Genomic DNA, 57,671 nt, shown 5'->3' with positions numbered 1-57,671 from the left:
TATATGAATCTAATTGCTATGATTTTTGAAATAGAAGTACTACTTAATGATTTTAAGAAAACTAAAATAAAAGATGAAGTGCCGGCAGATATCAACCTGCTATTCATTGAAGAGCCTGAAGCTCATACGCACCCACAAATGCAATATGTCTTCATAAAGAATATAAAATCAATTTTGTCGGATGCGAGTTATGGCTTGGATGATGGTATTAGGTTTAATCTCCAAACAATTATTACTACGCATTCGTCTTGTATAACTACTGAGTGTGATTTTGATGATATAAAATATTTCTATCGGAAAAACATCAATTCCGTTATTGCAAAAAACCTGAAAAATTTGCAAGAGGAATACACGGCTGAAGACCCGAAGGATTATCAGTTTTTAAAGCAATATTTAACGCTTAACAGAACTGAGTTATTCTTTGCAGATAAGGCGATATTTATCGAAGGTGATACTGAGCGAATACTAGTGCCTGCAATTATGAAAAAGCTGGATATTGAGTGTTCCGATATGACACAAATACCATTACTTTCTCAAAATATTTCTATTGTTGAAGTAGGAGCATATTCTCATGTTTTCGAAAAATTCATTGATTTCTTAGGTATAAAAACATTAATAATTACAGACTTAGACTCTTGCAAAAAAGTAACGGCAACCGAAAAGGATGGAACTGTAAAAACAACAAAAGACGGAAAGGAAAAGGAATTGATAGAAAAGTGCAGGGTTGTAGAAGGTAGTCTAACAACAAATTCGGCGCTTAATTTCTTTTACGCATTAAAGGTCTTTAATGATTATTCAAGGCTTACAATAAAAACCTTAAAAAAGAAAGGCGGGAAATGGGCTAAAGATGCTAGTGGACAACTTTTCATCGCCTACCAGATGCCGGAATTAGAATATAATGCTCGTAGTTTTGAAGACTCGTTTATTCATTTGAACAGGGAATTTATAAATAAGCACAAGGACAATTTTATAAGTTTAAAAAATAGAAAGTACTTTGATGACGCAACAATTGATGCCTATAGTTTAGCTGATGAATGCATTGATAAAAAGACCGTTTTTGCTCTGGACACTCTGTTCCATAGTGATGAAAAGTTCAAAAACTGGCAAATTCCTGGATACATAAAAGACGGATTGCTATGGCTGAAAAATTAGGAGTAATTGAAGAAATCTTCTACCATGTTTCCAAAGGAGAAAACTTCTTGCTGAGCGGTGGTGCAGGAAGCGGCAAGACATATTCTTTAGTTCAGGTACTAAAGCGAATATTTGAGTTAAATCCAAAAGCAAACGTAGCGTGTATTACATATACGAACGTTGCTGTTAAAGAAATTAATTCACGAGTCCGTTTTGAGAATTTAAGAGTATCAACAATTCATGATTTTCTTTGGGATAATATCAAAACATTTCAAAAAAACTTAAAGGAGTCGCTTGTCGAACTGATTAGTTCAGAAAAAATTGTAGACTCAAGCGGTGAAGATATTAACTTAAATTACTTGAAAAATAAGGCGGTTGAGTATAAAGAATGGCGAAAAGTAAAAGATGGAATAATTTCCCACGATGAAGTAATTGCGCTGTCTGAATATATGTTTGCAACCTATCCACTATTGTCGGACATCTTAAAAGACAAGTACCAATATATTCTTATTGATGAATACCAAGATACGGCAGCGGAGGTCATAAGGATATTGCTAGATTATCTACAAAAGTCCAAGAAAAAAAATATCATCGGTTTTTTTGGTGACTCTATGCAATCTATCTATGACGGCACAGTAGGAAACATCGTAAGTTATGTCAATTCTGGAGTAGTAAAAGAAGTATTAAAAGAAGATAATAGACGCAACCCTAAAGTTGTTATCGATTTAGCAAATAAACTAAGGATTGATAAGATAAGGCAAAAACCTGCTGACGATGAAAATGCAATGAATTATAATAAGAATGGTTCGATCAAATTTTTGTATTCAGATAATGCTGATTTTACAGCAATTAAGGAAACGGAATATTTTAATGGTTGGAATTTTAAGGATTCTAAGGAAACAAAAGAACTATATCTAACTCATAATCTTATTGCACCCAAAGCGGGTTTCCTTGAGTTAATGGCTATTTACGATAGAGACCCTATCTTAGGCCTAAAGAGCGAAATCATCGCCCGTATCAAAAGAGATAATCTAGCGATAGATGAAACTCAGTCTTTTGATGCTATAGTTGATTTAGTTCCACTCAGAAACAGGCAGCGAGAACTTAAAAAAGACGTTATTCTTAGAAACTATCCTGATTTATATAATGAGTTGAAAGATTTACCTTTTGAAAAGGTAAGGCGGCTTTATCTGGACAAAGACCAACTTATTGGAAATAAAAAAGGTACAGAAGAAGAAGAGAGAAAGAAAGGCTCTAAGAGAGACGGTCTGATAAAACATCTCTTTCATATCCAAGAATGTATTTTTTTATATGAGCAGAGCAAGTACAACGAATTCATAAGAGCTAATGGCTATAAGGTAACATCAATACAAGATAAAATTGATTTAAGGGAAGCAATTAACGTCCTTAAAGGCATGAAAGACCGTTCCATTGAAGACGTTATTGATTTTGCCGACAGTTCCAAAATATGGCCTAAAAGCGATTCTTTATTTGAGTTCCTTGAAGAGAAGGAATATGTATTCAATCGGGTAAAGAAGGTCAAATATCAAGAGTTCTGCAATCTACATGACTACGTAGAAGGCTACACTCCTTTTTCAACACAACACAATATTAAAGGTTCAGAATTTGACAATGTATTTGTAGTTTTAGATAATGGTAGATGGAACGATTATAATTTTGAATACCTATTTTTAGACCAAGGCACACAAAGCGTTTTAGAACGAACTCAAAAAATATTTTATGTTTGCTGCACAAGGGCAAAAGAAAAACTAATAGTATTTTATCATGATCCTAAATCTGAAGTGATTCAAAAAGCGAAAGATTTGTTCGGTCATGGTAATGTATTTAAAATATGAATCGCTTTCATCATATAGAATTGGATGATAATTACAAGTACCGTAAATAATCTCATCAGCTGAAATCTAGTATTTATAAGAATAGCAATCCCTTATCATGGTAGATGAAAAGTGCCAAATCAATGTGCATTAGACATCTACTGATAGATAACCTTCGACGAGGTATGAATATATAGTGAAAGGATCGTTCCCTCCTAAAGCTCGATAGCTTTATCTGGCCTAAAGGTTCTATGTTCACCGTATTTGACGTAACCTAGTTGATTAGTCAACATGAGTGTATTGCCTATTTTATAGTCGGGAATATTGGAATGATGATGGCCATATATCCAACAAGAAACTCTTGACTGAGCAATATAATCGTGAAGTTCCACAGCGAAAGCTTCATTTAAAACATCACCTTTGAATTGCTCAGGATAGTTTTTAAAAGTAGGTATGTGGTGTGTAGTTACAACTGTTTTGCCCTTGAAATCACTCTCGATCTCCGCTTTTATGAATACCAAACAATCTTCGTGTAGTTTATTATACACTTCAGTAGAAAGCTTGGATCCTTTGTATTTTATTATACGAAAATCGTTCATACTGCTCTCAATATACCGTGCATTTGACAAACTAATTTTTGTCCACATCGTAGAAAAGATCAATTTTACGTCATCATGAAAACGCGTAACATTATTGACGAGGTGAACATTGCTCCGTATACTCTCATCTATTGTTCCAACCCGTTCATGAGCTATGATAATATTCATGGTTGCCCGGTATCCAGTAAGTAGTTTCGAAATTATCACTGACATAGTTGAAGAAGTCCTGATTTCTGTGCATTTCAGAAAACAGCATAATATCACCGCCGAGTATTAGTACTTGACCCATAGGAGGTATTAGATTCCTTTTAAGAATTGCATTGTTTTCTCGGAATTCGAGATGGAGATCGGAGCAGTACTGTATTTTGAGTGCCATTTGATAAATCTAAAAGAATAATTACTTCTTTGGAACAAATAGCGGATTTGAAACTTTGTAGCAAAAATGACCACCATTTATTAGTGGTTTAGCGAACGCATCTGGTAAATAATTAAATATGCCGTATTCTTTTAAACGTTCAAGACCCTCATCATCGATGTGTTCGTACCACATAGCATAAGTGAAATATTGTTCTCCTTTTCTATCCATAGGAACTATTTTACCACTCACCAGTTCTTTAGGTGGCAGAGCACTTTTATTGTCTTCGAGGAGGAAGAGGCGTAAATGCACTTTCTTTTTGGTTGATGTAATATTCCTTTCTTTTAGAAAGCTACTTTTCACATGGCGATTTAATTCTGACCTACTGATATTGAAAAAGTTTTCTAACTCATTTGTGCTATACCAACTATCCCTACTATTCGCAATTTCAGCAGGTACTACATTGTTATTAATTGCATTCTGGCAAACTGCGCATTTGAGACCATATTGGTCATACCAAGAGTTTTCTCCGAATGCATCTTCTTCGCATATCTGGCATTTGCCGTTTTTACCATCAAAATGGAAGCCATCAGGGTTTGCTTTCAACAAATTTTCTAACCGCAATTCTTTCTCTGCAAAACTGTAAAGAATACGTGCGTATACTTTGAGGTCATCTAATGCCTTTTCCACCTCTTCATCTGTGAACTCTCGGTTGTGTTCACTTTCAAGAGATTCTTTTAGTCTTTTAAAATCATCCTCTGTTTTCATTGTGCCTGTAATTGGCGCAATGTTATAAATGTCATTTAACCAGAATGTTTCTGGTTTATTACTTGTCTGTTATCTTGGCGTGTCAATTCGTTGTTATTTTCACCTATTGGTCAATATACCTTTTGTCTCATTTTCTGCAACAACTCACCATCTTCATCCATCCATTCCGGCAGGCAATAGAAGTTGCCACGGACACCTTTCAATTTATAAGGAATTAGCCGACCGTGTTTCATAGCTGTATTCAGGAAAGCGGAGATATACTTTTCCAAACTATCCTGCTTCTTGATTATTTCCGGCTGCCGATCTGTAAGAAGCGGTATTATTTCTGCTGAGCGCAAAGGTTTACCTGCTTTGGCGACCAGGAAAACGAGTTTGGTAACCATTGTCCAGCGTTTGTTGTACCCATCGCCCGGATTTTCGTAATTGTGAAGGCCTTCTTTTAGTTTTTGTATCTCCAAATACGCTTCCCGAAGTAATTCCTTGAGAGAATTGACATCTTTTTGCAGTTGTTCTCGTGATTTTTGAGCGTTTTCGCTGGTGTTTTCTTGTGTTTTAGCCATGAGAGTAACTGTTATTGACACGCCAGCAAATTGTTTCCAATATACCACCATGTCAAATCTATGAGAAATCTATGAAGTAGCCATATCGTAGCCGATATATTCTAATAGAAGTTTGATATGGAGGCAATGTATCGCCGAACGGGTTGCTGCAAATTTTGATTATCAGTCATAACCTTTTGACCGACGATATCCTCAAAATCGAACTATATCTTCGGTCAAAAGGTTATGAAGCAATGAAGCCAAACTCTCATTGTACGCTCCAAGTAACACTTATTAATCTGTCTGCAACCCGCTTCAAAGTATTGACTAAATCTCCTTCAGGTGGTAAAACGCCCACCACCAAATCTTTGAATGTTGTATTGTACGCCGTTTTTATCTTTTCCCATGTTTCGGCAGGGTGGCGGAATATGATGGCTTCCTTCGGGTGGTTTTTTAACCACACATTATTGTTTTTGAAGCTAATGACATCGTCATTGCCTACAACTGATAGCAACCTATTGAATTCTGCACTATCAAAGAATTTTGCTACACCCTCATCTTTCAGCATCATGTGGATGTCATAAATATGCCGGATCTTATTCGACAGATCAGTGTAAGGATTTTCGGTTTGGGAGAAACGTACCAGGCTCATTATCTTTTCGCAGAGTGTCCTTTCCTTGCTTAAAACCTTAACTGTAAATGGCTGTAAATTGTATTGTTCAATCATTGCAGCCTGCCCGGCAGCCGACATCATATCAACAACGTAGCAGGTTACATTTGCCATTGTGTGCGGTTCAGAGCTGCCAAGCCAACTTGCTTCCAAAATAATATGCTCCCTTACTTGTCCAAACGTCCCTTTTAAGTTTTCCCGGCTATACTGGTGGGCTGTTTTGCGGATTTGTCCCATTTTGTTTGTGATACCAGGGATTTCGATCTCAGGCATTTCACCATTTACAACATCGGTTATCGCCTTCAATTTTGCTTTCAACTTATTTGCTGATTCACCTTCATTATGAAGCACCACTATATCTACGTCTTCAGAAAAACGCTCGACTAATTTGTAACATTTAGATAATGCCGTACCGCCTTTAAACACAGCCTGTTCTGCAATTTTCGAATGAAAAATTGCATATAAGGCCACGGTTACCCAATAATCCTTTTCAATGTATATTTCCGGGATATTATACCGTTGAGATGTAGCGATAATTGCATCCAGAAAAAGTTCTTTGTTTTTATGCAGGTTCATAACTATTGAATATTCCAGTTTTCAATTGTAGGCAATTGTTGTGAAGTAATTTTGTACTTATAAATCGTCAAAGGGTTGATACTTTTTTTTAATTCTTGCAAAAGGTCGGTAGGGTTTAGCTCACTAAGCAAAGCACCTGTCAAAGCTCTTACTCTTGGTGGATATTTGAGTGCTATCCAAATTAATTTTTCTTTTTCTTTCACAGTAAGCTCGCCAAGTTTATTCAATAGGAAACGAATCGTTTGAGTTTTATCTGCATCTGGGATAGTCTTAAAGTCTTTAATAACATCTAATAATTCCAATAAGTAGTAATTTTCATTAGTAACCTCCACATAGCTTTTCACCGACTTTACTTCAACGCTACCAATTTTTGTAACGATGCGTTTATCCCTACTTGCTAATCTTATGTTTTTAGGTACTTGTGTAGTTATACCCATCCTATTATACAGGGTAATGCCAGTGATATATGCAGTTCTTTGACCACCATTAAAAAGGTATGGCTTTAATAGTTCTTCCTCCCTAGGCATAATATTGCCAAACGCAGTTTGTTTCGGTATATAAAACAATCCTGTAGATGCCCGTTTAATGACTTCCCTTTTTATCAGGCGTTCAATTGCTTTGGTTGCAGCGCTGTACTCATCCTTGGCAATACCTAATTCTTGATATTTGAAAGTATTGCCCGGAATCATTTTGAGTATCATTTTTTCTATTTTTTCTGCCACTCTCATAATTACAAAGATAGGCAATTATATCAAATGTCAAGTATTTTGCGCAGTTTACTTGACATATTAGATAGCAAGTACTATCTGATTTGGTTATGTTTTGCCCATCCTATCGGCGAATACCTGCCAATATTTCATGACAATCAAGAAATCTGATAAAGACTATTTGACAAGCTAAAAATAGATATACATCTCTCCATTTGAACACCATTTGACCGGGATTTGCGAGGATTTAGATGAGAATTAGAATTCATTTAAACCGGAAAATTTGTCAAAAACACACTGTTTTATGGTGTGCTAATTGTAGTACTATTCTTAAATACTTTGGCATGAATATATCTCTACATTTTGCACCATCATCACATTGGAAGAACTACCTATCGTTTCTTAATTCTGGTTGAACTTCCGTAGGTAATCCGCACATAACAACACTTTTCGACATAACTCAGCAATGGTCAACACAGCTCATCACATCTCGGCATAACCTGGTAAAAGTGGCTGTCTGAGTAACCACATTTTTGTATTGAAAACAACAAAGCAGCTTTATGAATAGTAAGATAGGAAACGTAAATTCGTACAACAGAACACATGACATCACCCCGGAAGAAGTAAGGAAATTTGAGAAATTTAAAAACTACACGGATGAGCAGGTGAATGAACTGATAGACACAATAAAGAAATACACTCGGTTTATTTATAGTGTGGTTTCTAAAAGGAAAAAATCTGGCAGGAAAATTGCACTACACATTGATAATCAACAAACTAAAGCAGCATGAGCGACATTACACTATTCAAAACCTTTGCTAAAGGCTCAAATAAGGCAAAAACTAAAGGAAGTAACTGCGTTATCTATACTCGTGTTTCAACCAAGGAGCAGGCCGACAACAATTTAAGCCTCGATACACAGAGGAAAGCTTGTGAAATGTTTGCTAAAAAGGGGAACCTTCAAATTATGGGCAGCTTCGGCGGTACGTTTGAGAGTGCAAAGACCGATGAAAGAAAGCAGTTCAACAACATGCTATCTTTTCTTAAGAAGAGCAGGGAGAAAATATCGCACATCATAGTTTATAGCGTTGATCGGTTCAGCCGTTCCGGTGCTAATGCTATCTACATAGCTGAGCAACTGAAGAAGCAGGGTATAGTGGTTTGTTCCGTAACACAACCTACAGATGCATCAACGGCAAGCGGAAGTCTGCAACAAAATATACAGTTCATATTTAGCGAGTACGAGAACCAACAGCGCAGGGAGAAATGTATGGCCGGTGTAAAGGAAATGCTGCTGCGTGGTGAATGGCCTACTGCTCCGCCTATTGGTTATGACATTCTCAAATCCAATGGCAAGCGGTCTATTGTGCTCAATAAGGATGGTAGGCTGCTCAAAAAGGCCTTCCACTGGAAAGTCAAGGAAAAGGTATCCAGCGAGGAGATTATCAGGAGGCTTGCTGCACAAGGGCTGAAAATAACTAATCAGAGAATTTCAGCCTTTTTCCGCAATCCTTTTTATTGCGGTCTTATGGTTCATACCGCACTGGAAGGACAGGTAATAGAGGGTAATCATGAGAAGATGATCTCTAAAGAGCTGTTCCTCGAAGCGAATGACGTTCTATCTGAAAATAAGCAGGGTTATCGCACTAATCCTGAGAATGACGAAATACCGCTTAAACGGTTTTATAAATGCGATGAGTGTGGGCAGTTTCTCAGAGCATACAAGGCTTACAAGAATCAGAAGTATTATTACAAATGCAACACAAAGGGATGCAACTGCAATATGAGGGCAGATACCCTTCACGAACGTTTTGCTCTAACGTTGTCAGAGTATTGCCTTGAATTTGACGAGGCGATGCAGTACCTGATAAAAGAGCAGATGATTGTGGAATACAATAAGTCGAATGAGCAGAAAGAAGAGAACATTCATAATATCGAAAAGCAATTAGCGGAGGTAGATAAGAAGTTGGAACGCCTTGAAGAACGATTTGTATTGGAGGAAATAACCAGGGATATGTTCGATAAATTCAAGGCGAAATTCACTGACGAAAAGAAGGATATTGAAAAGGAACGGGCGAAATTTGGGAATAGGGTGTCGAACCTTGATTTATACATAGACACAGCCTTTAGAACAACCTCGAAACTCGCTCCAGAATGGGCTTCCGCTGATTACAATGACAGACAAGAACTTCAGTATATGGTCTTTCCTGAAGGAATATACTACAATCGAAAAAAAGACGAGTGTCGAACCCCAAAAGTAAATGTGGCATTCCGTTACTTTGCAAGACTGGCAAGGCTTTCAGGGGAAAAAGAAAAGAGGGAACTGCAATTTGAATTGCATGTTCCCTCTTTGGTAGCGAGAACAGGGATCGAACCTGTGACCTTCGGGTTATGAGCCCGACGAGCTACCGCTGCTCTATCTCGCGATGTGGGTGCAAAAGTACGGAGTTTATTCCATCACACCAAACTAAATTATTTTATTGCTAAATTTATTTATCTGCAATGTCACTTGCCATGTCTCGTTCTAATGTGCCGATGTTGTGTCTTCTCACCAACAGCTATCCTGCCGGTTCTCTTTGAGTAACTTAGACTGGCCCTCATTCTCAAATCACCCTTACCAACATGTGTATAACAAATACACCATAATACAAGTACCCCTCATTTCTCCCTCAAATACACGTCATACTGTATATTTATAAATATAAATTAGTTGGTATTTGTGTGGATTTCTTTTCCGTTCGGGGTCATATGGTTCAACTATATTTGCACACTGACTTATGAAAACTTTCTCGTCCATACAACAGCTATTGGCTACCCTTAGCAGGGAACAAAAGTTGCTTAGTGAATTGTTCGAAAAGAGGAAGATCCTCTCTTTTAACTATGACTATGCGCTGGAGTTGGTAGACTTTGATGCAGATAAGATAACTGCCCTGGTGGACTATGCAGTGGTGCGGCAGAATGGCAATAACCTGGAGCTGGATGATGTGTTCCTGCAGTTTTTTGAGCAGGTGATGGAGGTAAATGAGGAGATCAATGCCTCTTACATCAATGAACACATACAGAACATAAAGCAGAACATTATTTACTATCTGCAGGAAAATAATGAAGGCCGTAAGTATAGTTACCTGCGCCAGGTAAAACAGGCATTGAGGAAGATAGGTGTCATTGCCCTGCGTAATGTGGTAGATCTGAACAGGAACATTGATAACACCTTTAAGAACGAGCCTAACTACAAGATAAAGCAAACCAAGTTGGAGCACCTGGATGATAAAAGGGCGACCGTTTATAAGCTGATCAACGAAACAGACGCATTGGTATCTGGTGAGGATGAAGTTACTTTCTTTAGAGTGGCTGCCGATGAAGAGCTCAACAGGCTGATCGTTGTACTCAAGCTGCAACTGAATGAATGCAGGCACAACCTCATAGACATTCAGCGGCAGATCATAGAGTATCTGAACAGGATAAAACATCATAGCGGGGTAATAGAGAAGCTACGGCAGATAAAGTACCTGAAAGACCAATTCGAGCTGCGGAGCAAGACAGACATAAAGGCGATACTTGCCGAGAATACAGCTGTTGTGTTTGAGCCTAATCCTACTTATCCGCTCAATATTCCGTTAGACCAGTTGCAGACAGATAGTGATGCACTGAACATTATAAGGAAGGTGGCCAAAGGCAAGCACAGCAATGTGAAGACCAACCAGCCAATGGCCGAGGGCATTTCTGACGAGTACCTGGAAACACAGGTGCAGGAGGAGATACAGATCAACCTGGATGAGGTGAAGAATGGCTTCCTGGCTAGTGGTAATAACCTCTTCGACTTTATAGTTAACTACGACTATGGCCGCGAAGTGACCTTTGATGAGTGTATTACCATCTACTGCCAGATGGTATCGCAGTACGACACACTATTTAAAATAACCGACGCATACAACAACAGGCAGGATGTAGAGTTTGCAATGATATACCCGAAGTAAATGTGTAATAGGGTCTATCAAAGAATAGAACACTAAAGAGACAGGGCGACTACTGCACACTTTTTGGTTTTAACTTTTGACTTTTAACTTAAAAAAAATGCCGGTACCTAAACAAACTTCCGACATATTTGAGATACTCAGTAAGGGACAGTTCATCTGCTCCAACAGTACCAAGGATAGCACAAGGAAACTATATAATATAATTGACGAGAATTTTGAAGACCTGTATGACTATTTTAAGGCCATTAACCTGAGCCTTGAAAAAGGTGACGAGTATTATATGTTTACCAGGCTGGAGAACAAGACCGACCTGGAGCGTAAAATACTGGCTGCCTACAAATGGATAGATATGCTGGATTTCTTTAAAACCTTCGACCATTCATTTGGGCCGGGTTACAGGTTCACACCGTCCGACATACTTATACGCTTGTCGGTAGATGTGGACATGAAGAACAAACTGGAGGGCCTGAAAAAATATGCCGGTGGTAAGGAAAAACACGCTGAAATTTTAGAAAAAGTGCTGGAGCAGCTGGGGCGCGATTATTTCATAGAGTTGGAAAATGAAATATCGAACAGCTACAAAGTACTATCATCGTTTCAGTATATGGAGCGCCTGGTATTATCAATTAACATTCCCGATTCAGCACAGAAATGAGATATTTAAACAGGATTATTTTTATTAACAGTGCCAATGTGAAGTATGCCGAGGTGGCTATTGATGGCAATGTACACTTTATAGGTACGCAGGGTGTGGGTAAGAGCACAAGCCTGAGGGCCATACTTTTCTTTTACAATGCTGATAAATTAAAGCTGGGTATAGAGAAGGGTAAAAAGACATTTGACGAGTACTATTTCCCTTTTGGCAATTCTTATGTGATATATGAGGTGGTGCGCGAAACCGGCACGTATTGCATTATGGCGTTCAAGTCGCAGGGTAGGGCGTGCTTCCGTTTTATTAACAGTGAGTACCAGCAGGAACATTATATTGACAGTGACGGCAAAGCCATGGCGTGGGACGGCATAAGAGAAGTGCTGGGCAAGAAGGTGGGCTACACCCGCAAGATAGACAGGTATGAAGAGTACCGCGATATATTGTATGGCAACAACCTGGGGTTGGATAAGGAATTCAGGAAATATGCTATCATAGAAAGTCGCCAGTACCAGAACCTGCCGCGTACCATACAGAATGTATTCCTGAACAGTAAGCTGGATGCGGAATTCATTAAGCAGACCATCATCATGTCTTTGAATGAAGAAGATGTGAAGATAGACCTGGATAAGTATGCACTGCACCTGAAGGATTTCGATACTCAGCTGGCGGACATCAACAAGTGGACTGAAGCTAACAAGAGTGGCGAAATACCTGTGCGCAAAATGGCTGAGACCATTGCCCGCGGACATGCCGCCATCATATCACTCAACAAAGAGAAGAAAGAAACTGCGGTACAGCTGTTTCACGCTCGTGGTATAGCTGTAGACGAGCAACCAAAAATAGAAAAGAAACGCGACCAGCAGGATAAGCAGCGCCAGACACTGCAACAGAAGGCTGATGAACTGAAGGATAAGTTCAAGGCCAAGCGCGAGGATATACAAAAGCAGATCAATATCCTGGATAATGACCTGAAGAAGATAAAAGTTAGGGCTGAGTATTATGAAAGCATAGACATTGCCTCTATTATACAGCGCGTAGACAAGAAAGACAGGGTGGAAGAAGAGCGCGACAGGCTGAGGACTGAGCGCGAGCTGCTGAACACAAGATTTACGGAGATCAACGGCCGTTACAAGGCATTGATACAGCAGCAACAAAATGAACTGGCCCGTTTTGAAAGCACCAACCTTGTGCGCAAGAACAAATTGCGCGAAGAGTTTTTGCAGTTCAAAGATGACACCACCGAAGAGTATAAACTGGCATTTGCTGAAATTCGCACACAGCACCAGGAAGCGCTGGAGGTGGCCCGCAATACCATTACTCAAAAGAAAGACAACATACACGATCTGAAGCTGAAGAAGCAGAAGATACAATTGCAACGCTATTTTGAGCAGGAGATAGAACTGGTAAAGGGCGAAATAGCCACCCTGCAGCAGAAGCTGAAGAACGGTGAAATTGAAATAGCTGATTCAAAGAAGCAGTCGGAAACCATGCAAAAGCAATGGGAACTGGATGCGGAAAAGAGTACAGGTATATTCGATCGGAAAATAGAAAAGCTGCATGATGACAGTAAGCAGTTTACTGCTGCCATAGAGTCTATTGCCGCCAAGCTAGAGAAGAACAAAGATTCTCTTTATGGCTGGCTAAGTACCAATGTGCAAGGCTGGGAAAACAACATAGGTAAGATCATAGATGAAGAAACGGTCTTATTTCAGCCCGACCTGTCACCATCGTATACCGAAGGCGCCAATGACAGCGTTTACGGACTGAAGATAAACCTGGAAGACATAGGTAAGAAAGTAAAGACCGTTGCTGACTATGAGTTGGAGCGTGGCGAGTGGCTGCAAAAGGCCGAAGCCAACAGGGCCAATATTGCCAAACTGATAGAAGAGCGCGATGATGAAAGCAACAAACTAAGATCGCGCTACCAGGGGAAAATAAAGGAGCTGAACAACAGCCGCAGACAGATGGAGTATGAGTTGCAGCGCCACAAGGGGCAGTTGCAGACCAACGAAGTAAAGTATGCTGACCTGGTGCGGAAAGCCGGTGAAGAAAAGGAACAATTATTGGCGCAGGTTGCTGAAGAGATGATCACCGCTGCTGATGAACTGGCCAGGGAAGAAAAGGAACTGGAACAGGTGAGGAGCAGCATGGAGAAGCAGCTGGAGAACAAAGAGCGCGAGCAGAACCGTAAGATACGCGCTGAAGATACCCGCATAAAAGAACTGGTAACCGAAGCGACAGAAGAACTAAAGACCCGGAAGCAGGAAACTGCCGACAGGATAGCCGATATAAAGCAACAACAGACGCAGAACCTTGAAAAAGAAGGCGCTGATGTGGTGCGCATGGCAGATATAGACAGGGAGCTGGGCAGTTTGCAAAGGGAGCTGGACTATATCAATGCGAACAGAGATAGGGTTGCCGAGTACAATAAAGATAAACGCGAGTTATTAGATAATGTCGATTCTTTCAAAACTGACAAGCGATTGAAAGAAACGCAGCTGGAGAATGAGCAGGAAAAATATAACCTGCAAAAACAAAAGTTGCAGCGCGAGATAGACTTACTGGCTACCGAAATTAACGAACTTACCGGCCGCCTGAATATTATGACCGACGGTCTGGCTACTTTCGACAGTTTCAAGCAGACAGATCATTACAAGCAGATCGCAGAGTTTGAAGGACTGTTGCCGGATAGGGTGGAGAACAACGCCGGCCTGAAATCACTGATAGAAGCGCTGAACGGGAAGATCTATACGATCATAGAGCGTTACAACGACCTCTACTCGGCCATCAGGAAATTCAATGGTAATTTCTCCGAGCAGAATGTATTCCACTTTAAGACCAACTTGCAAGAGCCGAAAGACTTTATTGAGTTTGCCGAAATGCTGAGTGAGTTTTTGGAAGAGAATAAAATAGTACAGTACGAAAAGCGGGTCAATGAACGCTTTGCTACCCTAATACGCCAGATAGGGAAGGAGACCAATGAGCTTACCTCTAAAGGCGGTGAGATACAAAAAGTGATCACACACATCAACCGCGACTTTGAAGAGCGCAATTTTGCAGGTGTTATCAAGAGCATAAAGTTGCAGCTGTCTGAAAGCAAAAACAACGTTGTTGCATTGCTGCAGGCCATACGCCAGTTCAACGACGGCAGCGGGCTTAGCCTTGGTGTGGTAGATCTCTTCTCGTCTGGAGACAACGAAGCGCAGAACAAGAAAGCGATCACCCTGCTTAAAGACTTCGCGAAGGAGATAGGCTCAAGAAAAGAGAAAGAGATAGGCCTTGCCGATTCTTTCGAGTTGCAGTTCAGGATAGTGGAGAATGACAACGACAGCGGATGGGTAGAAAAACTGGCCAACGTAGGCTCTGAAGGTACGGACATACTGGTGAAAGCAATGGTCAACATCATGCTGCTCAATGTATTCAAAGACAGTGCATCCAAGCGCTTTAAAGACTTCCGTATGCATTGTATGATGGATGAAATTGGTAAGCTTCACCCTAACAATGTAAAGGGTATCCTTAAGTTTGCCAACGACAGAAATATCCTGCTTATCAATAGTTCACCAACATCGTTCAACGCTACAGACTACAGGTATACCTACCTGCTGAGCAAGGACAGTAAGCACGTGACGACCATTAAGAAGTTGATCAAAAAAGGAAGTGAAGCATTGGCAACAGCATGATAACGCTTAGTATAGCTGAAAAACTACTCCAACTGATTGACGGGGAACAACTCCCCGCCAGTCAGGCAAGACATACCCTCATTGATGAGCTCATCAATGAGGGTATTGTTTTGGTGCGTATTACAGGCCGCACAAAAAGCCTGTTATACATTGTTGATAAAACAGCCATAGCCAATTGGTTGTTTAACCGTTTTCAGATCAATGACGTTTCAGCCTATATTAATACCCTAAAGAATGATCAGGCTACACGCACCGACCTTGTGCTTGCCGGTAACGATTCCAAGTTACAGTCCAAACGCACTTTTAAGGGCTTCCTCGTTAACAGTTACCTGCCGATAGATGCCTCACTCAACAGTAAGGCAATTACTATTAACCCCGAGCCAGGCACCTTTCAATTCATCTATGATTTTGAAAAGTTAATACCTGCGGCGGATGTGGTTATAGTAGGCATTGAGAATGCAGAGAACTTCAGGTGGATAGAAAAGCAGCAACACCTTTTCAAGGGTATAAAGCCATTATTCATTTCCCGCTACCCGCAGGAGCAGAGTAGGGATGTAATTAAATGGCTGCTAACTATACCTAACAACTACCTGCACTTTGGCGATCTTGACTTTGCAGGTATCAATATTTACATGCAGGAGTACAAGAAGCACCTGGGCATCCGGGCATCGTTCTATGTTCCTGATAATATTGAAGCATTACTGGAAAAATATGGGAATAAAGGTCTGTACGACCGCCAAAAGCTCAATGACATCAGTACAGTAGAACAAGGTATCCTTGATCTCATAGTCCTACTGCATAAATACAAGAAATGGCTGGAGCAGGAGCTTCTTATAGGAATCGTGTTATAAGAGCGATGCGTCGGCGGAATAAGCGAGCGGTGCAAAGGGAAGATTGTAAATCGTCGTTGCCTTGATCTGGTGAGTTAGTTGTTATTTGAAGTCTATCCCAATTCCGTTAACGAACTCCCCCGGTCGGTCCTGCTGACGGGGCAGGACCGACCAGTCTCAGCTATGCTCATTCAGTAGCCGGGATTCATGGTAAGGAGGAGCTTTGGGATATATTTGTAGGTGGTCAATAGCAAAGTAGTTATGTGTATGTTTTTGAGGTATTGACAATAGTATGTCTGCTATATAAACCGTATTCATTGATCATTGATAGCGGAAGGTAGCATTATGGTTATCGCAGTGCCTTTGTTCAGTTCGCTGGTTATGGTTATGGTTCCATTGTTAATATCGAGGTATTCTTTACATAGCAGCAACCCCAGCCCAAAACCTTTTTCGCCTGAAGTGCCATAGTTACTGAAATGAGTGCTGGAAAATAGGGTACCCAGCTGTTGCGGACTCATACCCACGCCTGTATCGGTTATAGTGATCTCTGTGTTGTTATTATTGACCTGACTGCTTATAGTAATTGTTCCGCCAGAGCCTGTGAATTTTACGGCATTGAGCAGCAGGTTTCGGAGTATAATATCTACCTGGTCCTGATTGACAAATAATTCAATTGGCCCTGTGGTAGTGTTGATCAGCTGTATGTTTTTTTCTTTGGCTACAAAATCCAGTAATTCCATGTTAAGCCGCAGTATAGATGCCGCGTCTATATTAGTGGCATGACTGGAATAGGCATCTTCAAAAGAGTGAGATGCCCACCTCAGCAGGTTGTTCATTAACTCGTTTACCGAAATGAGCTGTGTTTTTAGTTCCGAAACATGCAATTCCAGTTCCCGTTGCGCATCTTTACCTTCAAATACAGATATAAGTCCTGATATAGAAGATAACGGACTTCTCAGATCATGCGCTAATACCGCAAGAATCTTATCTTTATGGCTGCATTTTTGTTCAAGTAAAGCAATTCTAGCTTCAGCGTTATCTAATTTTTGTTGAATGGGATCAGATTTTTTAAAATTAGCTATTAATGAGTTTTTATCCCCTTTCGGTTTGTGTAATGAATTGTTAGTCATGGCGTTAGAAAAAGAAGTAGAAGATGTTGTAAACTACACTGCAATCTTACACACTTAGTTGGCTCTTATGTGTAGAAAAATTTCGACTTGGCATTATTTTAAAAATAGCACCTTTGTAGCAGGAAAATGAAGTATGGATTTAATAATAAATACTTTATGAATATAAAATTTTCTATATAAATATCTATGCAGCCCGATATCATAATTGCAGACGATCATAGTATGATAAGGAAGGGGATGAAGCTTTTATTAAGATCTCAGCTGCATTGTAAAAATGTAACGGAGGTTAATAGTTGCAATGGTCTGATGATTGAATTGAAGAACGGGCCATGTTCTCACCTGATACTGGATATGATATTTTCTGATGGCACAGCATTAGAGATAGTGCCTACAATAAGGAAGCTGTACCCCGATCTGAAGATCATGATCTTTTCTATGCAACTCAGTGAGGTATATGCCGATGCCTTTAAACAGTACAATATTCACTATTATCTCAATAAATCGCAAGAGGAAGATAAGTCATTGCAATACATACAAAGGTTTCTTAACGATGAACCTGCACCCGCGGGAGACGTTGATGAACTGGTTCAAAAGAATCCATTTACAATTTTGGCTCCCAGAGAGTTAGAGATATTACATTACCTGCTCAACGGGCATCATACCAACGATATAGCTAATACACTGAATCTTAGTACCAGTACTATATCTACAGTGAAGAAGCGAATATTTGATAAAACTGAAACAGAATCTATTACACAATTGCTGGAACTGGCTTTATTATATAACATCAGTTTTTAGTACACACCGTAACTTTACACACTAATCCGATCCTATAAAATGTTTTTTGCAGCAGAAGGAGATACAACATTAAATTGGGTGATAATAGGCGTGCTGTCTGTTGCAGTTATTGTTGCCGGCTATTTTATTGTTCGGTTTGTAGTGAAGCAGGTAGTAGTAAAGCAAAAGATCTTCAGGCTGCTACTTGAGCGTAAAGCCCGGGAGATACACTTAAAGAATGAGGCGCTGGAGAAAAGCAATATGATACAGACGCGCCTTATTTCTATCATCAGTCATGATATCATCAGTCCCCTGCGCTTTATCCATATCAGCAGTAAAAACCTGATAGATGGTAAGAATGAAGATTCCAGAGAGATGCAGGAAGAAATGCTGGCAGAGATATCGCACACATCTAAAGAACTGGAGCTGCTCTCTACCAATATCATGAACTGGATCAAATACCAGAATGAGAACCGGAGGATGATCAAAGAGCAGTTTGACCTGCACCAGATGGCCAATCAGATATTCGGCATCTTTCAAGGTCTGGCCAGGCAGAAGAATATCACCTTTAAAAACGAAGTTAACACAGGCTCTATTCTCTATCAGTACATGGAGCCCGTAAAAATCGTGCTGTATAATCTTATACTTAATGCATTGAATTTTACTGAGCAAGGCTGTATTACTATAAGTGGAGGTGAAAGCAAGAAGGGGATTCTGATAAAGGTGAAAGATGAGGGCAAGGGTATGACAAAGGATCAGATAGACAATGTAATGTCAGAACATTTTATAGTTTCATCGGCCAATGTAGACAAGCGCAAAGGCCACGGGCTGGGCTATCTCATCATTAAGGATATGCTGAAGTTTGTAGATGCCAAATTTGTCATCAAGAGCAAGCCTGGGCAGGGTACAAGTGTAACTATTTTCCTGCCGTCTTAGCGTTACTTTAATTTTATCCCATTCCTGCAGTTGATGTAAGTAGTATCGGTGGCCATTTCGGCTGTATGTGCCAGGGCATCGTTAATATCCGGGTATTTCTTTTCCATTTTATCCAGTATACAATCGCAGTAGGTTTTTGCACCTTCAGGCGTTGCCGTCCAATGTTCGGCATTTTCATTGCAGGCTTGTTTCCAGGCGTCTTTATCTTCTTCGCTCCATTTATTGCATGAGCAGAGGGACAATAGAATTAGTATTGGGAGTTTACGCATTTGTATTCTGTGTTTGTCTGAACAATATGTAAGATAATGATCTTTGCGGTAAGACCATTGTGAGATGAAGGTGGTTGCCCTAGAAAGTATACACGTACTGAACTGTTACCAACCGCGGCGCTTCTATTTTTAATGGACGCAGGAAATAGGCAACATTAAAGATATTGTTGGCAATGAGCGATAGTTTGTGATGGGCGGTAAGCTTGCAGCCAATTCGTGCGTCGAAGATGTGATAGCCATTGTGCGTTTTCCAGTAGTCGACAATGATAATTGGTGCCAGGTTGGGGATGGTCTTGGTATCGTCTTCAATATCTTTAAATGCTTTGTCAATATTCTCCATCTTGCTGTAGTACCGGTAGCTAAGTCCTACGGAGTATCTATCCAGTTTTACCTCTACATCAGCTTTCAGCATGTGCCTGAAACGGTATTTCAATACGTTGCCATCGGGGTTGAGGCTGCTGTTTCGGAATGTTGCTGAGTCCTGTCCACCTTGTAATTTCTTAGGATAAGCATATACTTTATCAGGGGAAAGGGAAACGGGGTCTACATAGGTATAACCTGCCAACACTGCCAGTCCGAATTTCTTTTCTTCGGGTGTGGTGCAAGCCAGTGATATGTCTACACCGTTCACACGTGAATCACCGGTATTCACAAATTTAAAACCTACTATAGATACTTTAGGATTCCATACGCCAAACAGATACTCGATAGTATTATGGTAGTTCTGCTGGAAACCTGCAAGGTCCAGGTAGCCCATACAGTTACCAATTTTAAAGCCTTGCTTTACACCCAGCTCAAAGTTTCTACTGGTTTCGGGCAGCAGGCCCGGATTAGGAAATACGCCAAACAAACCTACCTTGGTAGAGATGTAGCGCTCTGCAATAGTAGGGTAGCGGTATCCATCTCCTATTGATGTTCGTATCCACGTGCCCTGCAATACCTTGAGGCTGGCGCCGGCTCGGAAAATGGGTTGCGCGGCACTAGGCAGCGTATTGGTCTGGAAATACTCATAGCGCACTCCACCCGAAATGTTTAGCACATCCCATATCTTCTTGTCCATTTGTATATAGCCCGCTATATTGGTAATGGTATTATTGGGTTTACCGCTTGAATCATAGAGTTGTGCGCGGGTGTTGGCAATTGTAGTTACAACGCCCCCGGTAAATGTCAGGTCAAGCGGTTTATATCTACGTTGTAGCTGATATTCGCCATAATATAGTGTCCCCTTTGTACTTTGGTTGTTGGTGATCTGGTCGTCGGTATGGAATACCCTGGTGGTAAGACTATGGCTCACACCATTGCCTTTATCATACTTAACAAACGGGTCTATGTTAAAGAACGTCTGTTGCTCCAGGAATACAGCACCGGGATAACCTCGATAGATACCTGCGGAATCATCGAGCCAAGCCAGTACCATATTGGTTTTGTTGATCATCGCATTGGCATTAACACCATAACTAAGGCCAGTATACTTTTTCGAGCGATAACGAAGGCCCACATTTACGCGGCCGCGTATCTTAAGCATGTCTTTATTGGTATAGGTATAGATTGAGTCGGTAAGCAGTAAAGCCTTTTTAAAGTCCGGAGCGAGGTCGCCAAAAGATGGCGCTGGGCCCATATATCCCTGGTCAATATTGAAATTGGCACCTATCACCACATCCAGATTTTTCTTGACAATGCGGGAGTGCAGGAAGTTAAGATTTGTAAATCCGGGTACAGAACCGTTGTACCAGTTCATAGCGGGTGAGGGCGGAACACTGTACGCCCCGGCCGAATAACTGATGATAGTCTTAGGCTTCAGGCGGGGGTACGCGGAACGAATGCTGATGACGCCATTGATTGCTGAAGAGCCATAAAGAACTGACGATGAGCCTTTTATGACTTCTATTTGTTCTATATTTTCAACTGGTAAATAGCTCCATTCCGGTCTGCCGGCGTCGCCACTGAGCAGGGGTATACCATCTACCACAATGGCTACACGGCTTCCTACGCCAAAGGTAAATCCACTACCACCTCTTATCTGCGGGTCATTGTCAATAATTGTGAGCCCCGGCACTTGCTCCAGTGCCGTTTCTATACTTGTGGTGTTTTTGTTATTGATCAGAGACGGTTTAAGCACCTCCATAGAAACCGTCAACTCTTCCAGTTTCTGGCTGAATTTGCCTGAAGACACCACCACCGTTTTTAATTCTTCTGCGGTTGTAGAGAGTTTAATGTTCCTTTCCGTGATAATATCTTGTTTTATGTAAACATTGAATGTGTCGGTGATCGAACCGACATATTCGCAGAATAGTACATGATGTCCCGTGTCAAGTACCAGGGAATAAATACCATCAATATCTGATACGGTACCTTTAGAAAGGTTACCAACCACCCTTATCGTGGCATTGCTCAGCGGTTCTTTGTTGATTGCAGAGGATACTTTTCCTTTTACAACACCGGTAGGCTGCGCAAATGCCGCACAACAGAATAAGGACAGTGCCGTAAAAACGACAACTGTCCTTATCAGAAAGTTATGTATGCGGGGAAATGTCAATTTATTGTATAGCTACCTTGTCTGTTTTAGAGAAAGATGTGCTGTTTACTTTGTAAACATAAACGCCTGTAGTAAGAGCGGAAAGATCATAGTTGCTGAATTTTTCAGTCAATGAATGAGTGAAAACAGTTCTGCCGGCCATGTCATAGATAGTTATAGTCGCTTCGCCGTTTATTTCCTTCGCAGCATTTACAAACAGTGTTTTGTATGCGCTGTAGATATTGATATCATCAGCCTGCATGTTAACATTGCTAACGCCAACCGGATTGTAAACAGCGGTAAGATCATCGATCCACAACTTGCTGCCCGTTACTGATGTATTCTGATCTGCTGATGAAGTAATATTGACCATAATGTATGCTGGCGATGACGCACTTACGTAAGTAACCGGAACGCTGAAGCGTGTCCATGTAGTTGCATTGGAAAGCGGCGTTACAAAAGTAGCACCACCTATTTTATTTGCAGTAGGGTCGGGGTGATTGGTTGTTGGCGTTTCAGGATCGAAGTAGTCGCCGGTGTGTAATATTACTTTTACACGGCCTTGCTCAGTTGCCGCACCTTGCGTGTATTGGTACCAACCAGTTACACTGTCCGGGCGGCCGGTAAATGCCATGCGGCGGACATCGCTCGAATTAGAAAAGTTTACCGTACCAATATAGCCATCTGTCTTTATAAAAGACGGTGCACTCACAACGCCTGTTGTTACGTTTCCGTTTATAGCAGTAGACAATGGACCTGATATTGTTTCGACACGAACACATGATGTGCCTGAATGAACAATAGATGTTTCCTGGAAGCAAGTCTGGCCACCTGCCTGCGCAATAGTGGAACCTGATTTATTAGAGAACCAATTGGTAGGTTCCGCAGCTACACCCGGGCTGGCATTGCCGCCCCAGTTCTCAAAACCTCCATTGGTAATGGCAGTCTGCGCCATAGCAGATGATGTGATGGCAGAACAAATAAGTAGAGTAGAAAGTATCTTCATGTATTGTGGTTTTTATGATTAAATACGGCGGTAAAAGTACAGGTAATATTGTTGAGAAAGTGCGTAAAAAAGCAGTTGGTGCAAAAGGTGTGGGTAAATATTTGAACAACTAAATGATTGAGGATTTAATGGTAAAATCATATGGATGTTACTTTGTTATATGCGTTGTTAATTAACGGTATTTTTGTAGGTTTGTATAGTTTAACAATTATTTTTTAACAATAAGCGGGAAACGGTAACTGTGCGGGTGATAGCAACGATAGTTGGTGGCAGGATATATAAGTAGGTTAGTTACCGGTTTGATACGCTCTATATAAATTATTCAAGAATGGGATGTAGTAGTTGCGGCACTGCGCCCGGTGGTAAACCCTCCGGATGCAAAAGTAATGGTGGTTGCAGTACAGGTGGGTGTAACAGACTTAATGTACATAACTGGCTCAATGCCTTGCCTCTGCACGATAGTGCAAAGCCTTACCCGATAATAGAAGTATCTTTTAATAAAGGAAGCAGGAAGGAATTCTTCCGTAACAATACCAATAATATACTGGAAAAGAATGACTGGATCACTGTAGAAGGTGTGAGTGGTTATGATGTAGGACAGGTAAGTGTGACGGGTGAATTGGTAAAACTGCAATTGAAGAAATACAGTACTACCGAGAATGGGGTAGTGAAGCGTGTGCTGCATATGGCTACCGAAGAGGAAAGGACCATGTGCCAGACACAGAAAGATAGAGAACCCGAAGTGCTTATCCGCTCTCGCGCCATAGCCAGTTCGCTCAATCTTGCCATGAAATTGTGCGAGGTAGAGATACAGGCAGATGGTAAAAAGGGAACTTTCTTCTATACGGCCGATCAGCGTGTAGACTTCCGCGAATTGATAAAGCTTTATGCTAACGACTTCAAACTAAAGGTGGAAATGCGCCAGATAGGTGCCCGCCAGGAAAGTGGTAAAGTGGGTGGTATTGGCTCATGCGGTCGCGAACTATGCTGCAGCACATGGTTGACCGATTTCAAATCAGTTAATACCACAGCAGCCCGCTATCAGAATCTGTCTATCAATCAGACCAAATTATCAGGTCAGTGCGGCAGGTTGAAGTGCTGTCTGAACTATGAGTTGGATACCTACATGGATGCTTTGTCTGTATTCCCTAATCATGCGGAGTCATTGGACACAGTAAAGGGTGTTGCTCACCTGCAGAAGAGGGATATCTTTAAGAACCTGATGTGGTACAGCTTCTCTGATAACAACAAGCAATATCCGCTCAGCATAGAGCGCGTAAAGGAGATACAGAAAATGAACAAGCTGGGCCAGAAAGCAGATGAACTGCAGCCTGTAGAGCTTGAAGTAAGATCTGAGAAGGGTGTGTTGAAGGCCATAGATATGGGCTTTGTGAATGATGTAGGTCAGATCACGCTCAAAAACCTTGAAAAGAACAGCAAGAAGAAAAAATCTGGTAGCGGTAATAAACCACAGCAGGGCAACAGGCCTGCTAATGCGCCACAGGGTGCCGGTGGTGGACAACAACGTAACCGACCACAGCAGGCCAATGCAGCCCCCAATGCCGACGGTACGCCGGCTACACCACAGCCACAGCAGCCGAGGAACCGCCCTAACCAGGGTGGTAACAGGCCGCCGCAACTCAATGCTGATGGCACGCCGGCAGCACCACAGCAGCAGCGTAACAGGCCCAACCGCCCGCAACAGGTGCAGGGTGGTGATGCTGCGCCTAATGCTGATGGTACACCTGCACCGCAGAAACAACAGAACAGGCCTAATCAGGGGCAGGGTCAGAAGCCACAGGGGCCACGTCCTAACCAGGGACCTAAGCCTCAACAGGGCAGGCCAAATCCTAATGCCGATAACAGCGCACAGGATGGACCAAAGGTGGAGGGAGATGCAAAGCCGCAGGCACCAAGGCCACAGCAGAACAGGAACAAACAGAGACAAGGTCCACCAAGGCAGAATCCGCCTCAGGAACCTCCTGCTCCATCCGTTTAGTGTTTAGTGATATAAGGTTTTAGCAGATCAGTGGTATCACATTGGTATAAATGATAGAGAATTAAGGGGCCGAGCGAAAATGGAATTATACCGTGATAGTTATATTGACGAAGGTTAAACCAACTTCGTTAGGAAAATTTAAAAAAATAATCCCGACCATTGGTCGGGATTATTTTTTGCCACAATATTAAAAAAAATATTTTGCGCAATCAAATGGTTGCTCATATATTTGCAATCGAACGATTGCGCATAAAATATGAGAAGAGATGTATTCCAGGCTATAGCCGATCCCACACGGAGGGCAATATTGAGTTTGCTGGCACTTCACGCTATGACGCCTAATGCCATTGCCGGACATTTTGATTGCAGCAGGCAGGCTATATCTAAACATATACAGATACTAGCTGAGTGTCAGTTGGTGGAACAACGGCAAATGGGTAGGGAGATCAACTATCACTTCAACGCTGAAAAAATGAAAGAAGTAGATATTTGGATGGAGCAATTCCGCAAGCAATGGGAATCGCGATTCGATCAACTCGACGAAATTTTAAAAACTCCTTAAAATAAATAAGATGGCAAAAAATGAAGCAGTCTTTACTAAAGACCTTGAAAACAAGAAACTTACTGTGGTAAGATCATTCGATGCGGCCGTGCAGAAAGTATGGGATGCGTGGACAAAAGCTGAGATACTTGACCTCTGGTGGGCTCCAAGGCCCTATAAGGCAGTTACTAAAACAATGGATTTTAGGCCCGGGGGGATGTGGCTATATGCTATGACTTCTCCTGCCGGAGAAAAGCACTGGTGCCGGGTAGATATTCATACAGTAGCTGCCAACAGCAATTTTACCAGTTCAGCAATGTTTTGTGATGAAGAAGGGAATATCAATGATCAATTCCCGGTAATGCATTGGAATAATACCTTCAATCAGTCAGGCGACCAAACAACGGTGCAGTCTGAAATTTCTTTCAATAAGATCGCAGATATGGAAACGATCATACAGATGGGCTTTGAAGCAGGCTATGCAATGGGTCTTGGTAATCTCGACGAGTACCTGGCGATGTAGTGGGCAATTGGTGAATAATATTTCAAAGGTGTTTAATGTGCAGAAATGTTCGTTAGACACCTTTTTTACGATGAATATATTTTGAGTAATTTAGCGGGAGAATAATAGGTTCTTATACGATATATTCTAAATCATAGAGTAATGACAGTTAAAGAAATAATGGCCGAACTGGAAGCTGCCGGCAGTGAAAGTATCAAAAAGATATTGTTGAAACACGGGGTAAAGGAGCCATTCTTTGGAGTGAAGATAGAGTACATGAAACCTATCCAGAAGAAGATAAAGATGGATTACCAACTGGCAAAAGATCTGTATGCAACCGGTAATGCAGACGCTATGTATCTGGCGGGACTGATTGCTGATGATGCAAAGATGACGAAAGCCGATCTGCAGATGTGGGTAGAGCAAGCACTGTCTAACAATATCTGCGAGTATACTGTGTCGTGGGTTGCCGCAGGTAGTCCGCATGGCTACGAAATAGCAATGCAATGGATAGAAAGTAAGGAGCCTCATATAGCATCAGCAGGCTGGTCCACCCTTAGCAATATACCTGCTATAAAAGTAGATGCTGATCTGGACATAGCTGCTTATAAACCCCTTCTTGATAGAGTGGTGAAGACCATACACAACGCAGATAATAGGGTAAGGCTGAAGATGAACAATTTTGTAATTGCCATTGGTTCTTTCATTGCTCCGCTTACAGATGATGCAATAGCAGCAGCAAAGAAAATTGGTGCAGTGGAAGTAAATATGAACGGCACTGCCTGTAAAGTGCCGGATATTGCTGACTATATTAATAAAGTAAAGGCCAAGGGGGCATTAGGCAAGAAAAAGAAAACAGTTAAATGTTGAGTTTAGAAATGATGAGAAATCATACAAGGAAATATGTTTATTCGGTGGCTGTGGTAGCAGCATTTTCGTTGTTGACAGGATGCGGATTATTGCGAAAGAAGGCGCCGGTAAAAGAGCTGAACGGCATCTGGATACCTGTGCAGCAGGAAATCGGTGGATCTCCTATTCCAGTTGGGTTTATGGAAGGTACGGAATTGACTATAGCAGACAGCAGGTACAAGGTGATAGCAGGTGTTGTAGACAAAGGAGTTATAAGGTACAACGGAGACAAAATGGATATTTACGGCAAAAAAGGACCAAATGCCGGTAAACATTTTATGGCCATATATAAATATGACAACGGTGAGCTGACCATCTGCTACAATTTGAATGGTGACGCATACCCTAAAGCGTTTGACACAAAAAGTAATGCGATGTTTTTACTATCCGTATATAAAAAGAAAGGGAAAGAGTAGTTGGTGTACTTCTAAATACAAAGCCCTGCAAACATAGTATGCAGGGCTTTGTATTTTAAGATTGTCTGTTATTTATAAGCAGTATATAAACTGGTTATACCAAATGTCAGTGGTCGTGCTTTGGCATTCTTATAGCCGCAGCTGGTAAGTATCTTACAAAAATCTGCTCCCTGAGGGAAGGCCATTACCGACTCGGGTAGATAAGTATATGCTCGGCTGTGCTTAGATACAAGCCGACCCATTAGTGGCAGTATGAATTTGAAATAGAAGCCAAATAACTGCTTTATCGGGAAGCCGGTAGGGTGAGAGAATTCCAGTATCACCACTTTACCTCCGGGGCGCAATACACGGCCCATTTCCGTCAATCCTGCTTCCAGGTGCTCGAAGTTACGGGCGCCATAAGCACAGGTAACCACGTCGAAGTGGCCTGTTTCAAACGGCAGCGATTCACTATCGGCAGTTTGTAGGGTTATGATATTAGAAAGATTGACATCCTCTATTTTTTTACGTCCCACTACCAGCATCTGGTCCGCTATATCAATACCGTCTATGTGTTGTGGTTTTAATGATGCAGCGGCAATGGCCAGGTCGGCAGTGCCTGTAGCTACGTCCAGTATACGGGTTGGTTTCAGTTCTCCCGCCTCGGCAATAGCTTTTTTGCGCCATCCTTTGTCTATGCCCATAGACAGGAAATGGTTCAGAAAATCGTAGCGGCCGGCTATATTGTTAAACATTTCGGCTACCTGAGCTTTCTTATTTAAATTTGATGCCGCATCAGGGAGTATCTTTGCTGCGGGATTAGTATCATTGATCGACTGCATTAGTGCAAAAGTACAACCAAACCAGATGGAAATAACAACCGCTAAATACTTAATAAGCAATATAGATGTTAAAGCTTGCCCAAAACCTGACAAGCCTGAATATGCGTTCATTGGAAGATCTAATGTGGGCAAGAGCAGCCTGATAAATATGCTCACCCGTAATGCAAAGCTGGCCAAAACATCGGGCAGCCCGGGAAAGACGCAGCTCATCAATCACTTCCTCATCAATAATGCTTTTTATATAGTCGATCTGCCCGGTTATGGTTTTGCCAAGCGCTCTAAGGTGCAGCGCGAGGAGTGGGAGAAGATGATAGATGCATACCTAAAGGAGCGAACCAACCTTGTCACGGTTTTTGTATTGGTTGATAGCCGCCATTCGCCACAAAACCTGGACCTTGCCTTTTTGCGCAAACTGGGAGAGTGGGGTGTACCGTTCAATATTGCTTTTACCAAGGCCGATAAGATAACCCAGCGTGAGGCTGCGAAGAATAAGAGCCTGTTTGTAAACGCAATGAAAAAGGAATGGGAATATATACCCCGCACATTTATGACCAGTGCTGAAAAGTTTCATGGCCGTAACGACATGCTGGGCTATATAGGCGAACTGAACGAAGAATGGGTAATGCCGGAGCCGGATGCTAAGCCGAATATGGAGATGCCCTTGTAGTAGTTATTTTATTGCGGTTTCCTTGTCGGCACACATCTTTATTAATTTGCGCGCTTTTGTATTGTTAGGGTCCAGCTTCATTGCCTGTTCAGCAGCGTAACGCGTATTTACACAATCATTATTGCTGTAGTAGGCATACCCCATAAAAGTCCATAGCTCCGGGTCTTTGGGCGATGCTTCAATGGCTTTTTTGAATAGCGGGAAAGCACTATTGTAGTCCTTTACCTTACAACGTTCTAAGGCAAGTTTGTAATAGTGATCTGAAATATTGTAAGAGAGGTATTGCAGCCCCGAGTGGTTGGGATAGTGTTCTGCCACGGTCTTGCAGTCTGCCATTGCTGAATCATATTTTCCCTGTGCTATATAACCAACACCGCGGTTCACAATAGCATCAACATATTCGGGATGTATCTGTAGTGCTTTGTTGAGATACCACATTCCTACTTGAAGAACAGATGATTTTTCGCCGGAATTTCGTCTTTCATCATTAATGCCTTCAGCATATTTTATGAAAGCACCACCTGCGTATCGGTTGGCCGACGCACTATTGGGTACTGTCTGCACATCTTTTGTAAACAGTGTGAAGTCAGACGCCCAATCTTTATTTCTATTGATAGTTATATATGCTGATGCGACTATAATTAATAACAGCGATCCCCCTGTCATTGCCTGCACCGCTTTCTGACTTCTCGCAGTGTTCATTAAATAACTAATTAGCCACGCCAACACAATTGCAAATCCCAATGAAGCATGATATGCCAGCCTTTCGCCCATTGGTGCGCCTATGTTAATCAATACATTGCTGACCAACAGCAGAAAGGCCAAGAATAATGCGATGGCAAAGCCAAGAACATGCTGGCGCTTCGAGAATATCCATGCCATAACTATGAGAATACCATATACCACTATCGACGCCCATACCTTCAAAGAGCTGAAATCAGAGTAGGGGATCTGATTGAAAGAGTAGTCGCAGGAGAGCGCATTGGGGACGAACAATAGCTTGATGTAGTCGAGCACGACTGCAATTATAGATGCTGCCTTTTGTGAACCTGTTGCGTACAAGTATGGATTATTGAGAATGTCTGTAGATACTGCCGCGTCTGAATGGCTGGTGGCAATTACCCTGAGGGAGATATAAATACCCAACGGTATAACGTAAGGCAAAGTGGCTATTGCGCTATGTTTTAATGAGCTTTTACCCAGTGTAAAGAATGCTAGTGGCAGTAGTCCAACTAAAGCAATAGCATACTCTTTAGATAGCAGTGCCAGTAAAAAGCAAGAAAGGGCAGAAATGAGGTGTATAATTTTTTTACTTGATGTATACTTAAAAGCCATTAAAAATGTCAGGCAGATGAAGAGCAGGGACATGATCTCATCTCTGCTTTTTACATTGGCTACTACCTCGGTATGTAATGGATGAATAGCGAATAGCAGCGCTGCAAGAAAGGCTGCCAGAGAGTCATTGGGGGAAATCAACTTCCGGAGGAATTGCAGCAGAACGATCACAGACAATATATAAAGTAACACATTGACCATATGCCTTACGTGCATATCACTAAGCAATTTATCATTACTTACTCCGGGGGCATTATTGCCCACTACCTGTTGTTCTATCGCAAAGGTGACAATAGACAATGGCCTATACCTGCCACCCTCCAGGCGGGTATTACTGTTTTGCTGCTTAAAAGAGTTCTCCATGGCATCGCCCATCAGTATGGCAGGTATGCCGCTTATGCCACTTTGTACAGATGGATTATTAATGATAATGGGGTTGTCATCAAGCGCATAGCCATTCTGAAAAGTATTGGCATAAAAGATCAGGCAGATCACTGCCAGTATAAACGCCTGCCAGCGAAAGGAGCTAAGCCACCGCATTATTAGGGTAGTCGTATGAGGTGCTGTTTGTTGCATGGGTGATCAGGGATTAAAAATAGAGGAAATTTGTGAGCTAAGTTGTCTGAATCTGTGTTGATCAGTAAGCTTAAGAATATCCGGCATAACAGACTTATATGTGCTTATGTTGCAGAGAGGCATAATTGCTTCTCCTGATCTGGCCTTTGCAGACGTAACCCATAACATAAACCCATATTTACCCTTTTGTATTTTGGTTTTGAAATTGATATACCTTTACAGCCCGATTAATGGCTGTATTTCACAACATAGACAACCTGCCTTCATTTAACAATGCGGTATTGACCATTGGCACATTCGATGGTGTGCACCAGGGGCATCGTGTTATATTAAAGGAAGTAGTGGTCCATGCGGCCAAAGTAGGCGGCGAAAGTGTGCTCATTACTTTCGATCCGCATCCTCGCAAATTACTGTTCCCCGATCAGCCTCTGGGTATCATTACTCCGCTTGAAGAAAAGGAACGTTTGCTGCATGAGGCGGGTATTGCCCATATTATAGTAGTGCCGTTCACGCAGGAATTTGCTCATTTGTCGGCAAGGGAGTATGTGGAGGAGTTTTTAGTTGGTAAGTTCAAACCCCATAGCATTGTTATTGGTTACGATCATCACTTCGGTCACGACAGGAAGGGAAATATCGATATGCTGAAGGAGTATGCTCCTGTCTACAACTACCAGATGATAGAAATTCCGGCGCAGTTGATAGAAGCAGCGGCTGTAAGTTCTACCCGCATACGTAATGCCATTAAAGAGGGCAGGGTAGAAGATGCAGCCCATATGCTGGCCCGCGATTATTCCCTAAAAGGAACGGTGGTGCATGGCAATAAACTGGGCAGAACAATCGGTTATCCTACAGCCAACCTGCAATTGCTAGACAACGAGCAGATAATGCCGGCAATAGGTGTATACGCCATAAGGGCCCGTTACAAGGGAGTACTTTATGGTGCTATGATGAGCATTGGTTATAACCCCACCGTTACAGATAAGAAGGAAGTGCGCATAGAAGCCAATCTATTCGATTTCGATATGGATATCTATGGAGATGAGCTGGAGATCATTTTCGTAAAGCGCCTGCGCAACGAACAGAAGTTTGATTCTCTTGAAGCCCTGGTAGAGCAGATACACCAGGATAAGCGCGATACACTTGAAGTACTGGGTGCTCAATAAGTGATTTTTTTCAAGTAAATATATGCAGCACTGCTACCGCAACTGGTGATATAATACTCAAGGCAGGGCTACGTTACACACTCTCCTCCTTTTGAAGGAGGAGTACCCTAAGTTTCGGCTTTTTCTGCCGAAACTTAGGGGGAGGTGGTTATCTGCGTTTCATAGGTGCGTTAAAAAGCACAAACATTTATTGCCCTCATACGTCTCTTCATTTGCTATTATCGTTTAACTTTCCATTCCTATTGTAAATAGTTGGTTTTATGATGACTAGTAAGCTGCACCTTATTGATGAGCAGACCTCACCGCTACAGCGCATAATGTGGGTATATAATGCCGATGAACCGCAACGACGTGTGTTTGAAAACAATATTTGTGCCTTTCATATCGGGCACGGATATTTTCTGAGTGTGGCTCATAATCTGCGTATACAGGCCGGTTACTTTAAATCTATAAGCGAAGAGATATATCAGAAGGAGCTGTTGTACAAGCTGGATGGCTCACAGAAATCTTTCTTAGACCAGCATTACTTTACAGACGAGTACAGTCGTAAGATGTATCTGAACAAAGTAGATAACGCGGCACTACAAGGAATCGGTAACATTCTCAAGCAAAAACGCTTCGATACCCGCTGGGTGACGATGGCCGAAAAGACGATATGCCGACCGCACCTTGTGATACAATTCAAAGACAACACCTTTTATAAGGAAGAGGATATTTACCAATATTTCAAGCCCCACCAGGTATTTACAGAAGGCGAAATAAAGAAGAATACTTTCCTCATAGAAGTGGAGCTTGTTGAGGCATTTTACAGTGCAGATATAGCACTATACAAAATCGTAAACACGCCGCAGGAAGTCATAGACCGCATACCGTCGGTAGATGTGAACTGTGATCTTATAGAAGATGATCCGGGTAGTTTGCACTGCCTGCAGAGTGCGCCAAGCAGTAGTGTTGGCCGCATGTTCAATACTGCCAAACTAGAGGGAATGGTAGACCACCTGAATATGATGCCAGATGATTTTGGCGGCAATTATATTCATGAGGGTTACCGCTACCTGGTTAATGGTTACTTCCGCTTCGGTTCATCTGGCGCGCCCTATCTCGTGTATGATCCTATCAGGTGCAAGTATGTGGCCAATGCCATACAGAGCGAAGCATGTGGTATCCAGTTCGACATCAGGCATGAGCGCGAAGGAAACTTTCAGTACGATCATGCCATGGCGTCACCGCTATACCTCATAAAAGATCAGCTAAAGGCGTTGAAGGTCTGTGATATGTCAGGATTTGAAAACGTCTTTTAATATTGCGGCAAGTCTTATCCCGGCTATGGTTATTTCATTTACTATCACTTCTCTGTTTTTGCCGGTGTAGGTTTCATCGATCTTACCATCTTTAAAATCATAAACTGCTTTCAACTGCGAGCGCGGTTGGCTAATCCATTGCTGCACATTGATCACAGATAATTTCTTTATGTCTTTCTCTTTGAGGGAGATCAACAATGCAAGGCAGGTAGCGGTTGTGATGTTTTCTTTTTCTATTATTTCAGAATCCCACAAGCGGTGCAGGTTGGTGCCGTGTCCATTAAATTGTAGCTGAACAGTGTTACCTCCTTTGTCTATACCATACCCTACGTGCAGCGGCTGGTGCAGATCGCCTGTAAGATGGAATATTATGAGCAGGTCCTTTTTTATGTCCTCATTACTCATTTTATCGTGGTGCTCCAGTTCAGCTATAACCCGCGACAGTTGATTAATGATATTCGCATCCTTGGTCTCTTCATAGGTCTTGCCTTCGTCTACGTTCACATAATGCCATGGCTTCATGTAGTCGAGTGTATGGTCACCTTTTATCTCATCCATCCAGTTGGCAGCCTGCTCCAGGCTCATGCCGTCGAGGTATTTATTTACAGTAGCAGTTGTTTTTGGGTCCAGCAGGTTAAATGCCACTTCGGCTACCATGGTATGACCCTTTTTACCCCATGCAAAAACGGCTAATGGTAATGCTATTGTGATTATTATTATGAATAAACTTTTCTTCATGTTGCAAAGTTATATGGGTTGCCTTACATTCGTCTGTTCCTATATTTACTATCTTGTTAATCTTGCTATTGCATGTCGTCAATTGGTCATCAGGCATATATTGGTTAACTTGCGCCAATATGAGAAAAATTATAACCTTAACACTTGTACTGGCAACATTGTTTGCTGTAAGTTGTTCTACTAAGCAGGCAAATCCTATGCAGTATTCTATCAGCAATATTGTTGATGTTACGATCAAGCAATATCAGGATACTACTTTTTACATGGCAACAGGCCTTGAATATTTAGCCGGTCCGCAGGAAACGGCAACAATTTCAATAGGCGATCTTCCTGCCGGATTAACTGTTTCGCCCACATCTATAAGCGGCACACCTTCTTTTGCCAACTTGTTTACATTTCATGCGGCTACATCTGTATCAGGTTCATTCCCGGTTACTGTTTCGGTAACATCCGCGTCTTCAGGCACTCAGAATTTTACGTTTAATGTTATCGTTACACCCGTAAATCCGCTTGTATATAATCTCAATACATTGCCCAACCTTACCATACCCCAATATACCTTTACAATGGTAGATCTGCCTATCAATGCTACCTATGTATCAGGGCATAATGAGGATGTGACCTTTACACCATCTTCTACTTTATCTTCATTTGCGTTTACTCCTTACAGCGTCATCGGTCAGCCACCTTTTTCAACCTTTGTAACTATGAGAGGTGCACCAATGACACCCGGAACATATACAGTATCGCTCAATGGCCACTCTCAGTCATCCGGTGCGCAGCCACATAGTTTTAGCGTTAATGTTACACCAAGCTCCGATTGTGCTCCTGAATTGCGTCCCAAACCAACGACTGATCTGTGGGTTTGCACTACTTCGTGTACATCTTATACAGGGCCCGAGACCACCAATGCTTCGCTTCGGTCTATTACTGTTCTCAGTACAAACAATGTTAAAATGGCTGTGCCATTTATGGATATGAGAGGCGTGCTTAATTGTTCCGCACAAACCCTCTCTATTACCCCATCCACTTACTCCGGACTTTCAGTAAGCGGCGGAACAGGTACATTTTCACCAGACATAGTTGTGATCAATTATACACTTTCAGGCTCCATTAATAGTGGTTGCACTACAACTTTTACCAGGTAAGTATTCGCGGTAAGGCAACAACAAATGCGTATGTAACTAACTCGCATGTACTTTGATGCCGAATGTATGGTTCGTCTGGTTAACCAACAATATAAAATATAATAAGGGCGGTGATTCACAAGAATCACCGCCCTTATTTATTATGAATGAAAGACTAAGCAACCTCAGCTTTCTACTATCTACTATCTACTATCTACTACAGCGCAAAAGCATCATCAACCAGCTGCTGCTGCTCAATAGCATGCTTCTTGGCAAAGCCCGTAGCAGGCGATGCGCTCGCTGGGCGGCTCAGGTACTTGATAGGGAAGTTATCCAGTGTCATGCTCAGGAAAGGCAATGCGCCCATGTTCCTTGGCTCTTCCTGCACCCACATCCATTCTGCTTTTTTATACTTTTCACGCAGTTCGTTCAGCTGTGCCTGTGGTAAAGGATAGATCTGCTCCAGCCTTACAACAGCTACATCTTCGCGCTTGTCGGTGATCTGTTTCTCACTTATATCGAAGTATACCTTACCTGTACACAATACCACTCTCTTCACTTTCTTTACATCAGTAATGTTCGGATCGTCTATCACTTCCTTAAATCCACCCGTGGTGAATTCTGCCATTGGTGAGTAAGCACGTATGTGGCGCAGATTGGCCTTTGGTGCAAAGTTCACCATTGGTTTACGGAAGTTCCACGCCAACTGTCTGCGCAGGCCGTGGAAGAAGTTAGCCGCAGTGGTGATGTTGGTGATGGTCATATTCAGCTCTGCACACATCAGCAAGAAGCGCTCCATACGGGCACTTGAGTGCTCCGGTCCGCCGCCTTCATAACCATGAGGTAATAATAATACCAGGCCATTCATAGCACCCCATTTCTGTTCGCCGCTGGTTAGGTACTGATCTATAATAGTTTGTGCACCGTTAGAGAAGTCGCCATACTGTGCTTCCCATAGCACCAGGTTATTAGGGTTGGCCATGGCATAACCATATTCAAAGCCCATTACCGCAAACTCACTCAGCAGTGAATTGTAGATATACATCTTGCCTTGCTTGTCTGCAAGACGGCTCATTCTGTTGTATGGCTTATTGGTATTTTGGTCGTAGATAACTGCATGGCGGTGGGAGAATGTACCGCGCTTCACATCTTCACCGCTCAGGCGCACTTCCTTACCTTCTGCCAGTAAGCTTGCATAGGCCAGTAGTTCACCGGTTGCCCAGTCTACCTTAGCTTCTGTATCATATAGTTTTATCTTATCGCTCAGCAGCTTTTCTACCTTCTTCAGCGGGCTAAAGCCTTCAGGCCACTGCATCAATGACGCGAATATCTTCTTGAATGTTTCCTCAGTTATTGCAGTATCAGGTGATTTAACGAAGTCATCTGCTTTTGCCTTACGCAGTTCCTTCCACCATAGTTCTGGCTTCTGGTACTTGTATGGCAATGGTTTTTGTTTCGCTTCGTCCAGGCGCTGCTGCAGGTCGTCCCAGAAACGGGTCTCCATGTCTTTCGCCATTGTCTGCGCGTCGGCTTCGCCATGCTGCAAGAGGTACTGCGTGTATACTTCGCGTGGGTTAGCGTGCTTGTCTATTAGCGCATACAACTGTGGCTGCGTGAACTTAGGCTCATCACCTTCGTTATGGCCATGCTTACGGTAGCACACCATGTCAATGAAGATATCCTCATTAAATTTCTGGCGGTAGGCCACTGCAAATGCAGCGCATTTCACTACGGCTTCGGCATCGTCACCATTTACATGCAGTACTGGCGCATGCACCATAGATGCAAGGCTGGTGCAATAGTCAGATGAACGCGCATCATCAAAATCTGTTGTAAAGCCTATCTGGTTATTGATCACATAGTGGATAGTACCACCTGTGCTATAACCTTCCAGCTTAGACATCTGCAACAGTTCATAACCAATACCCTGGCCGGCTACTGCCGCATCGCCATGTATGAGTATAGGCAATACCTTGTCGTATTCGCAATTGTACAGTGTGTCAGCCTTTGCCCTTGCAAAACCTGCTACCACCGGGTTTACGGCTTCGAGGTGAGATGGGTTAGGGGTGAGCTGTACGTTTATATTTTTACCGTTAGGGGTTACAATATCAGACTGGAAGCCAAGGTGATATTTTACGTCGCCACTGCCCATTGTCATGTCTTCGGGCATATTACCTTCAAACTCAGAGAATATCTGTTCGTATGTTTTCTTCAGTGTATTGGCAAGTATGTTCAGTCGGCCACGGTGTGCCATACCTATTACCACTTCCGCTACACCTGCGTCAGCCGCATCATTCAGAATAGTATCAAGTGCTGCAATGGTACTCTCACCACCTTCCAGACCAAATCGCTTTTGGCCTATGAATTTTGTATTGAGGAATTTTTCAAAAATAACCCCTTCATTCAGCTTCTCCAGTATGCGCTTTCTCTGAGTTATTGACAATGGCTTCATCATCATTTCCTCATAGTTGGTCTTTACCCAGTCGCACTTTTCAGTACTGTTTATGTAAGTAAATTCTATACCTATATTGCCGGTGTATAATGTCTGTAATCTTGCAAGGATCTCCTTCAGGGTCGCACCCTTCATGCCCATATAGCTCCCTGCGAAGAAGGAAGTGTTCAGGTCGGCGTCAGACAGGTTGAAGCGGCTTAGCTCCAGCTCTGAATGGCGGTCCTTACGAGAGCGGATAGGATTGGTGGTAGCCGACAGGTGGCCTCTCTTGCGGTAAGAACGGATCAGTTGAAATACACCGAGTTCTTTACTCATCTGGTCTCCGCTGATAGCGTTTTTGCCGGTTTCGGCAGGTGCGCCATTACCAAGCTTATTAGATGCGAAGTCGAAGCCTTCAAAGAATTTTTTCCATTCCGGGTCTACTACTGTGGAGTCTTTTACAAAATCATTGTACAGAGATTCTATGTATTCCGATGTTGGTCCTGTTACGTAAGAGAAGTCCTTCATTGTCAGAGAAAAGTATTTTTATAAGCAAAAGCGAAATTCGTAGCCATTTAGACGAAAACAGCCCATTATTGTCGCAAATTTAGTTTAAAATGGTTAAAAGAATAGCCTAATTACCATGTGTATTGAATATTTGTCCAAATTATCATTTTATTCTTTATCCCGGCTTAAAATCATCGCTAAAATAGTATCTACTGTTTTTATAGGCAGGTCTTTGGATGGGTCTATGTACATCACCTTCATCCTTGCTCTTTTATCTGCTATAAGCAGTGGATGTTCAATAAGTTTGCCATCAACTATGCCCAGGTAGGGTTGGCCGTTTTTTTTATCTGTCCACAGGTAGCATAGGCGTTTCCCATTACATTTGTAAAAGGGCATTCCATATTGCCATACCTCAGTAATGCTATAGTTCTTGTATTGCAACAGGTAGTTCCTCAATGCCAGCAGGCAGCTTTGGGTAGGTTCAGGTTGTCGCAGAAAATATTGGTCAGCTTCCTTTATCATGCGTTATTCACTCTTACCGCAGTTACCATTTTGCATGGTACCTCATCAAAGTCTATCTTATGGGAGAAGATATGCACTTTTATTTGTTCGCCGTCTTTCTTTAAGTGCGTCCAATGGTTGTCGTCATAAAAACCACTTTTGTAGTCGCGGTTTACTGTATTCATTAATGCAGGTACATCACCCTTTGGGCGAATGTCCTTAATGGTCATAGAAAGAAATTCCTGTTCAGAATAACCATAATAAAATATTGCGGCACGATTCACAGCTACAAAAGCCAGGTCGGTCATGTTGTAGACCCACATAGGTAAGGGGTGATCTCTGAAGATGGTCATGTACTCATCTTTAGACCGTTGCAGTTCATTGAGGATCTTTTTTCGTTCGGTTGTATACTGCACGCACTTTTTGAATAGGGGGAGGGTGATCTCGTCTTTTATAAGGTAGTCCTGTGCACCTATAGTATCGCATTGTAGTGTTGCCTGCTCTTCATTATCAGAACACAGCAATATCACCGGGATCTTTGCAAACTGTTTTTTGAACGCCGCGCATTGTTTGGCCGTGCTTGTTTTTTCGAAATTGCTGCTGATGAATATTATAGAAGGGATCTGTTTGCTATTGATTACTGCACTAATGTCTTCCAGCTGAAAGATAATATCGGACGAATAGTTACACGCTACGGCAAACTTCCGCAGGCGCGCATACTCTGCATAATTGCTATTAATTATCCACACTGGTTTATTCATAGTCTTATTCGTGCTCGTCTAAGTTCATCACACAATGATGACCAAATTTACTATTAGCCCTCAATAAAAAGAGTTAAAAGTCAATTGATTACATAAATATTGCAATACGTTGCCTGTTGACAGTAGTTACAAGTCACTTTTTAGCATCTTAATCCTGCCAATTACGTAATAGGCTGCTATCCAACAGATAGAAACGAACATTAATACTTGTGTAGAATATGCGGAGTTTATTACCATAGAACTCATTGGTTCAACTTTAGAAACTGGTAACAAATTGGCACTAGAATCCATTGGGAGATAATAACCCAAAGTCAAATGAAGTTTCACTGAAAGAAACTGATTGAGGAGTAGTTCAACAATATAGGCGTATAATAGGAAAATAATAATTACCATGCCGCTACGTTTCAGAAATAATGATAAAGTAAGTGCTAGGCCAAAATAATTGAGTTCGAGAATAAAAACATAGAGTACATTAATGAAATTGTTGCAGATATCTGCAAATGATGAGCCCCCTGTTAATCCGAAAAATACGCCTTGTAGTAAAGCATAAAGAGTAACAATAAAACTCAATACAATGACAATTCCCCATTTGGCATGAAAGAACTGCTCTCGTTTCCAGCCATCTATGATATTTTGTCGGTGTGTTCTGAATTGAAATTCATTAGTTGTCAGGATAATAATGATCACAGAAAGTAATCCGGAAAAGACCTTTGTAATATAGCTTACTTTGTTCCACACACTTGAAAAAGAATAATCAGCCCCGAGTACACTTACTCCTTTTGCTCCTGCATTCATAATACCTGAAATAATGAAATAGTTGGTCAGAGCAATAAGTATCAGGAATAAGACAGAAATTACCCAGAAGGTGTTGTATTTCTTTACTTTAAGCCATTCTATTTGAAGTAGATTGAACATTTTTTTAGTTGTTAAATGGTTAATTGGGTAAATGATTAATTGGGGATTTTTTTTTGTGGTTCAGATGTATGCGACTAAATAATTAAGCGGTCTATCTACTACTTATTCGTCAGTTCCATAAACTTCGTCTCCAGGCTCTTCTTTCTGAGGCAAAGGTGAGACAGTACAATTCCTTTACTGATGCAGTACTCATTGATCTGCTTCGTCGTTACGTTTTCACTACAGGTTAACTGCAATACCTGGTCTATCTTGTTGATTCTGGTTACGCCGGGCATTGCTTTGAGCGTGGGCTCAAGTGTGTGCAGGTCACCGCCCATTACTTCTATCTGATCTTCACTTATCAATACTTCATTTACCGGCCCGGTCAAAAGCAGGTTGCCGCGTTTCAGTATGGCCACGTGCGTACATACCTTTTCTATTTCGTCCAGCAGGTGGCTGGCTATAATTATGGTTATGCCCTGTTTGCTCAGGTTACGGATCAGTTCTCTTATCTCTGCTATACCATTGGGGTCAAGGCCATTAGTAGGCTCATCCAGCACCAGTACTTTAGGGTTGTCGAGTAGGGCCGCACCAATAGCCAGGCGCTGCTTCATACCCAACGAATAGCTTTGGAATTTACTGTCCTTACGCTCTGTCAGTCCCACTATGCCCAATACTCGTAGCCTGTCGTCAATACCGCGTTGTTTCAACGCGGCAGATACCGCAAGGTTATCATATGCCGACATGTAGTGGTAGAAGTTAGGTGTTTCCAGCAAACAGCCTATCTGCCTGCGGGCTGCATCGGGTGCCATCCCGCCAAACCAGCGGTAGCTGCCACCGTCGGCTTGTAGTACATCCATGATAATGGCCAGTAGGGTGGTCTTGCCGCTGCCGTTAGGGCCAAGTACGCCAAATACACTGCCTTCCGGCACGTCGAACGAAACATTGTTCAGCGCCTTTATAGGCCCGTAAGATTTGGAGATATTCTTTATGGAGATGATTGGTTGCAAGGTGTTCAATAATTTTATCGAAAGTAGGTATTAATTTCTCTAAATTATATATGCATCACCGACTAGTTAGCGGCATTTACCGATAAAAATTAAGGCCCGGCATTATGCCGGGCCTTGTATGTATGGTTTCTTAGATTTTCAATAACACTTCAGCCTAATCGTTAAGCCATTAAGCAATCGAGCCATTCCTACTTCAGTGTCTCATCCAGCCACTTAAAGAATTCACGCTGCCATGCCAATGCATTTTGCGGGTGCAGTACCCAGTGATTTTCATTTGGTAGGTATAACAACTTAGCCTTGATGTTGCGCATTCTTGCTGCCTGGAATGCTTCCAATCCCTGCTCTGTAGGTACACGGAAATCAATTCCTCCCTGCACTATCATTATTGGTGTGTTCCACTTGTCAACAAAATTGCTCGGGTTGAATTTCTCATAGCTTACCGGTGTAGGTTCTTTCCAGTACGAACCGCCAATATCCCAGTTGGCAAACCACAATTCTTCGGTAGTACCATACCAACTCTTCAGGTCAAACAGACCATCATGAGCTATGAATGTCTTGAAACGATTGTTGTGCATGCCTGCCAGCATGTATACACTGTAGCCACCATAGCTGGCACCTACACAGCCCAGGCGGCTCTTATCTACATATGGTTCTTTGCTTATGTCGTCAATAGCAGACAGGTAATCCTGCATCGGCAGGCCGCCCCAGTCTTTGCTTATTTCTTCATTCCACTTTACACCCCAGCCCGGCATACCTCTGCGGTTTGGCGCAACTACTATATAACCCTGAGCTGCCATCAGCTGGAAATTCCAACGGAAGCTGTAGAACTGCGATAGTGCAGATTGCGGTCCGCCCTGGCAATACAAAAGGGTAGGGTACTTCTTTGCCGGATCAAAGTCTGGCGGGTAGATCACCCATACACCCATAGATGCATTGTCGATTGTATTTACCCGGCGCAGTTCTGTCTTGCTCATCAGCAGGTTCTGGTAGATCCTGTCATTCTCATGCGTCAGCTGTATCATGTCGCCATACTGTGGCTTCACTGCAAATATTTCTGTGGCATGGTTCATGTCGCAGCGGGTAACTACTATGTTATTGCCCGACTGGCCTACAATGCCGTTAACATCAAACTTGCCCTTGGTGAGCATGTTCACCGTTGCCTTATCACTTTCACGCTCAGGTACATTCAGTTCAAACAACTGTTCTGTGCCCTCGAACGGTGCATTGAAGTAGATCTTCATGTCGCCGTTTCCCCATATGAAGCCACCTACTGTACCATTCCAGTTTGCGGTCACGTTCTTCTTTTTCTTCTTCTCAACATCCATTATTATGATGTCGTTCTTATCTGCCTCATAGCCGTCGTGTGCCATGCTCAGCCATGCTATACGCTTACCGTCTTTGCTGAATGAAGGCGCCATGTCATAGCCATTCATGCCTGCACTCCAGTTGTCGGTCTTTGTAGTAGCTACATCATAATAGTATAGGTCTGTATTAGTGCTGGTAGCATAGTCTTTACCAAACTTCTTTTTGCTTACATATACAAAACCCTTGCTGTCGGGAGACCATACCAGGTCTTCTGCACCGCCAAATGGCTTCTGCGGACAGTCGAACTGCTGATCTTCCATTATATCGGTTACCTTGCCGGTTTCGATATTGGCTATGAAGATGTGCGAGAACTTACCGTCTTCCCAGGTATCCCAGTGGCGGTTATTGAGGTCGGTATATACCTTGGCAGTTGTGTTAGGTAGGTCGGGGTAAATGTCGGTACCCAACATTGGCTTCATCAGCACATCCTTTGAGAAGGCTACAAACTTACCGTTTGGTGATACCCATACATTTTCAGCATTCTGCAAGCCATTGTAAACTTCGGTCCATGAGTTACCTGCGTCCGTACTCTTATATAATATATTGTCGTAGTAAGAATACCACAGGTCGTCAAAACGTTGTGTTACTGTCTTACCTGCATCAGTGGTCCATTCTTTCTTGCTGCCATCTTCAATAGCTACGCGGTAATGGTGGCTGGTGCTTTTTTCAGTTTTCCAGTCGGTAGAGCGCGAAGAGTAGTAAAGGAACTTACCGTCAGTGCTCACAGCATCGGCCGATACTTTGCGCACGCTCAGTAGCATTTCGGGCGTCATACGCTCTTGTGCAAACGTGGTTGCCCCTATAAACAAGAATAAAGGAAGTAATGTTTTTTTCATATATGCTAATCGAAATTCAGAATAATGTGTGTAGTATATTATATCAAATGTAATAAGGAACGTTGATTAAATAAAGTATGCTAAGTTGGATAGTTGTTTTTCTTTTATGCAAGGTGCAAAATTTGCGAACATTCAGCTATACTTCGAATGGGTGGACAATTAGATCTCCCTCTCCTTTGGAGAGGGTTGGAGTGAGGCTAATGCATATTGCTATCTTTTATTCGGCACCTTGTCAGCAGCTTTTTTAGGCTCCGGCTTAGGTTCAAAATCTATAGTATTTTCCCATCCGGCCTTCAGCATTAATGATCCGCCTGTGTAAGGGATCACGTCTTCCGGCTGCACCTTTCTAAACAAATATCCCGCATCCCATTTCCCATTCCGATTACGGTCTTCTATGATCCTGAAATTGTATTTTGCGGGTCTCAGCCGGGTAAGGTCAATAACGGTATCGGTCACCTGCTTCTGGTAAATAGTGTCATTATCAGCGGTCACCTGTAGCACAAATGTTGCTCCCTTGTATTTGCCCGGTAGTCTGATACTGATCTTTCCGTAATCGTCTTCGTCCTTGGTTCTGAAAATATACTTTGCTGGAGGTGCTTCAGTGCCTGCTGTATCTTTAGCAAACCCCTTGGCTAGTTTCAATGTATATAGCACATTCTCCTTCCAGTTGACCGAAAGCTTCAAATTGTGTGGGTGCGTCGGGTCGGTTGCAAGGCGGTAATTTTCTGTCACGGCCACATCACTGCTGTCGTAGCTAAGCGTGATCTTATCTTTATTGATCACCGCTGTGCGTGAAAAGCTAACTACAATATCATTATTGATATCAAATGATTTCTTGTCTCTCGATGACGTATCGATCGGCAGGGAATAGCTGAAGCCTTCAGTTTTTGCTGTAACAGAGCCCGTTCTGTTATTAACTTTTGTAGTGGTGTCAACTTCTTTGATTGTTGTATCAACTTCTGTAAATAATTTCAGCTTTATGGGTGCACCTGTAGTATCGCCCGGTGTTACTGTCTGGTCCAGGAACGCTATCATTTCAGTTTCACCGTCATACATTCGGTTGTCATTGGCGTCTTTTACTGCATATATCTTAAAGGCCTTTTTAGGCAGTCCCTTAAACATAAAGTTGCCCGACTTGTCTATGTTGGTAATGTACTTCGGCGCATGTCTTACAATGGCACTATCGTTTTCTGAGGCACTATACAACATGATCAGTGTGCCACTAGTATCAGGCATACCAGTCGCAGCATTGATAACAGCCCCACCAAGTTGCAGCGAATCGAAATAAGCGCCCGTGCTGAACACGTAAGTAAATGCAGGGTAGGGGTTATTCTCGTGCAGGTCGCGGATGGCATTATTAAATGATATACGATAGGTCGTATTTTCTTCCAGTAGTGAGTCGGCTATTTTTACAATTACCTTTTTGTTGGTATTAGTGACTACAGGCTGTATCGACAACAGCGGAGATATCTGCACTTCCTTGGCCGCATCGGCAAGGGTTATATACTCGTCGAACGTGAGCTCTATTTTCTTTACACGCGTGTTCCTTAATGAGTCTGCCGGAGATATGGTTAGTCTTTTAGGGGCAGTAACATCCTTTTTCCCACCGGTTGGTGTGGTTATGTTGGCACAGCCCACTGCGGTCAAAACAGAGATACCCAATAAATAATGAAGAAAACGATTGTTCATTTGCGCGCCAAAAATAATGAAAAAACAAGGGCGCAGCCGGCAATTTATTTTAATAGTAACAAGGCTTTGGGATAACAAGTGCTCAATACCACCCGGTTTGTCCGTTAGCCTGCTCTATAAGTTGGTCTATAACATGGCAATTGCTATCCAGTTCCCGACATTTATTGAAATTCGCCAGTGCTTCTTCTGTTTTGCCTGTGTCCATATAATAAATCCCCAGACTTCTATATACATATGGTTCGTTAGGGCTAATTTCCTTTGCCCTGTTTATATCGTCTAGTCCGGCAACAGTATCCGCAAGCTTTATTTTGGCCAGCCCTACATTGGCAAGCGTGTACGCAAGGTGTTCTGGTGCATTCAGGCATTTGTTGTAGTCTGCAATCGCATCCCCGTAATCTCCTCTAGACAGATGGCAGAAAGCCTGGTTAAGAATGGCTGAGACATTTGCCGGATCAATGGAAATGGCTCTGTCAAAGGCTTCGAAAGCTTCTTCTATCCTGTGATGTACAGCAAATAACAACCCCATAGAATTATGTTCCCCACTTGTAAGCTGCGTGTTGGGTACTGCCATTTCATAAAATATCATCATCTTACCATATTCCCCTGCCAGCTGTGCGCTTATAAGCGCCTTCCTGTATATTTCTACATAACTGATCTTTGGCTTAAATACCGGCTCTATCAGTTCAAGTGCTTGCACATACTGCTTATGCTCGTTGAATTGGTTATAAAGGGGAATGATTTTTTGGTATCGCTGCCAGTTAAGTAGTTTTAATATTGTAAAGCCATCATTATATGCAATACTGCCACTATGTAATTTGAAAGCTTTTCTTATTGGTATAAGATTCGCAAACAAGTCCGATATTGCTGATGCCGCTAATGCAATAATGCCTATTCTCAAAATATCCTGGGCTTGGAACAACACTACGCTGCCTAGAACGGCAGTAGCAGTTACGAGGCTGGCTAATGGTCCGCAAGCCAGAAAGATGATCCTATTCCTTGTCGATATATCCTTTGCTGCAGGAATGCAGAGCCCTTGACTAAAAGACAATAAGCTGGGGCAATAGAATACCTCCAGTTTGCCTAGAGGTATTCTGAAACTCTTTTCTTTATTGCCATATGACCCAATAAAAACAGAGACCTTATCTTTTGTTAGAATCCGGGCAGCAACTGCGTGACCAAGCTCATGTAATAGCAAGGTTATCGGCCTTGCCAGAACGAAGAACGAAAAGAATTGCAGCGGATAGGATGTAATATAATAGTACAGAATTGTGGTTTTTGATCCTGTAAATTTACCGAAACAAACACAACATCACCCGCCAACCCTTTACAATTATAAATGTTTGAGTTTTCTTTTTTCTTTTTCTCTTTATACTATACCTTTGCCTCTCTGGCAGGTCTTATACGGTCAGCTCCTACTGAATCCCCCAGGACAGGAATGTAGCAAGGGTAGGTGGTCGTAGCGGCGCGATGTGAGTAATCTGCCAGTTTTTTTATGCCCCTACCTTAAACTTTTTGGTAAATTTTAATCAAAAGTTAATAAACATACTCCCTCATAAGCTTCGATAAACCCAATTGTCGATTTATTGTCGTATAATCTTGTATTTGATACAACATATTCCATTTCCTGTTAACTTCACGGCGCTTAATGTAAAATTATTTAATCAATAACCTAATGTTCAAGAAGTTTTCAATCGTATTGACAGCTATGTTCTGTCTGGCTAAGGCAGGAATAGCACAGGAAATGAAGCCGTGCATGACGGATGAAATGTATTGGGAGACTGTAAAGAAGTATCCGCAGATACTGGAGTACGAAAAGCAATTTGAAGAACAGATGACAGCGGTTTATGCCAACGGACTGCCGGGTGTTGGTGCAAAGACCACATTAAGCCCGTTCGATACTACTATGTTCGACGTGCCATTGGTAGTACATATTGTTCACGACTACGGTGCAGAGTATTTGCCCGATAATGATGTCTACGAAGCAGTTAAGTACTGGGCTGTAGTGTTCCTGGCGCAGAATGCCGATACTGCTAATGTTATTGATCCATTCAAAAAATACGTGGGTAATCCGCGCATCAGGTTGCACCTGGCTACTATCGATCCTAACGGTAATCCTACCAAGGGTGTGGTGCATGAGCACTCTTACCTTACCGGTAATGCCAATGATCAGGCTAAGTACAATCCATGGCCTAATAATAAGTATATCAACCTATGGTTCATCAATACATTTGGTGCTGCCTCTACAGGCGCCGCGGCTTATGCCTACTATCCTGCTTCTGCCGCCGGTATGCCTTATTACGATGGTGTGATCGGCCTGTACACTTACATTAATTATGCCAAAGCTATTCCCCATGAGTTGGGTCACGTATTGAACCTGCAGCACGTATGGGGCAATACCAATGCACCTGACGTGGCTTGCGGAGATGACCAGGTTTGGGATACCCCTCCTACAAAAGGCCATAATCCAGTAGGTTGCACTGCCGCTGCATTGTATGACGTTACCTGCGCTACCGGTTACACACATGCCTATACTTCTATTTCCGGTCTGCCCGATTCAGTAGTTAACTTCCCCGATACTACCAATGCGCAGAACATAATGGACTACACTTATTGCCAGGATATGTTTACCAAGGGCCAGTGCGATCGTATGCGCAATGCCCTTACCTCCGGTACTGCCGGCAGAAACAACCTTATAACAGCCGCTAACCTGGCTGCAACCGGTGCGCTTGCACCTATGCCTGATCTGCCTCCTGTAGCCGATTTCTCTGTTGAAAGAGCAACGGGATCAGGTATCATCACTGATGCCCGTACTGTTTTTCTTACGCCTGCCAGTGGAGCTAACTTCAATTTCAAAAACAGGAGCTGGAATGATACTATCTCAGCTGTCAACTGGACATTCTCTAATGGTGCTACCACGCCTACATCTACTTCTACAACTTCTGTATTGAACAGGTTCACTACTACCGGTTGGGTTACAGTTACTTTGGCTGCTACGTCTAATGCTGGTACTACAACTCTGGTAAACGATCATGCTGTTTATGTTGCAGATACTACTCCCGTTGGTGGTTTCGGCTACAACCAGTCTTTCAGTAACTCCGCCGATGTAGCCAACTGGCCTGCATTCAACTACTTCGAAAATCAGTATAAGTGGGGTCAATTTACAGGTGCAAGTAACGACGGCGACAATGGCTGTATGCGCTTCAGATCTTATGACACCACACAGAAGAGGTCAGCAACACCATTGGGTGATCATGATGACTTGTGCACGCCTGCATTTAACCTTGCCGGCATGACAGGCCCGGTTTATCTTAATTTCAATTCTGCTGCTGCCGCTGCTAATTCCGGAAGCATTTCTGGTCCGGTGGGCGATTCTCTGGAGATCCATGTAACAATTAATGGCGGACAGAGATGGAATAAAATAATTGGCTACAAACGGGGTACTTTGGTAAACAATGGTACAAAATCATCTGAATTTGTACCGGGTGGTACCGCCACATGGACTGCGCGCGGCGTGGCCATTCCTGCTGCTTACCTTAATGCTAATACATATTTCAGGTTCAGGTACTGGCCCGGAAATGTTGGTAACAACTTCTACATGGATGGTTTCAAAATTTCAGGTTTCCCTGCAGATGTAGCGGAGATCGCTAATTCTGGCATGCCTTTGACTATCTTCCCCAATCCTACCAACAATGGCTGCAATCTTGTATTCAAAACAGGTAACGAAAATGCAGTGCATATCTCTATCAAGGATATCACAGGTAGGGTAGTATATCAGTCAACCGAATTATATGCGCCTAACTCTGCTGTTCAGCAGCCAATCGGCCGCGATCTTACTCCTACAGCAGGTATCTATTTCGTATCTGTGGTAATTGATGGTAACGTAACTACTCAGAAATTGGTAGTTTATTAATATAATATCAGATTGTATATTTCTGGCGGCAAAAGGACATTTCCTTTTGCCGCTTTTTAATTCAGCTCATTTAATTGTAATATTTGGCTTTTTCTGTAGATAATTCGGGTAATATTTATAATTATAACACAGGAATTTCATTAACTTTACGCCGCCTGTTAGGATAATTGATGAAAATTTCTCCTTTTGTTACGTAAAATTTAACACCGGACGTTTTTTTTAGAAAATTATTTTTGATAAAGCCCAAGATTTCAGGTAAATATTTCGTCTTATTTGTGTGAGCTGTTATTTTCAACAGCCTACTTATTATTTGAAGTGTTGCTGAATTATTGGATCAACGATTTATTAACCTCTGAATTTTATAATTTTTGACAATGAAAAAAACTACTTCTCTTCTATTGCTGTCAGCGTCGCTTCTATCAGGCACTGCTTTTGCACAGCAAAAGTGTGCTACAGATGAGTTGCACAAGCAATATATTAAAGAAACCCCTGCGCTGGCAGACCGTGAAAGAGAATTTAATGAGCAGATCAGCCGCACATTAAGTCATCTCGATGTACGTGCGCTTCACCGCACTACTACCGTAGACGATACCATTATCGACATTCCGGTGGCAGTACACATTCAGCACAGTTATATTACTTCAGACTTCATAACTGATGACGCGGTATACAACCTTATCAAAAGAATGAATAATACTTATTCATTGAACTATGATACTTCTTCTGTTATCAAGCCATTTAAGAAATTTGTAGGTAAGGCAAATATTCGCTTTCATCTGGCTACAAAAGACCCATTGGGTCAGGCCACAACTGGTATCACCCGCAGGTTTAGCTACCTTACAATGGGTGGTGACAACCAGGTTAAGATGGATCAGTGGTCTCCTTTGAACTATTACAATATCTGGTTCGAGAATACAATTGGTATGGCAATAGCCGGTGGTACCGTATTGGCTTACGCTCAGTTCCCTACCGACTTCGATGCCCGTTCTTTTTATGATGGTGTAATATGTGCCGCTCCTTTTATTGGTGATGGTACTACTATGGAGCATGAAACAGGTCACTACTTTAGCCTTTACCACCCGTGGAATAGCAGCGGTGCAGCATGCGGCACCCCGGGTGCATGTGGCGATGATGAGGTTGATGATACCCCGCCAACGATCGGTCACCCAAGTGGCTGTGCATTGTATGATACAGCTTGCGCGTTCAATTATTTTAAGATCTATCTTGACTCTGTGGGTACGCCTACACTTGTTAACTATCCTGATACTACAAATACGCAGAACCTTATGGACTATGCTGACTGTGAGTTGATGTTTACAAAGGGGCAGGTTGATCGTATGCGTGCATGTCTGAAAACCGATATTCACCGCCATAATCTGTATGATACTTTCAATCTGAGGATCACAGGTGCTATGGATGCAAGACCTGATCTGACTCCAATACCTGAGTTCTTCCCTACAAACCCTTCTGCTGCAGGTAAGTTCCAGTATTTCACTTGCCCTGGTACGCCGCTTAAGTTTTCTAACAGAACATGGCGCGATACGGTTACTAACCTTACCATGACTTTCAGCAACGGTGCATCTACACCTACTTATACAGTTGCTAATCCAAATTATAATTCTTCAGTAACCAATTCATTTACCGATCAGGGTTGGGTAAATATCTCTATGGCTGCCACCGGTAACCATTCTGGTACCAACACAGTCGCGTTTACCAACTCTATTTATGTTGCTGACGCAAACGCTTTCCAGCCGGAGAATGTTGTAGCAGAATTCAATCCGGCTGAAGATCTGGCTAAATGGCCTACTTTCAATTATTATAACAACGAATTCAAATGGCAGCATGCAGGTGTTGGTTTCTACGACAACCACTCTATGATGTATGCAGGTTTCGATTCTCGTGTTAATCCAACTCTTGGCGTTTATCCGGTTACTGGAACACCAAAAGGTGACTTCGATGATTTCTTCAGTGTTCCGGTTGACCTTTCAGGTATGGCTACAGGTCCTTGCAACATGAACTTCTTTACATCAGGTGCTTCACGTTCTAGCAATTCATTTGACATTACTGATACAATGATCATCTATTATTCTACTGATCATGCTAAGACTTGGGTTCCTTTAACAACATTGGCTAAGGGCGACCTGCTTAACAAGGGCGCAACGTACCTGCCTTACGTTCCTACCTCTAATGCTGACTGGGTTGCTAAAACAATCAACATCCCTACAGCTGCACGTGGTTCTTATGTAGTTTTCCGTTTCCGTTACCAGCCGGGTGTTGACCACAATGGCTACCTGGTGAGTACTGGTAATAACTTCTACATGGACAGGTTGAGCTTCGGCAAATACCCGGCTGGTGTTAATGACGTATCTATGGGTAACGTAGATGTAGCTATCGTTCCTAACCCTACCAACAGCAATGCTTTTGTAGTAGTTAAGGATGCAAACAATAATACAGCACACGTTATCGTATCAGACATCGCTGGTAAGGTTATCTACACTGTCGATCAGCAGATCGTTGGTAACGAAGCACGCATAGAGATCCCACAAACTGCATTGCAGGCAAAGGGAATCTACATGGTACAGACTACCACTGGCATCCAAACCAAGACTCAGAAGTTGGTGGTGTATTGATAGTGATATTAATAGTGCATTAAAATATAATATAATAAGGGCGGGTCGCATTTGCGGCTCGCCCTTATTATATCGACCATCAATCCCTGCACTGGTCGAAGCATCCACTACCCCCCCCCCCCCCACATCTGCCGCTGTTGTATCTCCCGACCAACAGCCATCGGGATGTATTCGTTTTGTACGTACCAACAACCCCCACATCTGCCGCTTTAGCGTCTTCCGACCAACAGCTAGGCTTAAAGTGCCCCCACGTCCTTATAATTCGTAATTTCATACAAGCGTAAAGTCTATACAATGATGAGACCAGTAGATGAATTTGGCAAACTGCTTATGGAACATGTGCGTGATGATGCGATCCACGAGATGGACAATCAACTTTTGTTGAGAGGGAAAAATTCTTGGGCGGAACGCATGAAAGCGGCACGTGATACAGACCCCGAATTTTTTTTGAAGATGGTGGTTATGGATACTGTGGACGAGACCATTTTTAGATTGTTGTTAGCTATTGGCAACGAACATATAAAATTGTCTTTTGAAACGGAAAATGGCACAGTGCATAAACTTACAGGAGACGGCGAACTACATGGCTGGCCAATGGGGAAGGAGGGATGGATTGCCGAATTTTCTAAAGAAAGATTCATCGATGACTTTGCAGATTAATGTTAATGTAAGGTGATGTCTCGATTGCTCAAAAAAAAGCCGGAAAGCTGTTCCCAACTTTCCGGCTTTAAAATATTAATTAAGCAGAACTATCTACTATGTACTAACGACTATCTACTACAGCCCCCTCTTCACATTCGCAATATCCTGCAACCTCTTCTCAGCCATCTTCATAGCTGCCAGCTGATTGTGGATATTTTCTGTTTCAGCCATTTTAAAGTTCTCCAGCGTACGATCGTAGATCTTAGATACAATAGCAATTGCACGATCACGGTTGTAACCTTCCAGTTCTACGCTTATGTTGATGATACCACCCGCATTGATCAGGAAGTCAGGAACATAAGTGATACCCTTAGCTACCAGCATCGGACCGTGTACATTCTCGTCAGCCAACTGGTTGTTGGCTGCACCTGCTATTATAGCACACTTCATTTTGTTGATGCTGTCGGTATTTACGCTTGCACCCAATGCGCATGGAGCATAAATGTCAAACTCAGTATCAAATATCTTATCGTTGCTCAATACCTCTACACCACTGTGCTTATCCGTTACCTTCTTTATGTTGCTTTCGTTAATATCGCTCAGGTATACCTTGCCACCTTCTTCTATGATATGGTCTATCAAAGTACGGCCTACATTGCCCGCACCCTGCACCAATACTTTCTTACCAGCCAGGCTATCACTGCCGTATACTTTCTTACAAGCAGCCTTCATACCTACATACACACCATACGCAGTAATAGGAGAAGGATCGCCGCTGCCACCCAGGTATTCAGGAACACCGGTAACATGTTTTGTTTCCATGCTGATGTATTCCATATCCTTTGAAGAAGTATTTACATCTTCAGCAGTTATATACTTACCGCCCAGGTTGTTCACAAAGCGGCCGTAACGACGCCAGTAAGCTTCGTTCTTCAACTTCGATGCATCACCGATCAATACAGCTTTACCACCACCCAGGTTCAGTCCGCTGATGGCAGACTTGTAGGTCATACCACGACTCAGGCGAAGCGCATCTATAACCGCTTCTTCATGACTGTTATAATTCCACAGGCGCGTACCACCCAACGATGGGCCCAGTGTAGTATTATGTATAGCTATTATAGCATTAAGGCCGGTATTAGGGTCTGTGCAGAACATTACCTGTTCGTGACCCATGGCATTCATTGTGTCTATTACTGATTGCTGCATATTGTTCTTTTAGCGACCGCAAACCTAATTAAATTTGTTTGGATAGTAAATTCCCGATTGTTGTTTTATTGGGTAAATGTTTATAATCAGTTGACCCGATAAGTTTTAACTATTCATATTTGTGCTATGAATGTTGTTTTTAAAATTATTCCCTATCTTTATTCCATAAAATTCAAACAAAATGAAAAAAATCACATTATTAGTTGTTGCTGCTACTATGCTTGCCGGTTCTGCTATGGCTCAGGAAAAAGCTTGTTGCAAGAAGAAAGGCGAAAAATGCGCTAAGGAATCAGCTGCATGCTGCAAGAAAGGTGGCGAAAAGAAAGCTGAAACTAAGAAAGAAGACAAACCAGCTAAGTAATTCTTACTTAAACATTTTTGAAAAGACCGGCACCTCAAATGCCGGTCTTTTTTTATACGTATTCGCTGCTATTTCATGCTTCATTTATCGGCCATTAGATTTGACAACTTTCTAAAAAGTTGTCAAATCTGTTAGAGCGAATTTAAATAGCTAATGTCACAAGCCCTGAAAGTGCGCAATAAATAGCGATGGGCTTCAATTGAGCCATTCAGCCATTAAGTTATTGAGCCATCAGAAAATGCCATTCCCCCAAACGGGTGATTTCTTTTTCCCTTTTTGAATAAACCTTCAGAAGGGTTAATTTCACACACTCGATGAAATTACCCATACATATGATCAGGATGAGCTACATTATTGCATTGATATGCGGTATGTGTGCTACTACATTATCATATGCCCAGCGCTACTCCTTTCACAATCTCAATGTAGACGAAGGGCTGGTGCAATCTCAGGCCTTATGCCTTACGCAAGACAGAACCGGTAATCTCTGGATAGGTACAATGGGAGGATTATCCCGCTACGATGGCAAGACCTTCACCAACTACAACATGCATAATGGCCTGCTTAGTAGCACGGTCAACGCTTTAGCTACTGACAAGACGGGCAACATATGGATAGGCACACAGAAAGGGCTGTCTAAATTCAATGGCAGAACGTTCGAGCATTTCTCCATCCCTAAGCAAACGGAGCATACGTTTACTGCGCCGGTAAGCAACAGCCAGCAGATAAACGTAATCAATGATACCGTGTGGTGGCGGGCCGCTGGCGATGTCTATTATATCAATGCCGGTAAGATCAAATATTTCAACACGCCCGGTGGCGATAAGCAAATCACTTCAATGCTGGCAGAGTCGGGTAGCTTGTGGGTAGCCAAGAGCGATACGCTATATCATTTCTCCAATAATAAATGGGAAACTTATACCTTCCTGTTGCCTCCCGATCAGAAGTCGCCGTCCATCAACCGTATTTATAAAGACCGCAATGATGCTATCTGGCTGGGTACCGGTATGGGGTTGTATTCAGTTGCGGAAAAGCATATCACTCCTTACATGCTCAACGGACAACCGTTTAATTATGTGTCGGTAAAGGCCATTACACAGGATAAGTCAGGCGCCTTATGGTTGGGCACCGGTGTTGGGGTTATGAAGCTATCGGGCAATATGCTGCAGGTATACAATAAGAAAAACGGGCTCAGCGATAACGGGTTCTTTGATGTACTTACAGATGCTGAAGGCAATATCTGGATGGCTTCCGACGGGCAGGGTGTTTTCCGTTTCTCGGGTACTTTATTTACCTCGCTCGATGAGACCATGGGCCTGCCTAGCGCGCAAATCATGGCCATTGCCACCAACAAACGCGACTCTCTGTTTTTAGGCACTTACGAGGCCGGACTATTCATTTTTAATGGCGGTAAAGTAAGCCCGCGTTCCTTGCCGGGCGAGGGTATTACTGCTATCACCTCCCTCTGCTATGCTCACGATCAGAAGTTGTGGATAGGTACCCGCGACAGAGGCCTGTTTGAATATGATCACGAAACCTTCCGGCAGTATAGTGCACCACAGCACCACTTCCCTTCTTCAACAGTTTCCAGAGTATATGAAGATGCAGAGAACAGGTTATGGATCGGCTTCGGTAATGGTATGCTTATTTATGAGCATGACAGTTTCAGAACGGTGAACGTAAAAAATAATTTGCACGTCGTTTCCTTTCTGTCCATTGGTGCCGATAGTGTGTTGATAGCTACTGAAAAAGACGGTTTGTTCCTTCATAACCAGGATATAGTATCACCATTCCTTACAGGTACTATTGCCGATAGTTCTAATATCAACTGCATGATCCTGCGTGGCTCAGACCTGTGGATGGGTAGCGCAGATAATGGAGCAATAAGGTATAACCTGTCCACTCGCAAAGCGCTTGTGGTCAACAAGTCCAATGGGCTGCGGTCAGATTTCGTCTATAATATCATAGACGATAGCGACGGCAATATTTGGGTGGGCACGGGCTTTGGTATACATAAGATAATGATGAATGCCACAGGGGTAGCCCAGGTTACTTTCTTCGGCAAGGCACAGGGTGTTACCGGCATGGAGAGTAATATCAATGCCGTGTTGAAGTTGAAGGACGGCAGCATTTGGTTTGGCACTACCAATGGAGCGGTACATTATCAGCCTCATTCATCAGTCATTTCCTCAGCTCCCGCAAGTATTGTTATGCAATCGGTAAAGCTGGCGGGTGAAGCAAGCATAGATCCGAGCTATTACGATAGCCTTGATCAGTGGTATGGTGTACCGGTCAATCTGCACCTGCCGTACAAAAAGAACAACATAACCTTCACCTTCCAGGCCATAACCCTCAGCGGTGCCGAGCAAGTGCTGTATCGCTATCGTATGGAGGGTATAGACGCTCCGTGGTCTGAATGGTCGGCCACCAACACCGTTACCTATTCTGCATTACCTCCCGGCAGGTATGTTTTTTATGTGCAATCGGTAGGATCAGATGGAGAGACACATCCGCAACTGGCCTATGCATTTGAGATCATCACGCCATATCACAAAACATGGTGGTTCAGGGTGGGTATATTGGTGGCTTGTATCCTCATAGGTATACTGCTGCAGTCTATCTACAACAAGCGCAATCAGCGCCGCCAGAAGCTGTTGGCCAAACTCAGGGCAGAAGAACAATCCAAGATACGACTACGTACCGCTGAAGATTTTCATGATGAGATAGGTAACAAACTGACCCGCATCAACGTGCTCACCAACGTACTGAAAAGTAAGGTAGAGCCAACCCCCGATGTTACCCGTATACTCGGACAGATAGAAGAGAATACATCATTACTCTATGGTGGTACCCGCGATATTCTATGGTCGCTAAAACCATCAAACGACAACCTCTACGAGATATTGGTGCGCATACAAGACTTTGGCGGTGAACTGCTACAGGATACCAACGTGAACTTCTCAGTAACCGGCATAGAAGAAAAGTGGCGCAATTATCGCCTGCCAATGGACATGAGCCGCAACCTTATCATGATCTTTAAGGAAGCGCTCAACAATGCCCTTAAATACTCTAAGGCCCGCAACATCACCCTCGATGTGAGCATGAAAAAGCGTGATGTGCTGCAGATGATCCTCAAAGATGACGGTCTCGGTTTTGATCCCAAAGCAGTAAAAAAAGGCAACGGCATCAACAATATGCAGATCCGTGCCGGCCGCCTCAATGGCCGCCTCTACTTCGATTCCTTCTACGGCAAAGGCACCATCATCAGCCTTACGTTCAGGATACCTAGGAATAAGTAGGGTGGTTGCAACCTGACGAAAATACTCGTTATGCTGGTCATTGCGAGCCCTTCGCGAAGCAATCTCACATCGGGATGCTTGCACAGAATTTAAACAGACCACAAAACGAATACCTCCCGTGCGAATGTCGCGGTTCGAGAGCCTCACGGTGACATTCGGGTATTCTTATTCTGAAAAGTGGAAGTTTTTTCGTGCTTACGGAAATTTTGTTTTGGAGGTGTCGGCTGTAGTGTGCTGTGGGTAGGTTTTGAAGGTGTTAACAAATTTCCAAAAACTTCCACTTTCTTCCGTTTTTCTTCCACTTTTTAGTCCCGATATTGGTTTGCCTCGTCACTAAATAGGTTTACATGTTGGTTTTTTCAGCGGGTCATTGGCAGGCACGAAGCAATCTCACGTCGGGTAGTTTGCCAGATTTGTCTAGTTACAACAAGCACAAAACGAGTACGTCCTTACGTGAGATTGCTTCGCGAAGGGCTCGCAATGAACTGTGTTTATAAACAAGTATTTTGTAAATAATTTTTCTCAAAAATTGCTTCTTTTGTCGCAATAGCAAATGCTTGTTTGAGCAGCTTATTGACT

General features: G+C 42.6%; 46 protein-coding genes, 1 tRNA gene and 1 other RNA gene (1 of these 48 running past the window's edge). 25 read left to right on the top strand and 23 right to left on the bottom strand.

The window, feature by feature from the left end; translation table 11 throughout:
• Together CJD36_RS21875 and CJD36_RS21870 are read left to right on the top strand one after the other, a co-directional pair.
• Window positions 1–1,152, top strand: partial view of an AAA family ATPase gene (locus CJD36_RS21875; protein ID WP_105041344.1) — the 3' portion only. It extends 1,020 nt beyond the left edge of the window; 1,152 of the gene's 2,172 nt are visible here — the last part of the coding sequence; the start codon falls outside the window, past its left edge; the stop codon is at window positions 1,150–1,152.
• Window positions 1,137–2,987, top strand: a complete 1,851-nt coding sequence (locus CJD36_RS21870) for a UvrD-helicase domain-containing protein (RefSeq protein WP_105041343.1) — start codon at window positions 1,137–1,139, stop codon at window positions 2,985–2,987. The genes CJD36_RS21875 and CJD36_RS21870 overlap by 16 nt, the downstream gene beginning before the upstream one ends.
• 194 nt (window positions 2,988–3,181) lie before the next feature.
• Here the strand turns inward: CJD36_RS21870 and CJD36_RS23560 are convergent, their stop codons facing one another.
• From CJD36_RS23560 to CJD36_RS21845, 6 genes are all read right to left on the bottom strand, one after another.
• The gene (locus CJD36_RS23560) at window positions 3,182–3,565 is read right to left on the bottom strand and encodes a metallophosphoesterase family protein (RefSeq protein WP_205685682.1); all 384 of its coding nucleotides are present in this window, start codon (window positions 3,563–3,565) and stop codon (window positions 3,182–3,184) included.
• Between the two features lie 145 nt (window positions 3,566–3,710).
• Window positions 3,711–3,941, bottom strand: coding sequence for a metallophosphoesterase (locus tag CJD36_RS23555; protein ID WP_205685681.1), 231 nt, complete (start codon window positions 3,939–3,941; stop codon window positions 3,711–3,713).
• Between the two features lie 21 nt (window positions 3,942–3,962).
• Window positions 3,963–4,688 carry a hypothetical protein gene (locus CJD36_RS21860; protein ID WP_105041342.1) on the bottom strand — a complete coding sequence of 242 codons (726 nt, stop codon included), beginning with the start codon at window positions 4,686–4,688 and terminating at the stop codon, window positions 3,963–3,965.
• Window positions 4,689–4,798: 110 nt separating this feature from the next.
• Window positions 4,799–5,248, bottom strand: a complete 450-nt coding sequence (locus tag CJD36_RS21855) for a hypothetical protein (RefSeq protein WP_133162755.1) — start codon at window positions 5,246–5,248, stop codon at window positions 4,799–4,801.
• 247 nt (window positions 5,249–5,495) lie between these two features.
• On the bottom strand, window positions 5,496–6,473 hold the full coding sequence (locus tag CJD36_RS21850; RefSeq protein WP_105041340.1) for a nucleotidyl transferase AbiEii/AbiGii toxin family protein: 978 nt from the start codon (window positions 6,471–6,473) through the stop codon (window positions 5,496–5,498).
• 2 nt (window positions 6,474–6,475) lie between these two features.
• Window positions 6,476–7,201 (bottom strand): DUF6088 family protein, encoded by a 726-nt coding sequence (locus CJD36_RS21845; RefSeq protein ID WP_105041339.1) that lies wholly within the window; start codon window positions 7,199–7,201, stop codon window positions 6,476–6,478.
• Between the two features lie 539 nt (window positions 7,202–7,740).
• Between CJD36_RS21845 and CJD36_RS21840 the strand changes: the two genes are divergently transcribed.
• The gene (locus CJD36_RS21840; RefSeq protein ID WP_105041338.1) at window positions 7,741–7,971 is read left to right on the top strand and encodes a hypothetical protein; all 231 of its coding nucleotides are present in this window, start codon (window positions 7,741–7,743) and stop codon (window positions 7,969–7,971) included.
• Complete coding sequence (locus CJD36_RS24070; RefSeq protein ID WP_394337902.1) at window positions 7,968–9,575, top strand: recombinase family protein; 1,608 nt, start codon at window positions 7,968–7,970, stop codon at window positions 9,573–9,575. The genes CJD36_RS21840 and CJD36_RS24070 overlap by 4 nt, the downstream gene beginning before the upstream one ends.
• Here CJD36_RS24070 and CJD36_RS21830 read toward each other — a convergent pair.
• Window positions 9,532–9,606, bottom strand: a tRNA-Met gene (locus tag CJD36_RS21830). The two genes, CJD36_RS24070 and CJD36_RS21830, sit on opposite strands and share 44 nt — an antisense overlap.
• Before the next feature lie 351 nt (window positions 9,607–9,957).
• Here CJD36_RS21830 and CJD36_RS21825 point away from each other — a divergent pair.
• From CJD36_RS21825 to CJD36_RS21810, 4 genes are all read left to right on the top strand, one after another.
• Window positions 9,958–11,157: a hypothetical protein gene (locus CJD36_RS21825; RefSeq protein ID WP_105041337.1), complete on the top strand. Its 1,200-nt coding sequence runs from the start codon at window positions 9,958–9,960 to the stop codon at window positions 11,155–11,157.
• Between the two features lie 97 nt (window positions 11,158–11,254).
• Window positions 11,255–11,812 (top strand): condensin complex protein MksE, encoded by a 558-nt coding sequence (locus tag CJD36_RS21820; RefSeq protein ID WP_105041336.1) that lies wholly within the window; start codon window positions 11,255–11,257, stop codon window positions 11,810–11,812.
• On the top strand, window positions 11,809–15,489 hold the full coding sequence (locus CJD36_RS21815; protein WP_105041335.1) for an ATP-binding protein: 3,681 nt from the start codon (window positions 11,809–11,811) through the stop codon (window positions 15,487–15,489). Before CJD36_RS21820 ends, CJD36_RS21815 begins: the two co-directional genes overlap by 4 nt.
• A complete protein-coding gene (locus CJD36_RS21810; RefSeq protein WP_105041334.1) occupies window positions 15,486–16,340 on the top strand; it encodes a hypothetical protein in 855 nt (284 codons plus the stop codon). The genes CJD36_RS21815 and CJD36_RS21810 overlap by 4 nt, the downstream gene beginning before the upstream one ends.
• Window positions 16,341–16,633: 293 nt before the next feature.
• Here CJD36_RS21810 and CJD36_RS21805 read toward each other — a convergent pair whose 3' ends face one another.
• On the bottom strand, window positions 16,634–17,449 hold the full coding sequence (locus tag CJD36_RS21805; RefSeq protein ID WP_105041333.1) for a sensor histidine kinase: 816 nt from the start codon (window positions 17,447–17,449) through the stop codon (window positions 16,634–16,636).
• Window positions 17,450–17,635: 186 nt separating this feature from the next.
• On the opposite strand from CJD36_RS21805, the gene CJD36_RS21800 reads away from it, so the two are divergent.
• On the top strand, window positions 17,636–18,247 hold the full coding sequence (locus CJD36_RS21800) for a response regulator transcription factor (protein ID WP_105041332.1): 612 nt from the start codon (window positions 17,636–17,638) through the stop codon (window positions 18,245–18,247).
• Between the two features lie 39 nt (window positions 18,248–18,286).
• Window positions 18,287–19,162 carry a sensor histidine kinase gene (locus CJD36_RS21795; RefSeq protein WP_105041331.1) on the top strand — a complete coding sequence of 292 codons (876 nt, stop codon included), beginning with the start codon at window positions 18,287–18,289 and terminating at the stop codon, window positions 19,160–19,162.
• Between the two features lie 2 nt (window positions 19,163–19,164).
• Here CJD36_RS21795 and CJD36_RS21790 read toward each other — a convergent pair whose 3' ends face one another.
• From CJD36_RS21790 to CJD36_RS21780, 3 genes are all read right to left on the bottom strand, one after another.
• On the bottom strand, window positions 19,165–19,431 hold the full coding sequence (locus CJD36_RS21790) for a hypothetical protein (protein ID WP_105041330.1): 267 nt from the start codon (window positions 19,429–19,431) through the stop codon (window positions 19,165–19,167).
• Window positions 19,432–19,510: 79 nt separating this feature from the next.
• Window positions 19,511–21,967, bottom strand: a complete 2,457-nt coding sequence (locus CJD36_RS21785) for a TonB-dependent receptor (RefSeq protein ID WP_105041329.1) — start codon at window positions 21,965–21,967, stop codon at window positions 19,511–19,513.
• Between the two features lies 1 nt (window position 21,968).
• The gene (locus CJD36_RS21780; protein ID WP_105041328.1) at window positions 21,969–22,952 is read right to left on the bottom strand and encodes a PCMD domain-containing protein; all 984 of its coding nucleotides are present in this window, start codon (window positions 22,950–22,952) and stop codon (window positions 21,969–21,971) included.
• Between the two features lie 328 nt (window positions 22,953–23,280).
• Between CJD36_RS21780 and ricT the strand changes: the two genes are divergently transcribed.
• The 5 genes from ricT (at window position 23,281) to CJD36_RS21755 (ending at window position 27,319) form a co-directional block, all read left to right on the top strand.
• Window positions 23,281–24,951, top strand: coding sequence for a regulatory iron-sulfur-containing complex subunit RicT (gene ricT / locus CJD36_RS21775; RefSeq protein ID WP_105041327.1), 1,671 nt, complete (start codon window positions 23,281–23,283; stop codon window positions 24,949–24,951).
• A gap of 256 nt (window positions 24,952–25,207) precedes the next feature.
• Window positions 25,208–25,513: an ArsR/SmtB family transcription factor gene (locus CJD36_RS21770; protein WP_105041326.1), complete on the top strand. Its 306-nt coding sequence runs from the start codon at window positions 25,208–25,210 to the stop codon at window positions 25,511–25,513.
• A gap of 10 nt (window positions 25,514–25,523) precedes the next feature.
• Window positions 25,524–26,015 carry an SRPBCC family protein gene (locus CJD36_RS21765; RefSeq protein WP_105041325.1) on the top strand — a complete coding sequence of 164 codons (492 nt, stop codon included), beginning with the start codon at window positions 25,524–25,526 and terminating at the stop codon, window positions 26,013–26,015.
• Window positions 26,016–26,156: 141 nt separating this feature from the next.
• Window positions 26,157–26,864, top strand: a complete 708-nt coding sequence (locus CJD36_RS21760) for a DNA alkylation repair protein (RefSeq protein WP_105041324.1) — start codon at window positions 26,157–26,159, stop codon at window positions 26,862–26,864.
• The gene (locus tag CJD36_RS21755; protein ID WP_105041323.1) at window positions 26,858–27,319 is read left to right on the top strand and encodes a hypothetical protein; all 462 of its coding nucleotides are present in this window, start codon (window positions 26,858–26,860) and stop codon (window positions 27,317–27,319) included. Before CJD36_RS21760 ends, CJD36_RS21755 begins: the two co-directional genes overlap by 7 nt.
• 68 nt (window positions 27,320–27,387) lie before the next feature.
• Here CJD36_RS21755 and ubiE read toward each other — a convergent pair whose 3' ends face one another.
• Window positions 27,388–28,140, bottom strand: a complete 753-nt coding sequence (ubiE, locus tag CJD36_RS21750; protein ID WP_105041322.1) for a bifunctional demethylmenaquinone methyltransferase/2-methoxy-6-polyprenyl-1,4-benzoquinol methylase UbiE — start codon at window positions 28,138–28,140, stop codon at window positions 27,388–27,390.
• A gap of 25 nt (window positions 28,141–28,165) precedes the next feature.
• On the opposite strand from ubiE, the gene yihA reads away from it, so the two are divergent.
• The gene (gene yihA, locus CJD36_RS21745; RefSeq protein WP_105041366.1) at window positions 28,166–28,807 is read left to right on the top strand and encodes a ribosome biogenesis GTP-binding protein YihA/YsxC; all 642 of its coding nucleotides are present in this window, start codon (window positions 28,166–28,168) and stop codon (window positions 28,805–28,807) included.
• Between the two features lie 3 nt (window positions 28,808–28,810).
• Here yihA and CJD36_RS21740 read toward each other — a convergent pair whose 3' ends face one another.
• Complete coding sequence (locus CJD36_RS21740) at window positions 28,811–30,718, bottom strand: glycosyltransferase family 39 protein (protein ID WP_105041321.1); 1,908 nt, start codon at window positions 30,716–30,718, stop codon at window positions 28,811–28,813.
• Window positions 30,719–30,948: 230 nt separating this feature from the next.
• Here CJD36_RS21740 and CJD36_RS21735 point away from each other — a divergent pair, with 230 nt between their 5' ends.
• Window positions 30,949–31,881 (top strand): bifunctional riboflavin kinase/FAD synthetase, encoded by a 933-nt coding sequence (locus CJD36_RS21735; RefSeq protein WP_105041320.1) that lies wholly within the window; start codon window positions 30,949–30,951, stop codon window positions 31,879–31,881.
• A gap of 260 nt (window positions 31,882–32,141) precedes the next feature.
• Window positions 32,142–33,182: a hypothetical protein gene (locus CJD36_RS21730; RefSeq protein WP_133162753.1), complete on the top strand. Its 1,041-nt coding sequence runs from the start codon at window positions 32,142–32,144 to the stop codon at window positions 33,180–33,182.
• Here the strand turns inward: CJD36_RS21730 and CJD36_RS21725 are convergent.
• The gene (locus CJD36_RS21725; RefSeq protein WP_105041318.1) at window positions 33,159–33,920 is read right to left on the bottom strand and encodes a S1/P1 nuclease; all 762 of its coding nucleotides are present in this window, start codon (window positions 33,918–33,920) and stop codon (window positions 33,159–33,161) included. The two genes, CJD36_RS21730 and CJD36_RS21725, sit on opposite strands and share 24 nt — an antisense overlap.
• Window positions 33,921–34,039: 119 nt before the next feature.
• On the opposite strand from CJD36_RS21725, the gene CJD36_RS21720 reads away from it, so the two are divergent.
• Window positions 34,040–35,068 carry a hypothetical protein gene (locus CJD36_RS21720; protein WP_105041317.1) on the top strand — a complete coding sequence of 343 codons (1,029 nt, stop codon included), beginning with the start codon at window positions 34,040–34,042 and terminating at the stop codon, window positions 35,066–35,068.
• A 196-nt stretch (window positions 35,069–35,264) separates the two neighbouring features.
• Here the strand turns inward: CJD36_RS21720 and CJD36_RS21715 are convergent, their stop codons facing one another.
• From CJD36_RS21715 to CJD36_RS21680, 8 genes are all read right to left on the bottom strand, one after another.
• Window positions 35,265–38,006 carry a 2-oxoglutarate dehydrogenase E1 component gene (locus CJD36_RS21715; RefSeq protein WP_105041316.1) on the bottom strand — a complete coding sequence of 914 codons (2,742 nt, stop codon included), beginning with the start codon at window positions 38,004–38,006 and terminating at the stop codon, window positions 35,265–35,267.
• A 147-nt stretch (window positions 38,007–38,153) separates the two neighbouring features.
• The gene (locus CJD36_RS21710) at window positions 38,154–38,507 is read right to left on the bottom strand and encodes a DUF1801 domain-containing protein (RefSeq protein ID WP_105041315.1); all 354 of its coding nucleotides are present in this window, start codon (window positions 38,505–38,507) and stop codon (window positions 38,154–38,156) included.
• Window positions 38,504–39,247 carry a PAS domain S-box protein gene (locus CJD36_RS21705; RefSeq protein WP_105041314.1) on the bottom strand — a complete coding sequence of 248 codons (744 nt, stop codon included), beginning with the start codon at window positions 39,245–39,247 and terminating at the stop codon, window positions 38,504–38,506. Before CJD36_RS21705 ends, CJD36_RS21710 begins: the two co-directional genes overlap by 4 nt.
• 126 nt (window positions 39,248–39,373) lie before the next feature.
• The gene (locus tag CJD36_RS21700; protein WP_105041313.1) at window positions 39,374–40,162 is read right to left on the bottom strand and encodes an ABC transporter permease; all 789 of its coding nucleotides are present in this window, start codon (window positions 40,160–40,162) and stop codon (window positions 39,374–39,376) included.
• A 98-nt stretch (window positions 40,163–40,260) separates the two neighbouring features.
• Entirely contained in the window at window positions 40,261–41,151 is an 891-nt protein-coding gene (locus CJD36_RS21695; protein ID WP_105041365.1) for an ABC transporter ATP-binding protein, read from the bottom strand.
• A gap of 188 nt (window positions 41,152–41,339) precedes the next feature.
• Window positions 41,340–43,352 carry an alpha/beta hydrolase family protein gene (locus CJD36_RS21690; protein WP_105041312.1) on the bottom strand — a complete coding sequence of 671 codons (2,013 nt, stop codon included), beginning with the start codon at window positions 43,350–43,352 and terminating at the stop codon, window positions 41,340–41,342.
• A gap of 210 nt (window positions 43,353–43,562) precedes the next feature.
• A complete protein-coding gene (locus tag CJD36_RS21685) occupies window positions 43,563–45,041 on the bottom strand; it encodes an Ig-like domain-containing protein (protein WP_105041311.1) in 1,479 nt (492 codons plus the stop codon).
• A gap of 82 nt (window positions 45,042–45,123) precedes the next feature.
• Window positions 45,124–46,236 (bottom strand): hypothetical protein, encoded by a 1,113-nt coding sequence (locus tag CJD36_RS21680; RefSeq protein WP_105041310.1) that lies wholly within the window; start codon window positions 46,234–46,236, stop codon window positions 45,124–45,126.
• Window positions 46,237–46,429: 193 nt separating this feature from the next.
• Between CJD36_RS21680 and ffs the strand changes: the two genes are divergently transcribed.
• From ffs to CJD36_RS21660, 4 genes are all read left to right on the top strand, one after another.
• Window positions 46,430–46,528: signal recognition particle sRNA small type (ffs, locus tag CJD36_RS21675), an RNA gene on the top strand.
• A gap of 185 nt (window positions 46,529–46,713) precedes the next feature.
• Window positions 46,714–48,951: a zinc-dependent metalloprotease gene (locus CJD36_RS21670; RefSeq protein ID WP_105041309.1), complete on the top strand. Its 2,238-nt coding sequence runs from the start codon at window positions 46,714–46,716 to the stop codon at window positions 48,949–48,951.
• 374 nt (window positions 48,952–49,325) lie between these two features.
• On the top strand, window positions 49,326–51,581 hold the full coding sequence (locus CJD36_RS21665; protein ID WP_105041308.1) for a M43 family zinc metalloprotease: 2,256 nt from the start codon (window positions 49,326–49,328) through the stop codon (window positions 51,579–51,581).
• A gap of 294 nt (window positions 51,582–51,875) precedes the next feature.
• A complete protein-coding gene (locus CJD36_RS21660; RefSeq protein WP_105041307.1) occupies window positions 51,876–52,241 on the top strand; it encodes a hypothetical protein in 366 nt (121 codons plus the stop codon).
• A 117-nt stretch (window positions 52,242–52,358) separates the two neighbouring features.
• Here CJD36_RS21660 and CJD36_RS21655 read toward each other — a convergent pair whose 3' ends face one another.
• Complete coding sequence (locus CJD36_RS21655) at window positions 52,359–53,432, bottom strand: Glu/Leu/Phe/Val family dehydrogenase (RefSeq protein WP_105041306.1); 1,074 nt, start codon at window positions 53,430–53,432, stop codon at window positions 52,359–52,361.
• 181 nt (window positions 53,433–53,613) lie between these two features.
• Between CJD36_RS21655 and CJD36_RS21650 the strand changes: the two genes are divergently transcribed.
• Together CJD36_RS21650 and CJD36_RS21645 are read left to right on the top strand one after the other, a co-directional pair.
• Window positions 53,614–53,793 carry a hypothetical protein gene (locus CJD36_RS21650; RefSeq protein ID WP_105041305.1) on the top strand — a complete coding sequence of 60 codons (180 nt, stop codon included), beginning with the start codon at window positions 53,614–53,616 and terminating at the stop codon, window positions 53,791–53,793.
• 341 nt (window positions 53,794–54,134) lie between these two features.
• Window positions 54,135–57,092, top strand: a complete 2,958-nt coding sequence (locus CJD36_RS21645; protein WP_161499416.1) for a ligand-binding sensor domain-containing protein — start codon at window positions 54,135–54,137, stop codon at window positions 57,090–57,092.
• The last annotated feature ends 579 nt before the right edge of the window (window positions 57,093–57,671 follow it).

The organism is Flavipsychrobacter stenotrophus (assembly GCF_002954265.1).
In the GTDB taxonomy this organism is placed as follows: domain Bacteria; phylum Bacteroidota; class Bacteroidia; order Chitinophagales; family Chitinophagaceae; genus Flavipsychrobacter; species Flavipsychrobacter stenotrophus.
The sequence above is the reverse complement of the archived record's forward strand: the minus strand, read 5'-3'. Positions and strand labels throughout refer to the sequence as shown.

Coding starts and splice junctions, on each gene's coding strand:
- CJD36_RS21780 (WP_105041328.1), bottom strand. CDS start 22,952: ATGAAGATACTTTCTACTCTACTTATTTGTTCTGCCATCACATCATCT.
- CJD36_RS21660 (WP_105041307.1), top strand. CDS start 51,876: ATGATGAGACCAGTAGATGAATTTGGCAAACTGCTTATGGAACATGTG.
- CJD36_RS21805 (WP_105041333.1), bottom strand. CDS start 17,449: ATGACTAACAATTCATTACACAAACCGAAAGGGGATAAAAACTCATTA.
- CJD36_RS21710 (WP_105041315.1), bottom strand. CDS start 38,507: ATGATAAAGGAAGCTGACCAATATTTTCTGCGACAACCTGAACCTACC.
- CJD36_RS21765 (WP_105041325.1), top strand. CDS start 25,524: ATGGCAAAAAATGAAGCAGTCTTTACTAAAGACCTTGAAAACAAGAAA.
- CJD36_RS21770 (WP_105041326.1), top strand. CDS start 25,208: ATGAGAAGAGATGTATTCCAGGCTATAGCCGATCCCACACGGAGGGCA.
- CJD36_RS23555 (WP_205685681.1), bottom strand. CDS start 3,941: ATGGCACTCAAAATACAGTACTGCTCCGATCTCCATCTCGAATTCCGA.
- CJD36_RS21810 (WP_105041334.1), top strand. CDS start 15,486: ATGATAACGCTTAGTATAGCTGAAAAACTACTCCAACTGATTGACGGG.
- CJD36_RS21670 (WP_105041309.1), top strand. CDS start 46,714: ATGTTCAAGAAGTTTTCAATCGTATTGACAGCTATGTTCTGTCTGGCT.
- ubiE (WP_105041322.1), bottom strand. CDS start 28,140: ATGCAGTCGATCAATGATACTAATCCCGCAGCAAAGATACTCCCTGAT.
- CJD36_RS21860 (WP_105041342.1), bottom strand. CDS start 4,688: ATGAAAACAGAGGATGATTTTAAAAGACTAAAAGAATCTCTTGAAAGT.
- ricT (WP_105041327.1), top strand. CDS start 23,281: ATGGGATGTAGTAGTTGCGGCACTGCGCCCGGTGGTAAACCCTCCGGA.
- CJD36_RS21790 (WP_105041330.1), bottom strand. CDS start 19,431: ATGCGTAAACTCCCAATACTAATTCTATTGTCCCTCTGCTCATGCAAT.
- CJD36_RS21760 (WP_105041324.1), top strand. CDS start 26,157: ATGACAGTTAAAGAAATAATGGCCGAACTGGAAGCTGCCGGCAGTGAA.
- CJD36_RS21740 (WP_105041321.1), bottom strand. CDS start 30,718: ATGCAACAAACAGCACCTCATACGACTACCCTAATAATGCGGTGGCTT.
- CJD36_RS21820 (WP_105041336.1), top strand. CDS start 11,255: ATGCCGGTACCTAAACAAACTTCCGACATATTTGAGATACTCAGTAAG.
- CJD36_RS21845 (WP_105041339.1), bottom strand. CDS start 7,201: ATGAGAGTGGCAGAAAAAATAGAAAAAATGATACTCAAAATGATTCCG.
- CJD36_RS21685 (WP_105041311.1), bottom strand. CDS start 45,041: ATGAACAATCGTTTTCTTCATTATTTATTGGGTATCTCTGTTTTGACC.
- CJD36_RS21715 (WP_105041316.1), bottom strand. CDS start 38,006: ATGAAGGACTTCTCTTACGTAACAGGACCAACATCGGAATACATAGAA.
- CJD36_RS21855 (WP_133162755.1), bottom strand. CDS start 5,248: ATGGCTAAAACACAAGAAAACACCAGCGAAAACGCTCAAAAATCACGA.
- CJD36_RS24070 (WP_394337902.1), top strand. CDS start 7,968: ATGAGCGACATTACACTATTCAAAACCTTTGCTAAAGGCTCAAATAAG.
- CJD36_RS21655 (WP_105041306.1), bottom strand. CDS start 53,432: ATGCAGCAATCAGTAATAGACACAATGAATGCCATGGGTCACGAACAG.
- CJD36_RS21725 (WP_105041318.1), bottom strand. CDS start 33,920: ATGAAGAAAAGTTTATTCATAATAATAATCACAATAGCATTACCATTA.
- CJD36_RS21755 (WP_105041323.1), top strand. CDS start 26,858: ATGTTGAGTTTAGAAATGATGAGAAATCATACAAGGAAATATGTTTAT.
- CJD36_RS21720 (WP_105041317.1), top strand. CDS start 34,040: ATGAGAAAAATTATAACCTTAACACTTGTACTGGCAACATTGTTTGCT.
- CJD36_RS21795 (WP_105041331.1), top strand. CDS start 18,287: ATGTTTTTTGCAGCAGAAGGAGATACAACATTAAATTGGGTGATAATA.
- yihA (WP_105041366.1), top strand. CDS start 28,166: ATGGAAATAACAACCGCTAAATACTTAATAAGCAATATAGATGTTAAA.
- CJD36_RS21700 (WP_105041313.1), bottom strand. CDS start 40,162: ATGTTCAATCTACTTCAAATAGAATGGCTTAAAGTAAAGAAATACAAC.
- CJD36_RS23560 (WP_205685682.1), bottom strand. CDS start 3,565: ATGAACGATTTTCGTATAATAAAATACAAAGGATCCAAGCTTTCTACT.
- CJD36_RS21705 (WP_105041314.1), bottom strand. CDS start 39,247: ATGAATAAACCAGTGTGGATAATTAATAGCAATTATGCAGAGTATGCG.
- CJD36_RS21800 (WP_105041332.1), top strand. CDS start 17,636: ATGCAGCCCGATATCATAATTGCAGACGATCATAGTATGATAAGGAAG.
- CJD36_RS21650 (WP_105041305.1), top strand. CDS start 53,614: ATGAAAAAAATCACATTATTAGTTGTTGCTGCTACTATGCTTGCCGGT.
- CJD36_RS21850 (WP_105041340.1), bottom strand. CDS start 6,473: ATGAACCTGCATAAAAACAAAGAACTTTTTCTGGATGCAATTATCGCT.
- CJD36_RS21825 (WP_105041337.1), top strand. CDS start 9,958: ATGAAAACTTTCTCGTCCATACAACAGCTATTGGCTACCCTTAGCAGG.
- CJD36_RS21690 (WP_105041312.1), bottom strand. CDS start 43,352: ATGAAAAAAACATTACTTCCTTTATTCTTGTTTATAGGGGCAACCACG.
- CJD36_RS21645 (WP_161499416.1), top strand. CDS start 54,135: ATGAGCTACATTATTGCATTGATATGCGGTATGTGTGCTACTACATTA.
- CJD36_RS21735 (WP_105041320.1), top strand. CDS start 30,949: ATGGCTGTATTTCACAACATAGACAACCTGCCTTCATTTAACAATGCG.
- CJD36_RS21815 (WP_105041335.1), top strand. CDS start 11,809: ATGAGATATTTAAACAGGATTATTTTTATTAACAGTGCCAATGTGAAG.
- CJD36_RS21665 (WP_105041308.1), top strand. CDS start 49,326: ATGAAAAAAACTACTTCTCTTCTATTGCTGTCAGCGTCGCTTCTATCA.
- CJD36_RS21730 (WP_133162753.1), top strand. CDS start 32,142: ATGATGACTAGTAAGCTGCACCTTATTGATGAGCAGACCTCACCGCTA.
- CJD36_RS21840 (WP_105041338.1), top strand. CDS start 7,741: ATGAATAGTAAGATAGGAAACGTAAATTCGTACAACAGAACACATGAC.
- CJD36_RS21870 (WP_105041343.1), top strand. CDS start 1,137: ATGGCTGAAAAATTAGGAGTAATTGAAGAAATCTTCTACCATGTTTCC.